Raw genomic sequence first — 46,815 nt, forward strand, 5'->3', positions numbered from 1 at the left:
CATGCCCGATCAGACAGGGCGACAGCTTCGCGAAGAAGGGCAGTACCTGCCGGCGGCGCAGCGGCTTGCGGACGACAACATCGCCCACCGCATCAATACAGTGAACCTGAAAAACGCTTTTGGCCAAATCCAGGCCGATCGTGATAATATCCATGACGGGTGGCTCCCTTGGCTCGTGGTCGCTTTGACAGCATCCACACTTTGGCACTCAGATGCCGGGAGCGGGAGCCATCCACATCATCTGCTTTGGAGACACCGAAATGCGGTGGGAATGACCAGATCGGGTCAGCTCACGACATCGGACCTTGGAGGTGCAACGTCCGCCATCGCTCTTCCCCACACAACAAATGGACGGCGCACTGCGGTCATCTGACAACTAGAGGCGGATGGCCGCTTCTGTTTGCCCGTTCTGGCAGATGAGCCGAATGGCAGCTTTCCACCTATTTCGCGCACGTCCTTTCAGTGCCGCCTTCTGTCGAGGGTAAGCTTACCAAGCTGAATATCTGCAGCGGGCTTTTTAGGAATAACAGCGCAGTACTGACAGGCGCAGTGACACGGCACTATCGATCTCAGGAAAAATTTCATATAAATATCAAATAGTTAATGGAGCGGGTAGCGGGAATCGAACCCGCATATTCAGCTTGGAAGGCTGCTGCTCTACCACTGAGCTATACCCGCGCCTTGCACTGAAGTACCGGATTCCCCCGAAAAGCGCCATGCACTTTTCGGTCCGATGCTTTCGCGTTTCAGGGCTTCCGGGCCGGCAGTGGTGGAGAGGGTTGGATTCGAACCAACGTAGGCTAAGCCAACGGATTTACAGTCCGTCCCCTTTAACCACTCGGGCACCTCTCCAGTTCTGCCGCCGGAGCCATGCAACGAGGCATTCACGCCAATCCGGACCCGAGTTAGTCTTCTCCGAAACCAGCGCAGCGCCTTATGGCGGCAAGGCCATTGGGTGTCAACCGCGCAACCGGCGTTTTTCGATGTTGTTCGCCGGCTGCGGCGACGAGCCATATCCTTGGCCTGAGGAGACGGCTATAGAAGCCGGCCATGAGCGACAAAACCAACACCCCGAAAGACACCCACTACGCCAAGTTGCGGCGGGCCTATCGCGACGAGAAAAGCGGCGGCGCGCCGGCGTTCAGGCCCCGGCAGCCGGTTCCGCCAGGCGAACATGCCGCGGACGGACTGGTGCGGCTCTATGGCCTGCACACGGTGCGAGCGGCGCTCGACAATCCGCGCCGCAGGATCAGAAGGATGCTGGTCACGCGCAATGCGGCCGAACGCCTGGAAATCGCCGATATCGCCGCCCTGCCCTTCAAGGCGGAACTGGTCGAACCCAGGGACATCGACAAGATCACCGGCTCGGACGCCGTGCATCAGGGCGTGCTGATCGAGGCCGAACCGCTGAAGCCGAAGCGGCTTGATGCACTTGGCGATGCCAGGCTGGTGCTGGTGCTCGACCAGGTCACAGATCCGCACAATGTCGGTGCCATCCTGCGCTCGGCGGTCGCCTTCGGCGCCGGCGCGCTCATCACCACTGCGCGCCACAGCCCCCAGGAATCGGGCGTACTGGCGAAATCGGCCTCCGGCGCGCTGGAGCACATCGACCAGATCGAGGTGAAGAACCTGGCCGACGCGCTCGGCCAGTTGCACGAGGCCGGGTTCCAGACGATCGGTCTCGATTCGGACGGGCCGGCGGAACTCGAAACGAGTTTTGCCGGTGTCAGAATAGCGCTGGTGCTCGGCGCCGAGGGCAAGGGCCTGCGCCAGAAGACGCGCGAGACCGTGACGACGCTGGCGCGGCTCGACATGCCCGGCGCCATTCGTTCGCTCAATGTGTCGAACGCCGCGGCGATCAGCCTCTACGCGGCGCGGGCATTCTTGAAGCGCGGCTGAGCCTCACGCCAAACATCTCGAAATGCGAAACGGGCTCCGGCGACAGACGCAGGAGCCCGCTCTTCGACAGGCACGAGTTGGCGGCTTGGGAACGTTGCGCCGCCCTCTCCTGACCTATGCTGCTTTGCCTTGGACGTCGGCTGCGTTGCCGCCAACCTCGAAATTGGCCATCCGCTCCAGCGCCCTGACCAGCGCCGAGTGATCCTCCTTGGCGCCGCCATTGGCGGCGCAGGAATTGAACAGCTGCTGCGTGGTCGAGGTGTTGGGCAGCGAAACGCCGAGTGCTTTTGCCCCTTCCAGCGCCAGGTTGAGGTCCTTCTGGTGCAGCTCGATGCGAAAGCCCGGCGCGAAGGTGCGCTTGACCATGCGCTCGCCATGCACTTCGAGAATGCGCGAGGCCGCCAGCCCGCCCATCAGCGCTTGCCTGACCTTGGCTGGGTCGGCACCGGCTTTCGATGCAAAAACAAGGGCTTCGGCGACCGCTTCAATGGTCAGCGCGACAACGATCTGGTTGGCCACCTTGGTGGTCTGGCCGACGCCGTTCGGCCCGACCAGGGTGATGTTCTTGCCCATCTTCTCGAACACCGGCCTGGCGCGCTCGAACGCCTTGTCCTCGCCGCCGACCATGATGGTCAGCGATGCCGCCTTGGCGCCGACTTCGCCGCCCGAAACCGGCGCGTCGAGATAGTCGCAGCCCAGTTCATTGATCTTTTTCGCAAACACCTTGGTCTCGATCGGCGAGATCGAGCTCATGTCAATCACCAGCTTGCCCTTGGTCAGGCCGGATGCGACGCCGTTGAAGCCGAACAGCACATCGGCAACCTGTGGTGTATCGGGCACCATCAGGATGATGATATCGACCGCCTTGGCCACCGCGGCATGGCCGGAGACTGACTTCAGTCCCTTGGCGACGAGGTCAGCCGGCGGCTTCGAGCGATGATCGCTGGCGATGACCGTATAGCCAGCATCCAGCAGATGCCCTGCCATCGGCGCGCCCATGATGCCGAGGCCGATGAAACCGATGGTTTCCATTGTTTTTCTCCGTAGTATATCTTTGTCGAGGCTGCGTTCCCTCGCGCCCCCCTTTGGCCTGCCGGCCATCTCCCCCACGGGTGGGGAGATTGGCAGCTTCAGCGTCGGCAGCTAAGCCGCCGCGCTTCCCTGCCCGGCCAGTTCCCTGAACCAATCCAGCCCGGCCTCTGTGCCGGCCTTCGGCTTGTATTCCGCGCCGACCCAGCCGGAATAGCCGATGCGGTCGATATGCTCGTAGAGGAAGGGATAGTTGATCTCGCCCGTCCCCGGCTCGTGACGGCCGGGATTGTCCGCAAGCTGGATATGCGCGATGCGGCCGAGGTTTGCCTCGATGGCACGGGCGAGATCCCCCTCCATGATCTGCATGTGATAGATGTCATATTGCAGGAACAGGTTCTTCGAACCGATACGGTCGATCAGCGCCAGCGCCTGGTCGGAGTAGTTGAGGAAGAAGCCGGGAATATCGCGGGTGTTGATCGGCTCGATCAGCAGCCGGATGCCGGCCTGCTCCAGCTTTTCCGCCGCAAAGGCGAGGTTTTCGGCAAAGACGTCCTCCAGCACCTTGCGGTCGGCGCCCGCGGGCGCGATGCCGGCAAGGCAATTGACCTGCTGGCAGCCGAGCGCCTGCGCGTAGGTGATCGCCTTGGCGATGCCCTGGCGGAATTCAGGCACGCGATCCGGCAGCACGGCGATGCCACGCTCGCCTTTGCCCCAGTCGCCCAGCGGCAGATTGAACAGCACCTGCGTCAGGCCGTTCTTCTTCAGCCGGGCGGCGACCACCTCGGGCGCGTGATCGTAGGGGCCGATATATTCAACGCCCTTGAAGCCCGCGCGGGCAGCCGCGTCAAAACGGTCGAGGAACTCATGCTCGCCAAAGAGCATCGAAAGATTGGCTGAGAAACGCGGCATTTCTTTTTCTCCTTTTCCGCTGATCTAATCCAGCATCACGATCGCTGTCGGGGCGTCCTCCTGATGTTCGGCAAGGTCCTCGAATTCGGTGATCTTGTCGATCTCGGTGCCCATGGAGATGTTGGTGACACGCTCGAGGATGAATTCGAGCACGACCGGAACCTGGTGTTCCTTCATCAGCCGCTGCGCTTCCTTGAAAGCGGCGGCGAATTCCTCGGGCTTGCGCACCCTGACCGCCTTGCAGCCCATCGCCTCGGCAACGGCAACATGGTCGACGCCATAGCCGGCCTCGGGATCGCCTGAGCGGTTGATGTTCTCGAACGCGAGATTGACCTCGAAATCCATCGAAAAGCCGCGCTGCGCTTGGCGGATCAGCCCGAGATAGGCGTTGTTCACCACGACATGGAGATAGGGCAGCTTGTGCTGCGCACCGACCGCCAGTTCCTCGATCATGAACTGGAAATCATAGTCGCCCGACAGCGCCACGATGGTGCGGTCGGGATCGGCGGCGCGGACGCCAAGGGCTGCCGGCAAGGTCCAGCCGAGCGGGCCGGCCTGGCCGCAATTGATCCAGTTGCGCGGCTTGTAGACATGCAGGAACTGCGCGCCGGCGATCTGCGACAGGCCGATCGTGGTGACATAGGTGACATCGCGGCCGAACGCCTTGTTCATCTCCTCGTAGACACGCTGCGGCTTGAGCGGCACCTGGTCGAAATGCGTCTTGCGCTTCATCGTCTTCTTGCGGCCCTGGCACTCCTTCGCCCAGCCCGACCAATCGCGCAGCTTGCCCGCCGTCTTCCACTCCGTGGCGACGTCGAGCAGCACCTTCAGCGCGGCGCCCGCATCCGAGACGACGCCGAGATCCGGCGCGAAAACACGGCCGATCTGAGTGGGTTCGATGTCGACATGGATGAATTTCTTGCCCTTGGTGTAGACGTCGACCGAGCCGGTGTGGCGATTGGCCCAGCGGTTGCCGATGCCGAAGACGAAGTCTGCCTCCAGCATCGTCGCATTGCCGTAGCGGTGCGAGGTCTGCAGTCCGCACATGCCGGCCATCAGCCGGTGGTCGTCGGGGATGGCGCCCCAACCCATCAGGGTCGGGATGACCGGCACGCCCGAAATCTCGGCGAATTCGATGAGCAGATCCGATGCATCGGCGTTGATGATGCCGCCGCCGGCGACGATCAGCGGCTTTTCGGCCGCGTTGAGCATCGCCAGCGCCTTTTCAGCCTGCGCGCGCGTCATCGCCGGCTTGAACGGCGTCAACGGCTCATAGGCATCGATGTCGAACTCGATCTCGGCCAACTGCACGTCGACCGGCAGGTCGATCAGCACCGGCCCCGGCCGCGAGGAGCGCATCAGGTGGAACGCCTTCTGCAGCGTCATCGGCACCAGATAGGGCTCCATGACGGTGACCGCCCACTTGGCGACCGGTGCGGCGATGGCAGCGATATCGACCGCCTGGAAATCCTCCTTGTTCAGCCGCGCACGCGGCGCCTGGCCGGTGATGCACAGGATCGGGATGGAATCCGCCGCGGCCGAATAGAGCCCGGTGATCATATCGGTGCCGGCCGGACCCGATGTGCCGATACACAGCCCAATATTGCCAGCCTTGGCGCGGGTAAAACCTTCCGCCATATGCGAGGCGCCCTCGACGTGGCGGGCAAGGACATGGCGGATCGTTCCCCGCGCCTTCATGGCCGAGTAGAATGGGTTGATCGCCGCGCCCGGCACGCCGAAAGCGCAGGAAATACCTTCCTTCTCAAGAACGAGAACCGCAGCATCGACAGCGCGCATCCTGGCCATTTTCCAGCCCTCCACAGGGTTTGTCATTGTTGGATGGCTTAGAATGTCACCAAGCCGGCTATTTTTCAATTTTTTCAGAATATTTTTTCATTTCTAACAGACGGCGATTAGATGATGAATTTGAACGGTTTTTCGTTTTCCATCGATTTCACAACCTCGCACAATGAAAAACTTTTTCATTGCCTCTTGCGCCAAATTGCAGACAATGCGGCCATGGAAACCACCGAGAAACGCCAGCGCGGTCGGCCGCGCGCCTTCAACGGGCCATCCGAGCCGACTTCGGTGCAGTCGCTCGACCGCGCACTGCGCATCCTGGCCATTGTCGCCGAAGGCAGCGGCCTGTCCCTAAGCGAGATATCAGCGCAAAGCGGCCTTGCCGCCTCTACCGCCTACCGCATGCTGACGACGCTCGAAAACCACGGCATGGTCGAATTCGACACCAGCGATCAGCTCTGGTCGATCGGCGTCGAGACCTACCGCATGGGCGCGGCGTTCCTGCGCCGCCGCAAGCTGGTCGACCGCGCCCGTATCGTCATGCAGGAACTGATGGAAAGGACCGGCGAGACCGCCAATCTCGGCGTAGCCGAGGATGATTGCGTGGTCTTCGTCAGTCAGGTCGAGACGCACCAGGCGATCCGCGCCTTCTTCCGGCCGGGGACGCGCAGCCCGTTCCATGCGTCCGGCATCGGCAAGGCAGTGCTGGCGCATCTCGAGCCGGAGCGTGTCGGCACCATCCTGCGCAAGGCTGGACTGCAGCGCTTCACCGACAGGACGCTTTCCGACATTTCCGCCCTTGCCCATGACCTGGCAACGATCAAACGGCGTGGCTGGTCGGTGGACGACGAGGAGCGGCACCCCGGCATGCGTTGCGTGGCAGCCGCCATCTTCAATGAATTCGGCGAGCCGATCGGTGGTGTCTCGGTCTCGGGGCCGACAGTGCGGGTGACGCCGGAGCGGCTGGCCGAGATCGGCCCTTTGGTGCGCGATGCCGCGGCCGAGGTGACCAGGATGATCGGCGGCGCTCTCTCAGCCTGATGCGGCGCGGGAAGACTCAACTCCGCGAGTAGGCCAATCGGGCAAAGAACAGGCAAGCAAGCAGACAGCCGATGGCGAACATGCCCCACACCAGCCCGGCCTGTTCAAGAAAAACCTCGCCGCTTTCGGAATTGTAGCAGCGGCCAAGTTCGTTGAAGCAATCCCGCCACAACCAGTAGCGGTCATGCCACGCGAGCGCGAACAGCAACGCGCCGGCTCCCGTGGCGATCGCGAGAACGGCATAGATTGCTGTCTTCATCGGATCGTTGTCTCGCCGCAATGTCTCGAAATCAAGGCCTCGGTACCCGGCCGGGACCCGATCCCATCCCCCTCCCCCCGAACATCTTGCGAACAGCAAAGAGGGGCGGCGGGGGCGCCCCTCCTGCAGTTGATTGAGACGCCACCTCCTCTCAGAGCCGGCAGTAGTGACGGTAGCCGTCGTAGCCGACATAGGTGTCTGAGTCCGGATCGTAGCTTGCGTAGCGGTCGAAGCAGCGGCGGACGTGCCATGAGCCGCCGTCTTCGTCGACATAGACGGTGCGGGGCTGCTGGGCGAGCAGGGTGCCCAGGACAAAGCCGCCAACGCCGGCGGCGATGCCGATGCCGAGGTCGTGGTGATGATGCGAATGCGCGGCCGAGGGCTGGACGGTGCCGACCAGCATGGTGGCGGCGACGGTGGTGGCGATGAGGCCGGAAACGAGTGTGCGCGTGAACATGATGATCTCCTTGCTTCGTTGAACGAGGCGATCCATCCGCCTCTTGATCATCTGTCGTGACGGCGAGGAGAAAGGTTCGAAACTTTTTTCGATTCTCCTGGAACCGCAGAAATCAAACTGTGTGGAGGCCTGCCGGCGCGACGCCTGCGCGTATCGCGGAAGTCTGGACCTTGGTGTCGAGGCCGGGGCTCAGCGACCTGGCGCATAACGCAAAAAGGGCGGCCGAAGCCGCCCTTTGGGGAATTGGGTCCCTCCATCAAAGGAAAATGATCACCCGGCCATGGTGGTGATGGTGATGATGGTTGTGGTGCCACCACCAATGCTCGAAATGCCTGTAATAATGGTGATGACGATGATGATGATGCATGCCGTGGGCTGACGACGTGCCGACGGTGCCGGCGAGCGCGCCGGTGGCGACGAAAATGGCAACGAGGCCTGACGTAAGAGTGCGCTTGAACATGATGATCTCCTGGATCCTTGATCGAGGCGACCCATTCGCCTCTGACCATCAGTCGGCGCGGTGCGGCAAATGGTTCGAAAGGTTTCGGAGATTTTTCGGCGGCGCCGGAAGACGAGTGAATAGGGAATAGGGAATAGGGAATAGGGAATAGGGAATAGCGAGTAGCGAGTAGCGAAAGAGCCGCACTCGCCACCTGGACTATTCGCTATTCGCTATTCCCTACTCCCTACCGCTCACCCCATGCCGGTGACATGGCGAAGCCAGAAGGCGAGTGCGATGAAGCCGATGATGGTCGTGACGCCGGTCCAGTCGACATTGGCCTTCTTCACATCGCTGATGATTTTCACCAGCAGCATCCAGACTACCAAGATGATGGGGAGAATGATGACAAACCTGATCATGCGACACCCCTGCTCGAAGCGATTGCACCTGCCAGATATGTAGGAAGCGATTTGGCGGTTTTCAGGATGCCCCTCCCCGGCGGTCCACTCCATGCCGGGTAACCGAAAATGGAGTTTTGTCTTTACTGGCGCAACAAATATGCTAACCGGAGCGCCGTGCCCTTGTAGCTCAGCTGGTAGAGCAGCGGTTTTGTAAACCGAAGGTCGGCGGTTCGATTCCGTCCGGGGGCACCAGCAAAATCAAACACTTAGCGCCACTTTCCCCAGTATTTTGGTCAATACGGTTTTTGCAGCACGTTACAACGAAAACCGCGCATTTCCGGGCTTTGTCAGATATTCCCACGGAGTCCATGCAACATATCTGCAACACGGGGCAGCACAACAAAAACCCCGCCGAAGCGGGGTTCTGTCGTTGCTTTGCGGAACGGTCAGGCGACAATGAGCGACTCCGAATCTCTCCTCTTAGGAGCGTTGCCCAGCTGGATCCACGTCATCTCGCGAGAGAACGAACCGTCGGTCGTCTTAGTGCCCGCCGCGCGGACTACGACCGTTGCCGGCAGCTTGCCGTTGACCGCCCCAGCCAATGCTGCGCGAGCAATCAATCACGGCCGCCTTCAACGCTTCTATAGTGGCTTGCTTTGCATCGGCGCCGTTCTCAATGCGCGTTACCGTGTTTGCCGTGACGCCCGCGGCTGCAGCAAGATCTCGCACCGCTCGAAGCTGCAGGAGTGATTTTCCTCGCCGATAGTGAAACGGTCGACGGCGGCGCTGGGGTGAGGTTGCGCATTTTAGATATCCCTAATAGATAGGTATTTGTCAGCTAAGGGGGACCGACAAATGACCAACGAAACCGACAACCACGCCGCCGCACTGGCCGAGCTGACTGCGGAGGTTGTCTCTGCATACGTAAGCAATAACCCATTGCCGGCCGCTTCGCTGCCGGACCTTATCGCGTCGGTGCATACGTCTCTAACAGGCCTTATCAAGCCGGCGGCCCTGCCAGCCGAGCCTCTAGTGCCGGCGGTCAATCCTAAGAGGTCGGTATTTCCCGACTACATAGTCTGCCTGGATGACGGAAAGAAATTTAAGTCGCTGAAGCGTCACCTCAATACGGACTTCGGCCTCACTCCTGATCAATACCGTGCGAAATGGGGCTTGCCCCATGACTATCCAATGGTCGCACCGGAGTACTCCGACCGGAGGTCCGCGATGGCAAAGGCTACCGGTCTAGGCCGCAAGGCCGAGCCTGTTAAGAAGGCGCCAGCTAAGCGGAACGCGAAGGCTTAGTTCTCTCTTCGTACCCAGACATTGCCTGAAGGGCGCCGGCCAGGCGGAAAAACCTCCAGACGGGGCGGCTTGCGCGCAGCCCCTCAGACACAATCCAGAAACATACCAGAAAAACTCCAGAAAACGTTCAAGCGCATAATTGACCGGAGAGGGTCAGTTCATCGGCTGCAGTGGTGGCTGCAGCGCTTGCTCGGGTTTGCGACAAGAAGCGATGCGAAGGTTCTCGATCAGCTTGATGGGTGCGTTGCTCGGCATTTTGTCGCTCGTCACGGCCGCCGTTGGAGAAACTGACGCAAAGGTGGCGCTCACCCGGGCCGAGCGTTGCAGCAACCTTAGCCGCCAAGTTGACGAAGCCCTCGAAACTCATGCCGCGGCAACGCAGGTCACCACGGCGAAGGCACTTCAGAGAAAGGGAAACCGGCTCTGCGCCATCAAGAAACAGGCACAGGGAATCCGGATGCTGGCAAACGCTCTGAAGCTGCTTGGCGTGACACCGATCGACCCCGATGCAGTGACACCCAAAACCGGCCTGTATGACAAGGAAACCAAGCCATGAAGAAGTCCCTCCTCTCCGCTCTCGGCCTCTCCGTTGCTCTCGCCTTCTCGGTGCCGGTTATCGGCTACGCGGCTGCGACAACGACTGCTCCGACTGCTGCCACGACCGCTGTGCCGATGAAGGCCGCGCCGAAGAAGGCCGCTCCCAAGAAGCACGTCAAGACCTGCAAGCCGACCAAGACGCACAAGTGCCCGGTGAAGCACAAGAAGCACACCGCGAAGAAGGCCGCCCCAAAGAAGGCCTACTAAGCTCCGCTGTGTTATTAGAAGGCCGTCCCATCTGCATTCACCTGGGACGGCTTTTTTCTAATTGACCGCGAGTTCCACCTGCGAGCCTAGCACCTCACCCTCGGAGTGATCTCCTCGACACGAACCTTGTCGCCGATCTCCCTTGCCCAGGCCAGCGCCTTGCCCTTGTCCTTGGTGGTCAGCACGGTGCGCCAGAGCGGTTTCTCGAACACGCTCACAACGTAGGTTGTCACGGGCTTGTCGGCCATCTCTCCTCCCCTGAAGCCCGCGCCGCTTGCGGGCTAGCGCGGGCCGATCAGGTGTGGTGCATATCCCGATCTTCGACAGGGGATGGGGTGGCCATCGCCTGCCACAGGCGAGAATATTTAGAAGTAGCTAATGTTCCGTCAAGCCGGTTTAGGGATCTGACATCACTAAACCGCTACCGCACCATAATGACTCGCTAACCGACTGTCGGAAGCGTACAGTTCTTTTGTCGCTCGATCTAGCAAGGCAACGAGCGCTTGAAAGAGTCGATCACGCTTTCGCCCTGTAAGGGAGTTACGCGCGATGACCAATCGTGGCATGGCCGACGACGTACAGTTGGCGACACTTACCAGAATTCTAGATGAGTATTGCGAGCAAGCCGGAATTGAGGGCTCGCACCCGGCGCGGGAGCATTTGGCGCGTCGCCTTATCGCCCTTTTCAGCGGCGGCACCGACAGTCAAGACGAGATATGGATGGCTCTAGACGGCATCGCAAAGGATTATAAACCAGGCGCTACCCAGCCGTAGAGTAATGGCCGGTGCGGTTGGGCTCTTTGGGTGGCGGACCGCACCGGCCACTGCGGGTTTGGTTTGGACGTCCCCCGCGCTGCCAAAACTATGGGCATATTAGCAACTTCGCAATTAAGCCTATTGGCGGGACTAAGACTGAGTCCCCAAACACCTCGGCCCCGTGGCAAACTACCCTCCAGACATCGGCGCCGCGTGCGGTCGTTCGTAGTCCGCCGGCCGACCGTTCAGCAGGTTGAGCGCCCTACGCATATCGCGATGCAACTGGTCGATCGCATCCCAGTGCGGCTTGAATGGCTTCAGCGAAAGTTGGGCCGCCCGCAGCTCGATCTCAAGTCGGGAAGCTTGCCGCTCAATGAGATCGAGGTGATAGCCTGATACAGTTTCGAAGCGCGGCGGACCATTCCGATCTCCCTTGAGGGAGAGCATGATAGGAATTTATTCCTTACGCCGTCAAGGGCATTGACTCTGTTGTTCTCATTTTGTTCACTAACGGCAGAATGAGCGACGAACCCACCAGACTTGCCGAAGGCATGACAGCCGTGCCGCGCGATCGAGCGCGGATCGAAAACCACGTTTGCGAGTTTGCGGGATGCGGCATGCGGGCGCCGTTCGGCTTTGCCAAGCCACGGGGACCGTCCCATTGGTTTTGTTTCGGGCACCGAGAGCACGGCGACCAATATCTTTCAGGAGGAAGGCACCAATGACTCGCTCGACCTTCGCAGAAGAACTTCAGAACGCATCCGACCACATTGCGGACATTCCCCGCGCTGATCTTCAAATCATGCTGCGGCGGGCCGCGCTAATGATCAGAAACACCGACGGCATCGACCTTGGTCCCAAGGTGGAGGATTCGCTATTAGGCATTGCAGCCGAGATGAAAATTCCGAAGTCGGAACTTATTAAGACGATCATTGGCGATTGGTTGGTGGCCAACGCCTATTTGCCGGTGCCTTATGCGCTGGATGAGGATACCGGCGTGGATGGAACCGCATGATCAACGCACCAAAGCACGCACTGGACTACTCCGACCGCGAGATTGATTGCCAAGAGGCGATGGAGCCGGGCTTTCAGGCCATTGTCGATTGCATGCTAGAAGTCGGCTGGAACCGCGGCGAGACTTTGCGGGCGCTGAAGCGGCTTATTGCGGCCGACAACATGACCCAGAGAGAGAGAACGCCAGGACGGAAACGCAGCTTGTAATTGCGCGCGGTAAGCCGCTCTAGCGCTCGCTCACGCCGGCTTCGTCAATCTCCGCTTCCATCTGGTCGCCGACGCGCTTGGACTTATCCGCACCAGTGATGGGCTCCCCATCAAAGCCCTTCAGCCATGCGTCGGCATATTCGTCCCAGAACTGCGGCACGGTACGCTCCTTGCCGTCCTTGCTAGCTTGTGCGCCGTACATCCACGGTAGGTGATGCGCTCCTGGTCCTTCTTAGCCACGGCCATCGTCGTCGAACTCCCGGAAATCTTGTAGCGAAGCGTGCCGCAAATCCTCTTCGCCGCGCAAGTGTTTTACGCGGCCGATCAGCCCCGGTTTGACCCACTGTGTCGCCGGCCGCTTCATTCCCTTCGGAGCCGTGCCTGCGTGCTGCTGAACGCGCTCCCAAAGTCGCTCGCGCATCTCGCGGTTGAGCGTGATGAAAGCCGAGCCGACATACTTCCCAGTCGCCCGATCCGCCATCAGTGCGAACGCAGGCTTACCTGCCTCGCGCGCGACGCCAAGCAGTTCATATTCGTCGATCGTGTAGCATTTCGCCTTTAGCCAGTTGGTCGACGGACCGCTTCGATATTTGCTGTCCTTGCGCTTCGAAACCATGCCTTCAAGGCCGGCGTGATCGACCAACCGGAAAATGCTTGCGGCATCGCCCGGCAACGCCTGGCTGAATTGAATGCGACCGCCGGCAGGGATCATTGCTTGCAGGATCTCGCGTCGGTCCTCCAACGGCATGTCGCGAAGATCATGACCGTTGAGATGCAGCAGATCGAAGGCGACAAAATAGAGGGCCGACTGGTGATGGCCTTGCGCAAGGCCCTGAAGTCGGACAATCCGGCCTCATTGGTGACGATCACCTCGCCGTCGATGACGGCATCCCCGACATCGAGCTCGCCCGCGGCTTTGGCAAGGTCGCGATATTCGGATGTCCAGTCCAAGCCTCGGCGCGTGAAGATGCGCACGCCATCGCCATCCTTGATGATCTGCGACCGGTAGCCGTCGAACTTAACCTCATGAATCCATCCGTCGCCCTCCGGTGGCTTCTCGACCAAGGTGGTGCAACCGGTCTCCGCCGGCACGCTTACGCATCGAAAGCCCCACACAAAGTCGAATTTGATTCAATATCGTATGGTCGTTTCGGTTCCGTTAGCTGTTGCTAAAAGACCATCCCCCTAATGCATGTGTGGACTCAAAGCTTGAACGGCCGCATTCTTTCCTCGGGGAGAGAGGGGCGTGGGCAAAGGCCAGCTCAACATAGGCGCCGATCAGGCTGACCGATGGCGCAAACGTAAGCGCTCTGGACGGCGTCCAGAACGGCGCTCCAGTGCGCCGATGCGGATCGTTTTTGTAACCGTCGCCGCTGCCGCTGCCTTTGGCACCCAGTTTGTCATCAAGCACGGCTCAATGTTGCCGTCACCAATAGCAAACTGGTTGGAGCCGTTGCCCCCACCCATGGGCGGGCGCGCTTCGGTGATCGATGGCGACACTGTTGAGATCGCCGGCCAGCGCATCCGCTTCAACGGCATCGACGCACCTGAGTCTGCGCAGCAGTGCGACGACGCCAAGGGCTTTCGATATCAGTGCGGCGTCAAGTCGGCTTTCTCCAGCTGCCCTACCCGCAATTCACCCTCCAGAACGGCGATGTCGAGTGGGCAGAGGGGGTGATAACACGATGTCCTCCTGGAGCAGGCTCCTCTTTTCGGCCAGTCGCTTGCGCCTCTGTTCGCGGAAGGCTGTCATGCCATAGCGGGTGATGCCATAGAACAATAGGCCAAAAATCAGCCCGAGTGGCACCGCACCGCACAGCATGGGCTTTAAGACCGGTGCCCACAATTGCGAAATTGAAAGGGTCTGCAACATCTCACTCAGATGGGCTGGCCGTTCGTGACTTTGGCTGTGGCCGTGCAACATGATTTTGCCGGCCTCCCAAGTCGTTCCCACAACAAACGGGAGGGTCAGCGGATTGCCAAAGACAAATGTTCCTAGCCCTGCCGCCACCATGTTTCCTGAAATCAGCCAGCACACGATGGCGGCAATGGCGAAATGGGAACCTAGTGGAAAGAAAGACGCGAAAACCCCAGCCGCCACCCCCGCGGCGACGGCGTTTGGGGTGGCATTCAGACGTAGGATACGCTTTGAAACATACTGAAACGATCGCGAGAAGGAGCGGCGCGGCCACATATAAATGCGCAATCGCTCGAAGAGACCATCAGGATTTCGGCGTCTAAAGAGCACTCTCTTGCCCACTTCAAACGCGGTCGGTTGAAGTATGGACCTCGTCTCTGAAAAAACGCAGCCTTTGCAGCTTTGTTCCGAATTCGCTGAACAACCGGGTGTTCGAAGCCGCAAGTGGATAGTTGGGCAACAGTCGGAAAAATCCCTGCTGATAATGCGGCATCGTTTTGCACCGAGTTGAATGGCTAGAGCGTCTGGTTATCGGCATTCCGCCAATCCGCCCATACGTCGGACGCCCCGTTTTTCGGCTCCTGCGCAATGCGCCAAGGGCCGCCGGGCTTCTGAAGTGGCAGAGCTTTTCACTTCAGCAGCGCCCAGGACCAATACGAACCAATTACTGCGCAGCGAACGCAGTGAACCTGAGAATGACTCCGACCTGGGTCGTGGAGACGAGGTGAAGTATCGACTGAACTATCCGCGCGCCTCACTGATCTCCCAGTTAGGGACCACGCAACAAGGCTTTGTGAGGTGGCTATGTCCGTAGCTCTTTTGAAGGTTCGGAACCAATGCCGTACCTCGAGCCCTTACGCCAGATTTGGCTAGGTCACTTTTTATCCTCCGTGCGGCCCCGACTATTAGTTATGACGGATTGTTAACGTCCGTATCGGGAACGTTATCAGAGGCTGGCCGTTTGGGGGAATAACCTCCCGCGTGATTGGTACCCTGGCAGGCAGGGCGTCGTAGCGAAGACGTCTTTTCCTTAGCTCTTGGTGAAGAACCATGCGGCAAAAACGCGTGGTAACGTCATGTATAGGTTAATTCTTTCAGCCATAATATTGATCATAGGGGCTGCTCTGCTCGCCGGGGGAATCTGGCTCGCGTCGCTTGGCGGTTCATGGTTTTACATAGGCCTTGGAATTGCCCTTGTGATTTCGGCGGTGCTGATTTACCGCCGCAATCCCGTCGGCCTCGCACTCTATGGCGCAAGCCTGCTGATGACGCTTGGCTGGTCGCTGTGGGAAGTGGGTTTCGACTGGTGGGCGCTTTCGGCGCGCGGCAGCCTGCTCATCGTGATCGGCGCACTTTTGCTGCTGCCGCCGATGGTTCGCTCACTGCACAGGCATGGCACTGGTCGGGCGCGCTATGATGGCTACAGCGGAAGCCTCGCTGGCGCCCTCGTCATCACGGCGCTGGCCGGCATCTATGGGATGTTGCAGTCCCCCCATGATATCGGCGGCAGCTTCGCCGATAACCGAATGTCGGCCTCGCGAGCTGTAGAAACCGTCGTCCCTGACGGGGAATGGCAAGCCTATGGCCGAACGGCTGCCGGCGACCGTTACTCGCCCCTGACGCAGATCACCCCGCAGAACGTCAGCAATCTGAAAGTCGCCTGGACCTATCATACCGGGGACATCCGCGGCCCAAACGATCCCGGCGAAGCGACCTATGAGGTCACGCCGCTCATGATCGACAACACCGTGTATGTCTGTACACCGCACAATCTGGTGATTGCCCTCGATGCGGTTTCAGGCAAGGAGAAGTGGCGCTTCGATCCGCATCTTCAGCAGACGGTGAAGCAGACCACTCAGCACCTTACATGCCGGGGTGTTTCTTATTTCGATGGCTCGGCTTCGAGCCCGAGGCTCAGCAGCCCAACGCAGCCCGCTGCAGCAAACGCGATAAGCGGGTCGCCTCAGACGGCGTCGACGGAAGAACAGCGCCTCGCGGCGAGCGTGGCCGAAGTGACGACGCAAGCTGCAGGGGTGCCGCAAAATGTGGTGACCGGCCAGGCCAAACGGGGCGTACCCAATCCCGAAGTCGACCGCAAGGACCCAACGATCACCGGCTCGATCGATCCTTCCTGCGTGAAGCGGCTTCTCGCTCCGACATCGGATGGTAGGCTGATCTCGCTCAGTGCCCAGACCGGCAATATCTGCCCTGGCTTTGGGGGCGACGACGGCACCATCAATTTGTGGGCCAACATGCCGAACATAACCCCGGGCTCGGTCTATTCAACCTCGCCGCCCGTCGTGACCGACCATCTGGTCATCGTAGGCGGGGCGGTAAACGACAACGTCTCGACGACCTCGCCATCTGGCGTCATTCGCGCCTTCGACATCTACACTGGAGCGCTCGTCTGGAATTTTGACTCTAAGAAGCCCGATGCGACATCGCCGATCCCTAACGGCCAGACCTACTCGGAAAACGCGCCGAATTCCTGGAGTGTGTCCAGCTACGATGCGAAGCTCGGCTTGATCTATCTCCCGATGGGCAACCAGTCGCCCGACCAGTACGGCGTCAATCGCAGCGCAGAAGTCGAGAAATTCTCATCCTCGATCCTCGCGCTCGACGTGAACACTGGCAAGGTGGCCTGGGTTTTCCAGGGTGTGCACCACGATTTATGGGATATGGACGTGCCGGCACAGCCAAGCCTTGTCGATCTCACCATTGGCGGTAAGCAGGTGCCGGCGCTGGTGGCTCCTACCAAGCAAGGCGAGGTCTATGTGCTCAACCGGAAGACCGGCGTGCCGGTTCTGCCGGTTACCGAGGAGCCGGCACCGAGCGGTGCTGTCAAAGGCGATACCACTGCGGCAACCCAGCCCGTGTCGACCATTTCGTTCAAACCCGTGCCGCTCACGGAAAAGGATATGTGGGGGGCGACCCCACTCGACCAGCTTGCCTGCCGTATTGCCTTCCGCAGTCTCACCTACGATGGGCGCTACACGCCCCCCACGACAAAAGGCTCGATCATCTATCCCGGGAATTTCGGCACGTTCAACTGGGGCGGGGTGGCCGTAGATCCGGACCGTCAAGTGATGTTCGCCATGCCGGTCTATCTCGCCTTCACGTCCAAGCTCGTGCCACGTCCCGACGCCTATGCTCGGGTCATCAGCAAGGATGGACAGGACGTGTTCAACGAGAATTTTGGTGCGCCCTATGCAGCCAAGATGGGCGCCTTCCTGTCACCCCTAGGCCTGCCCTGCCAGTCGCCGCCATGGGGCTATGTCGCCGGCGTCGACTTGACCAACGGCCAGATTGTCTACAAGCACGTTAACGGCACGGTGCGTGACCTGTCGCCTGTTCCAGTGCCGTTCAAGATGGGAGTGCCGGGCATTGGCGGGCCGATCATCACCAAAGGGGGTGTTGCCTTTCTCAGCGGCACTCTCGACTACTACATCCGCGGCTATGATCTAAAGACCGGAGCCGAAATCTGGCGCGACCGGTTGCCGGCGGGAGGACAGGCGACGCCCTCCACCTACAAGGGCGCGGATGGCCGGCAGTACCTCGTAGTGGTTGCCGGCGGCCACGGATCGACGGGCACAGAGGCCGGCGATGCCATCATCGCTTACGCCCTCCCAAACGCGCTTTGACAACGAGGACCAGTCCGTTCGGACTGGCAACAAGGAGAGCGTCATGACGACACCTGGGGATAAGCCAACCGGGTGTCAGCTTGCCGCTGGGTTTTGAGATTTCGGGCTGTCTGCGTGCAAGATCGCGCCCAGGAAAGGGTACGTGTCCAAGCTACCCTTCTATCGACTAAAAAACTGCGTTGTGTTCCGCAGATAACTCTTTCCCGATCAGAGTAGCAAGAAATGAGCGCATCCGGTCCGCTCTTCCAGACCAGAGCCTCCTTGCTGCCTTTTCCGGCGCGACCGCTCTCAAACGCGCCGCTGCTATTCACGCAAGGGTGATGCCTGACTATGAAACTTCGCCTGGCGAGGCGCGTTGTGACAGTTCAGCCAGTTCGAGGCGGGCCGCCCCATGTATGATGCGTGGTTTTCCAAGCCAATATCGGTTGCCACCGGCATAAGCGGCGACATCCGAAACCTGACCAACGCTCGGCAAGCTTTTGACCTGCTTAACGACCATTGGCGTGACGGAGGTAGCGATAAGCACCGATCCGCGAAACGGGCATGCCAGCAGGCCTTGAACGGCAGTGTTTCGGCTGACGTCGCGAGAGACGCCTTCATCGACGCAGCTCGGGAAGCGCGCATATTGGTAGAGTGAGCTGCGCGCCGATTATGAGAGTGGCGAGGTGAATTACTTTCTCGCCCACCAGCGAGGTCGGCATGAACGCAACAACCCGATTGCATGAACTCGGCCAGAGCCTCTGGTTGGACAACATCACCCGCGATCTGCTGAGCAGCGGCGCCCTTAAACGCTATTGCACCGACTTTTCGGTGACAGGATTGACGTCGAACCCTACGATTTTCGATGAGGCGATTAAGAACAGCACTGCTTACGACGAAGCCCTTCATCGAAAAGACAAGGAAGGACAAAACGGTGAGCAGGTGTTCTTCGAATTGGCACTCGAAGACCTGACACAGGCCGCAGCGCTGTTCAGGCCAGTCCATGAAGCGACGGGCGGCATTGATGGCTCGGTTTCCCTGGAAGTGTCGCCTTTGCTGGCTAACGATGCCGGCGCCACTGTGGAGGCTGCCAAGCGATTGCACGCGCAGGCGCAGTGTTCCAACCTGTTCATCAAGATTCCTGGTACGTCCGCGGGCGTTGAGGCGATCGAAGAATCGATCTTCGCCGGCGTGCCGGTGAATGTCACCCTGTTGTTTTCGTGCGAGCAGTACATAGCGGCGGCCGACGCGTATTGCCGAGGCATTCAGCGCCGGATCGATGCCGGGCTCGACCCGAAGATCGCCTCTGTCGCCTCGATCTTCGTCAGCCGCTGGGACAAGGCGGTCATGGATAAGGTTAGCCCTACGCTGCGGAACCGTCTCGGCATCGCCATATCCGGGCAAGTCTATAAAGCCTACCGGGAGCCCGGATGGCGGAAGCTCGCCGATGCCGGCGCACTTTCCCAGCGTCTGCTATGGGCGAGCACCGGCACCAAGGATCCGCAGCTTCCGCAATCCTATTACATCGAAGCGCTCGCCGCGCCGGACACCATCAACACCATTCCGGAGAAAACGCTCCTTGCATATTCGAAAGATGGGGCGGTGAACGGCGTCATGCGGGAGGACGGTGGCAACAGCGAAACCATGCTTGCCGACTTCGCAAAAGCCGGCGTCGACATTCAGGCGCTTGCCGCACAGCTCCAATTGGAAGGCGCCCAATCCTTCACCAAATCATGGGCCGATCTGATGGCGGTGATTGCGTCGAAGAGCGAGCAGTTACATAGCCCCGTCTCGGTCGGCGGATGATGAGCGCGCTGCTTACGACCAGGACATTGCCGCTCTCGGAACTTCCAGCATGGCAGGCGTTGCTGACACATTGTCAGGAAGTGCGTCGTTTTCATCTGAGGCAGCTCTTCGCCGACGATCCCCACCGTGGCAAGCGTTTCGCCATCGATGCCTGCGGAATTTATCTCGACTATTCGAAAAACCGCATCACGGCCGAGACGGTCCAGCTTCTCGTTCAACTTGCCGAGGCCTGCGGGTTGCGTGAGCGCCTCGAAGCGATGTTCAGCGGTCTGAAGATTAATGTGACGGAGCGGCGCGCGGTGCTTCATACGGCCCTGCGCGCGCCTATTGGCGAGCGAATTTTAGTCGACGGTATCGACGTTGTGCCGGAAGTTCACAAGGTGCTCGGCAAGATGGCCGACTTCACGGACAAGATTCACAGAGGCGCCTGGCGCGGCCATTCAGGCCGGCCGATACGCAACATCATCAATATCGGCATCGGCGGCTCGGACCTCGGGCCGGTCATGGCCTATGAAGCGCTGCGCCACTACAGCCAGCGCGACATGATTTTCCGCTTCATCTCGAACGTCGACGGTACCGACTTCGTTGAGGCGACGCGGGATTTGAATCCTGAAGAAACGCTGTTCATCATCTGCTCGAAGACGTTCAGGACGTTGGAAACGCTGACCAACGCCCACACCGCACGGGAATGGGTCCTGCGAAAGTTGGGCGACGAGCAGGCGGTGGCCCGGCATTTCGTCGCCGTCTCGACCAATACCAAAGGGGTCGCTGAATTCGGCATCGACACCAATGAGATGTTTGGAATGTGGGATTGGGACGGCGGCCGCTATTCGATGGATTCAGCAGTCGGCCTGTCCACCATGCTCGCCATCGGCGCGGAGAATTTCCACGCGATGCTGTCGGGTTTCCACGACATGGACCAGCACGTCCGCACCGCGCCGTTCGATCAGAACCTGCCGGTCCTGATGGGCCTGCTCGCAGTTTGGTACACCAATTTCTTCGAAGCGCAGACGGTCGCGGTGCTGCCCTACGAGCAATATCTGAAGCGTTTTCCCGCCTACCTCCAGCAGCTGACGATGGAAAGCAATGGCAAGCACGTCACGCTTGACGGCACGAAAGTCGATTACCAGACAGGGCCGATCTATTGGGGCGAACCTGGCACCAACGGGCAGCATTCCTTCTACCAACTCATTCACCAGGGCACCAAACTGGTTCCATGCGACTTCATTGGGTTTTGTCGGGCATTGAACCCGCTTGGGCGGCACCACGATCTCCTGATGGCAAATCTGTTCGCGCAGACCGAGGCTCTGGCCTTCGGCAAGACGGAAGAGGAGGTCAGGGCCGAAGGGACCCCGGACTGGCTGGTTCCGCACCGCACCTGTGAAGGCAACCGCCCCACCAATACCTTGCTTGCCGAGCGCCTGACCCCAAGGACCCTGGGCAGCCTGGTCGCGCTCTACGAGCACAGCGTCTTCACGCAAGGCGTCATCTGGAACATCGACTCTTTTGACCAATGGGGCGTTGAGCTGGGCAAGGCCCTGGCCGAGAAAACAACCCCTGAACTGGAAACCTCCCAAGCCCCAAATCTCCAACATGACAGCTCGACCAACGCCTTGATCGAGCGCTATCGCCTGTTCCGAAAATGAAAGAGGTAAAGGGCGCTAAGCCCGGCCGCGCCTCCGGCCCCGACCAACATACTGCGGCGCAACCCAGCCAGCACTTGGACGATCGGGTTGCCTACATCCGATCAAAGGATCCCCATGAAACAGGTGCCACTCGACCAGCTCAGCATCAACACGCTGCGAATGCTTTCAATCGATGCGGTCCAGAAAGCAAAATCCGGTCATCCCGGAACGCCGCTGGATGCCGCGCCGATGGCCTATTGCCTGTGGCAACGCTTCCTTCGCTACGACCCTGCCGACCCCGATTGGCCGAACCGCGACCGCTTCGTGCTGTCGGCCGGCCATGCCTGCGCCCTGCTCTACAGCCTGCTTCACCTGTGCGGCGTCAAGGCAAAGGGCGCGAGCTATCCATCGGGCGACCGGCTTGCCGTGACGCTGGACGATCTCAAGAGTTTTCGCCAGGCAGGCAGCCATTGCACGGGGCATCCAGAATATGGCTGGACGTCGGGCGTGGAAACCACCACGGGGCCACTCGGACAAGGTGCGGCAACAAGCGTCGGAATGGCAATTGCGGAACGGTGGCTGGCGGCCACTTACAATCGACCCGACTATGATCTGTTCTCGCACAACGTCTATGCGCTGTGCAGTGACGGCGACATGATGGAAGGGCTCAGCAACGAGGCGGCATCGCTGGCCGGACACCTCAGATTGTCGAACCTCTGCTGGATTTATGACGACAACCACATCACCATCGAGGGGCCGACTGGCCTTACATTCACCGAAGACGTGGCAACCCGCTTCCTCGCGTACGGATGGCATGTCGAGCGGGTAAGCGATGCAAACGATCTGATGTTGCTGGACAAGGCTTATCAGACGTTCATCGATAGGCATGACCGCCCCACGCTGATCATCGTTCAAAGCCATATCGGTTATGGCGCGCCGCACAAGCATGACACAAACAAAGCCCACGGCGAGCCACTGGGCGCCGAAGAAGTTCGGCTGACCAAGGAATTCTACGGCTGGGATCCGGACGCCGATTTCAAGGTTCCGGAAGGGGTCGTGGCGCATTTCCGCACACATATGGGCAAGCGTGGGGACGCCGCTCATGCCGCCTGGCGGAAATTGTTTTCCGCTTACCGGATGCAATATCCCGACCTGGCCAAACAGATCGACCAGATGCAGCGACGTGAAGTTCCCTCCGGCTGGGACGCCGCGTTGCCCGCCTTCTCAGCCGATGCGAAAGGCCTCGCAACGCGCGACTCGTCCGGCCAGGTGTTGAACGCCATTGGGGAACATTTGCCATGGCTGCTGGGTGGCGCGGCGGACTTGTCGCCGTCAACCAAGACAAACCTCGATTTTGACTTTGCCGGCGACTTTCAGACCCCCGAGCGTGAACAGGCGGTCAGCTACCGCGGGCGGAATTTCCACTTTGGCCTGCGCGAACATGCCATGTGTGCCATCGGCAACGGCATGAGCCTGTCGAAGCTGCGGCCGTTCGTCTCCAGCTTCCTGATCTTCACCGACTATGCCGCGCGGCGCTGAGGCTGAGTTCGATGATGGAACTCCCGCTCATCTCCATCTGGACCCATGATTCCATCAGCCTCGGCGAGGACGGGCCAACGCACCAGCCCATCGAGCAACTTGCCTCGTTCCGCGCCATGCCCGGCATGGTCGTGCTACGGCCGGCAGATGCGAATGAGGTCATGGAGGCATGGAAGGTCATCATTCATCTCAAGGACAGGCCTGTCTGCCTCGTGCTGACGCGACAGGCGGTGCCGACGCTCGATCGCTCGACCTACGCAAGCGCAAGCGGCGTGGCGCAGGGCGCCTATGTACTGGCCGACGCTCCCAACGGCAGACCCGACGTCCTGCTGCTGGCGACCGGCAGTGAGGTCGCGCTGTGCGTGACCGCCTATGAACAGCTAAAAGTGGAAGGCATCAAGGCACGCGTCGTCAGCATGCCGTCATGGGAATTGTTCGAAAGCCAACCAAAGGAGTATCGCGACACCGTCCTGCCGCCAACGATAACCGCCCGCGTGGCAGTGGAGGAAGCGTCCGGTTTCGGATGGGAGCGTTATACGGGCTTCGACGGCACCATTCTCGCGTTGCATAGTTTCGGCCTGTCCGCTCCATCGAAGGTCGTCGCACAACACTTCGGATTCGAGCCGGCACACGTCGTTGCGGCTGCCAAGGCGCAAATTGCGGGCCGCCCGTCAACCAAACAGGTCGGGATTGCCCGAACCGAATGAGGCGACCAGTATGACCATGAAAATCAGTGCATTGGCCGGAAAGCCGGCCCCGGCAGACCTGCTCGTCAACGTCGCCAAGCTCGTCACCGCCTATTACAGCCAGGCACCCGACCCTGCCAACCCCTTGCAGCGGGTGGCGTTCGGGACATCCGGGCATCGCGGCACGGCGTTTGAGAACACGTTCAACGAAGCGCATGTGCTGGCAATCAGCCAGGCCATTTGCCTCTACCGCAAGCGACTGACAATCGACGGTCCCGTATTCGTCGGCATCGATACACATGCGCTGTCGGAGCCAGCCTTTGTAAGCGCACTTGAGGTGCTGGCCGCGAACGGAGCGGAGGTGATGATGGCGACCGGTGGCGAGTATACGCCCACCCCGGCCATCTCCCACGCAATCCTCAACTACAACAACGGCCGCAAGACCGGGCTTGCCGATGGCATCGTCATCACGCCGTCGCACAATCCACCCCGCGACGGAGGCTTCAAGTACAACCCGCCCAATGGCGGGCCGGCGGACACCGATGTCACCGGCTGGATCGAAAAACAGGCCAATGATCTGCTTGGCAACGGCCTGAAAGGTGTGCGGCGGATGCCGTTCGAGAAGGTCCTCCACGCGCCTACAGTCCATTCCCACGACTTCTTGAACACTTACGTGAACGATCTCGGCGATGTCATCGACATGGATGCCATTCGCGGAGCGCATATCCGCATGGGCGTCGACCCGCTCGGCGGCGCGGGAGTCCACTACTGGCCCGCCATTGCCGACCGCTACAAGCTCGATTTGACCACCGTCAATCGGCAGGTCGATCCTACCTTTCGTTTCATGACGGTCGATTGGGATGGCCAGATTCGTATGGACCCGTCTTCATCCTACGCCATGCATGGCTTGATCAGCCTGAAAGACAAATTCGACATCGCCTTTGCATGCGACACCGATCACGACCGGCACGGCATCGTCACGCGCAGTGCCGGACTGCTGCCGCCCAATCATTACTTGTCGGTTGCGATAGACTACCTGTTCCAGCATCGCCCTGAATGGCGCAAGGACGCCGCAGTTGGAAAAACGGTGGTGAGCAGCCAGATGATCGATCGCGTCAGCGCGAGGTTGAAGCGCAGACTGTATGAAGTGCCGGTCGGTTTCAAATGGTTCGCCGAGGGCCTTCAGGACGGCTCCCTGGGGTTTTGCGGCGAGGAAAGTGCTGGAGCGACGTTCAAGCGCCGCAACGGCGCCGTCTGGACGACCGACAAGGACGGCATCGTTCCGGCGTTGCTGTCGGCCGAGATCACGGCAAGGATGGGTCGCGATCCCGGCGAGGTCTATCGCGACCTGACGGAGGAGTTGGGTGAACCCGTCGCCGACCGGCTCCAGGCAATCGCAACCCCAGCACAAAAAGAGAAACTGTCGAAGCTTTCACCGCATGAGATCACGTCTAAGACCTTGGCCGGGGAACCGATCCGGTCGGTGCTCAGCCGGGCACCGGGTAACAATGCCGAAATCGGCGGCGTCAAGGTGTCCACGGAAAACGGCTGGTTTGCCGCGCGTCCTTCGGGCACCGAGGATATCTACAAGATCTACGGGGAGAGTTTTCGCGGACAGGACCATCTGCGCGCCATCCTCTCCGAGGCACAGACGATCGTCGACCATGCGCTCGGGGCAACCAAGGGAAACTGAATCGGCTTATCGCTGGCGGTGATCGATACCTATTTCCCGAGGAGATGCTCCCCGGGATAAACAATCGTTCCATCATCGCGCACGACAGCACCTGGCGTCAGGCTGGCCTCCTCGACATGATCGGCCCCAAGGATATGCATGATGCGCTCGCCTTCTGCGAGCAGGTAATCGGCTATGATGCGGCGGTGGCAGCGCCACCAGACGGCTTCCGCGCACATGATTGCGCAGCGATGCCGGCTGCCGAGCTCTCGCAGTTGCGCCAAGCCTTTGGCGAACGGCTCGGTCAGCGCATAGTCTGCGTAGTTGCGAAAACCACGTACGCGCCAATAGCTATTGGGGGAAGGTTCCGCCCCACGCGCCCTGGCCCGCAAGCCGCCAAGCGCAGCGATATGCTCATAGCCGATCCGCCACGGCGCCAACGCTGCCGGAAGGCTTTCGCCGTTGAACTGCGGATTGGTGCGCGAACGCGGCATCGAGCGCACATCGACAACCAAATCGACACGAGACTCCGCAAGCAGTTCGCCGAACTCGACGATCGTGCGCGTGGAATGGCCTATGGTGAAGAAGGTATTCGTTTCGATTCCAATCTGGCGGCGCATGGCGACCGGCCACCTCGGTGCGGATCGTAGCCGGTTTATCCTCCAGATCGAAAAGGCCTCGATCGGGAAGCGATTCACCGGAACCGAATTCCAGCGCGACAGTTGAGTTATATATCCTGGCCGTGCAACCGCGCCATCCAGGTGCGAAACGGCGTCGAGGTTCCGCGAGAACCCACGTTACCCGGTCGGGCTTCATGGCGGATAGATTCAAAGTCGGCGATCACGCGAGCTGGAATTCGGAAGCCGGGCGCGTCAGCGGCACGATCGTCCGTGTCCACACACGCGACTTCGAGGTCCATGGCTACATGCACCATGCAAGTGCGGAAGCACCGCAATACGAAATCAAAAGCAGCAAGACCGAGCACATCGCCTTTCACAAGGAATCGGCGCTCACCAGACTTCGCGGCTGACGCTTCGTCAGACGCCGATCGATCGAAAGAAGGCAGTTGACTGATGCCCACCGACTCGCAGCCTCCTTCGTCTGAACCGCTCCGCGCCAAGCTCAGCGACGCCGACGATTGCATCCGTCTCAATCATTGGATGGCGCCGCAACAAGGGATTTTCCCACGCATCCGCATTGGGACTCACTGGATCAATACGCTGTGGGCGCTGCCGATCGGCACCGCCGCGCTGCTGTGCATGATTGCCGTGGCACAGAGCTTGCGCGAGCTTCCGGGCGTGACTGCCTTCATCCAGAACCATCCGGGCATCGCTCAATCGACCCCATTGGTGGATTCTGGTTTTCCCTGGTGGCTGCAAGTCCAACATTTCCTGAACATGTTCTTCATGCTCTTCATCATGCGGTCCGGCCTGCAGATCCTGGCCGATCATCCGCGACTGTATTGGGGGCGAGACTGCACGCCGGGAACCGATTGGTTTCGTTTCCAGGTGCCGGTGCCGAAGGACCGTATCTGGACCGCGAAGGATGATTCCGTCACGCTGCCGACATGGCTTGGGATTCCGGGGCTCCGGCACACGCTCGGCCTCTCGCGCTGGTGGCATTTCTCGGTCAATCTCTTGTGGCTGATCAACGGGGTAGCCTTCTACATTCTCCTCTTTTCAACCGATCAGTGGCGCAGGCTGGTGCCCATGACTTGGGAAGTTTTCCCGGCCGCGCTCTCGACGGCGATCCAGTATGCCTCGCTGAACTTCCCGGTCGATGAGGGTTGGACCCGCTACAATGGCCTGCAGCAGCTCAGCTATTTCATCACGGTTTTCGTCGCCGCACCAGTTTCGATCTTCACCGGCCTCATGCAAAGCCCAGCGATCTCCAATGCATTGGGCTCATTCGGACGGTTGTTCAACAGGCAGGCGATGCGCTCGGTTCATTTCATCTCGTTCGCCTGGTTCGTTAGCTTCATCCTGGCACACGGGGCGATGGTCTTCGTCACCGGCATCCGGCAAAATACCAACCATATGTTCGCCGGCATCGACGACGCTTCATGGACGGGTTTCCCCCTGTTCCTCGTCGCGATGGCCATCCTCCTCGCAGCATGGCTAGTCGTCTCACCCTTCACCATCCGCCACGCCCGATTGGTGCAGCGCACCGGCGCGTTCATGATCGGCTGGCTGATGGGGCTGGCGGAAGGCTGGGATCCGCGCTCGCAACTGACGAAGAAGGATATCTCGCCCTATTTTTGGCCGAACGGCACCATGCCCCGCTCAAAGGAATTCGATGATCTGGTGACAGAGGGTTTCGCCAGCTACAGGCTTCCCGTCAGCGGTCTTGTCGAATCTCCGCAGGAATTTTCCCTATCCGATCTCAAGGCGATGGCGAAGCAGGAACAGATTACCACGCACTTTTGTATCCAGGGCTGGTCCGGCGTCGCCGAATGGGGCGGTGTTCCCATGCGAGATATACTGAATCTGGTGCGGCCGACGCCCGAAGTGCGCTATGCGGTGTTCTACTCATTGGCTGACGGTGCCGATGGCGGTCGCTACTACGATGTCCACAAGATCGAAAATATGCGGCACGACCTGACGATCCTTGCCTATGAGATGAATGGYGCGCCGCTCAGCGTTTTGCATGGCGCGCCTTTGCGGCTGCGCTGCGAAAACGAGCTTGGTTTCAAGATGGTCAAGTGGGTCGCAGCGATCGAGTTCGTGCGCGATTTCGCCGATCTTGGTGCGGGTCAGGGCGGTTACAATGAGGATCATGAGTTCTACGGCTATCGCATGCCGATCTGATCGAAATAGCCGCAAATTGCCGCCTGTTCCTTCGTTCTCTTCTGTTTTCAGAAGCCGCGCGACGCGAACCGAGTGTAGCGATAATTCTTCCTCGGGCAACAATGGGCTCTCAACGGCACCAACATGATGCTGCATCGAACTGCAGGCTTGCCGTCCAATATCTGCGTTGAGGTGTGGGCCCGGCAGCCTGGACGGCCGAATTGAGGCGCATTGCGGTTCGGCAGCCTTGGGTCGAAAGCGGTCTGATGTTTCTGGCCTTCGAGGACGGTTGCGGGCGCTTTCATTCAGTAGCCGAGCTTCCTGAGTAACTAGACCGAATACCTTGCCGTTTATCCCGGCGTATGAGCCGCCGGTATGTCACGGCTCAAATTACATAGCCAGCGACCCACAATGTGATAGGGTGGGTCATGTTTTTCGACCGGGCATGAATTCCGGTCGGCGTTCCTGCCGAGTGATGGCTCGCTTCGCGAGCTTTCGGCCCTTGAGGGCCAATTTTCATGGCATCCGTTTCATCATCCCATCTGGAAGCCGCGAGCACGCTCGCAGTGGTCGTTTCATCGAACGAGCCGCTTCTGTTCCTGACCGATGATCTCAGGGTCATTGTGGTCAGTGCCTCGTTTTGCCGGACTTTTCAGATCGATCCAGCAACGGTTTCAGGCAAATTGCTCTCGGAAATCGGCGCAGGCGAATGGGACATGCCGAAGCTGAACTCATTGCTCCAGGCAACCGCCGCAGGCAGCGCCCAGATCGAGGCCTACGAGATCGACCTGAAGCGGGCGGGCCAGAAGATCCGTCAGTTGGTCGTGAATGCGCGCGTGCTCGAAGACGGCGATCCAGACCGAACTCGCCTCCTGGTGGCTGTAGCCGACGTCACCGATGCTCGCGCGGATGCCCGTCAAAAGGACGATCTCATTCGCGACAAGGCAATCCTAATGCAGGAAGTGCAGCACCGGGTCGCCAACAGCTTGCAGATCATCGCCAGCGTGCTGATGCAGAGCGCGCGCAGGGTCCAGTCCGAAGAGGCTCGCGGCCATCTGCATGACGCCCACAACAGGGTCATGTCGATCGCGGCTGTGCAGCGGCACCTTGCGCAGTCTGGCATGGAGAACGTTTCGCTGCGGACCTATTTTACGCAGTTAAGCGAAAGCCTTGGCGCGTCGATGATCTCCGACAAGGATCGGCTTTCAATCGTCGTTTCCGTCGATGACAGCGTCGTTAAGTCGGACATTTCGATAAGCTTAGGCCTGATCGTAACCGAACTGGTAATCAACGCATTGAAGCATGCGTTTCCGCAGGAGCGGTCCGGCAGGATTTCAGTCGACTACCGTTCGGACGGGCAAGACTGGACCCTTTCGGTTCGCGATGACGGGATGGGCATGGGCGACGACGGTGTGGCAAAGGCCGGGCTTGGCACCGGTATCATCGAGGCGCTTGCCAGAAATCTGCAAAGTGACATCAGCGTAACCGACGGAAAGCCTGGAACCGTCGTATCGGTCGCTCACATTGCTGCTGTCAGCGATAACGTGCCGGCGGCAGCATAGCCGGATGACCAGCCCAAAATCCGCCGACGCGGGGCAACCGTTGCCCGATGCGAACCTTGGTCCCGCGCAGGCCGCAGAAATCACGACAACCCGGAAGGCCGTCATTCTGATCGTCGAAGACAACGCCATCATCATGATGGGAGCGGTCGACCTCGTCGTCCATGCCGGCTACGAGGCGCTGGAGGCCACCAATGCCGAGGAGGCAATTCGGCTTTTGGAGGCGCGAACGGACATCGTTCTTGTCTTCACTGACGTAGGCATGCCCGGCACGATGGACGGCATCAAATTGGCCCATCACATCCGAAACCGATGGCCTCCGGTCAAGCTGATCGTCGCTTCCGGCAGATCGATCATCGAACAGAGCCGGCTTCCCGAAGGAAGTCACTTTTTTCCCAAGCCCTATAGCGACGGAACGATCGTCGAACAGATGCGCCGGATGCTGGCACCGATCGAGACGCGTCAAGAATCCTAGCGCGGACCGTCTGTCGCGTTCTTCAAGGCACAAGTCCCCTCACATCCAGTTGAACCAATTAGATGGAACTAAATCGGGGTCGAAACCTTTGCGGGGACTGCCGAGGGGAGCATCCAGATGAGCAACGGCGCGGTTCTGGTGGTCGAGGATGAGCATCCTCGTCCTGCTGACGTCGAGTCGGCCCTGGAAGAATCGTTCAACGGCAAGGTTTGCCACTGCATTGAAGTGGTCGAAGCCTACGGATAATGGTTTGTCCAAGTGGTCGAAGGCGACCAGGAACTAACCCGATCATTCGAGCTGGAATCTTTCGCTTTCGCCTATGCGGAGAGCCAGCGGATACGTCTGCCGAGTTCAAACGGACCTAGGCAGAAGGATTCGAGATCGCAATGCGGTATCGCGATGTAGTCTTTGAAAGCAGGCCTTTGTGGACTAGCAAATTGTTGATCGCCGCGACCGCCATCATCAGACCTTCAAGCTAAAGATTGTCGACGTTCATGGCCTGGGAACTCTTTACGTGGTCGGATGGGTTCTGCCCGTCTGACTGGTGTGTATTGTCGTCCACCTCATTGACGGGGCGCGTCAGTCCAGCGCCATTCTTGGGCTTCTTGTTTCCGGCCGCGTCCTGAGAGAAAGCATCCGAAGGGTCGGCGCCGGTCTTTGCCGGATATTTTGTTGCCCCGGTTTCGCGACGGTTTTCGTTGTCAGACATGTCTTTGTGCTCCGTGTGATCAACGATAACCGCCCCCGGCAGAGCTAGTTCCGCTCCAGATGGAACATTCCCCACGGAGGGTCGTTGGCCAGCTATTGTCAGGGAGCCGGAGAGAGCCGGCTCCAAGATAGAACGTAAAGGCCTGAACGGCAGCGGCGAGGATCAATCGCTACCCAACCCTAAGACGGCAGGTGCGTCTCCTAAAAACAAAATCCCTCTGGCAGAACCCTTCCCTGCCAGACAAAGCCATGCGCGGCCGGTGGCACACCTCATCCGACCGACAGACCGGGAGAATAACCATGCGGCCCAAGCCAGAGCCAAATGAAGAACCGCCGATGGATGCCCCACCTGGACGCCAGACGCGCGAGAGCCTGATCCGGATCTTCTGCCGGACGAACTTCCTGTCCCTAACCCTGACGAGAACCGTGATCCACCAACGCGAGCATTGCGATGAGCGGTGATCAGGTGCGCAGCGGCGGTTGCCACCGATGGCGAATGCCTCATGTTTACAATATCTGGGCGAACGTACACTGTTCCGGAGCCTTGTCAGGGCGCCACCGCATGAACTTGGTACCGTGCCGGAAGCGATCGCCGGTGACGTGATCGAACCGGACTTCCACTACCAGTTGGGGCTTCAATGGCTCCCAATCTCCGCTCCTCTCGGTGCTCCAACGGCTCGGTCCGCCCGGCGCTTTGCCGCTAAAGCCCGGAGGCGAACGCAAGGCTTCGAGTTGTTGGGTCAGCTCTGATCGATCCTCCTGCGCGATGGTCGACGTAAATCCCACATGGTCGAGCTTGCCCTGGTCGTTGTAGAGCCCAAGCAACAACGAACCGACCTCGCGCGCGTTCGCCAGATAGCGGAAGCCACCGACCACGCAATCAGCTGTGCGCAGCCGTTTGACCTTGACCATGGCGCGCTCGCCGGGCCGATATTCGTCGTCGAGAAGCTTGGCGACAACGCCGTCCGTTGACCCCTGGCCCGAGTCGCCGAGCCACTTCGTTGCAGTCGCCAAATCCTGGGTACTGCTCGACAACTCAAGGCCGGTACTTTCAACCGACTTTACGAACGCCTCCAGCGCTATGCGCCGTGCCGACAAAGGCTGATGTATCAAGCTGGTACCGGAATTAGCCAGGATATCAAACAAGATCAGTCTGGCCGGGGTTTCCATCGACAGTTTTCGAATCCTGGTTTCTGCCGGATGCAGCCGCATCTGGAGCGCGTCAAAAGAAAGCGAGCCATCGACTTCGATAACGATCTCGCCATCGACGACGAATTCGCTGGCTTTCAGCTCACGCAACATCGAGACGACTTCTGGAAAATATCTGCCGAGCGGCTTGCCTGATTTTGCTCGCAAGTCCACCTCATCGCCAGCTTTGAAGGCCAGACAGCGAAACCCATCCCATTTGGGTTCGTACTGCCATTGGCCGGTGTTAACAGGCAACGCGTCGGCAGCCTTTGCCTCCATCGGCGCAGCATCCAACGGAAGGGGAAAAAGCGGCTTCACATTTTTTGATGTCATGCGGCGAGCTTTGCTGAACCCATCCGTTTGATGGCACTGCTGATCGACCGTTCGCCGTCATCATAGTCCGCCCAGGCGACGGTCTTCTTCAGAAGGCCCGGCACGGTGCGGACGGTATATTTTTTCGGATTGAGATCCGCCCTCACCTGCCCCCATGTCAGCGGCATCGATACAGGCGCACCCTCTCTGGCACGGGGAGACAGCGGTGCAACGGCTGTCGCCATGCGATCATTTCGAAGGTAGTCGAGAAAGATCCGAGACGTCCGCAGCTTCTTGGCCATGTTGACGAGATAGAGGTCTGGACGGTCCGCCGCCATTTGCATGCACACCGCCTTCGCGAAGGCCTTGGCCTCTGGCCATGTCGTTTTGTTGCGCTGGGTGGCCAATGGGGTGACAACGTGCAGGCCCTTGCCGCCCGTCGTCTTGCAAAAACTCACCAAGCCCAGATCTTCAAGACGATCGCGCATTTCCTTCGCTGCGGCTACCACCTCGGCAAAGGTAACCTCCGGACCAGGGTCGAGGTCGAAGACAAGTCGCCCGGGAATTTCAGGATGATCGGGCTGGCAATTCCAGGGATGCAGCTCCAGGCCACCGATCTGGGCGATCGCCGCCAGGCCCTCAACGCGGTCAATCTGCAGATATGGCTTGTGGTCGCCGAAGACTGTCACCAACTCCAGCAGATTCGACGTGCCTGGCATTGCGTGGCGCTGGAAAAACTGCTCGCCGGCGTATCCATCAGGGGCTCGGACAAGCGAACAGGGGCGACCTTTGAGATGTTTGATCATCCAGGGGCCAATGGCCTCAAAGTACTCTGCAAGATCGAGCTTGGTGACCGGCTGGCCACCGTCGCCGGCATTCGGCCACAGCGGCTTGTCAGGCTTGGAGATGATGACGCCCAGGACGACCGGGCTTTTCCCACTCCGGGCAGTTGCCTTGGCGGGTTCGGCAATGTGCGTCTTTTGAGGATCGGCGGGTCGCTCGGCCTCAACCTCTCTCGCGGGCTTGTCTTCGCGCAAGCCTTTGAAGGCGGCCTGCCTGACATTGCCGCCGCCAGTCCACCCGGCGAATTCGATTTCCGCAACCAGTTCGGGCTTTGTCCAAAAGACGGTTGAATCCTTTTTTGGCGCGCCATCGCCAGTGAATGGCGACTTGACCGCCTGCATCTGCTTCAGCCTTGGCAGCAGTTGCTTGACCTTTGCCTCGCTGTATCCGGTTCCGACACGGCCGATGTAAGCGAAATGTTCGCCCCGATTGACGCCGACCAGCAACGATCGGAATTTGCCATTGGTGGTGGCCCAGCCGCCGATGACGACCTCATGCCCGGCGCGGCATTTCGATTTTGCCCAGGTGTCGGTCCTGCCCGAGACATAGGTTGCATGAGCCTTTTTGGAGACAATGCCTTCCAGCGACAGACGACAGGCGGAGCGCAGCACCGCATCGCCGCCATTGGTGAAATGCTCGACATAGCGGATAAGATTTTCTTCGCCGCGATCGACCTCACCGAGCATCGCGCTCAGCCGCTCCTTGCGTTCCAAGAGAGGCAGCTTTCGCAGATCAACGCCGTTGGCGAATAACAGATCAAAGGCAAAGAAGATGAGATCGTTTGTTCGGCGCTCGGACAATGCCGCTTGCATGGCGGCAAAATCGGGCGCGCCATTCTCGCCGAGCGCGACAATCTCGCCATCGATGATGCCATCGGGAAGGCTGGCCGCCTCCTTTGCGATGGCGCCAAACTTCTCCGTCCAATCCAGGCCTTTTCTGGTCTTCAACGTGGTGGCGTTATCCTCGACCCGCAGCTGGACGCGGTAGCCGTCGAACTTGATTTCATGGACCCAATTCGCTCCCGCTGGCGGCCGGGAAAGCGTCTGGCACAGCTGCGGTGCGATGAAGTCGGGCATTTTCGCCGCCGAAGCACGAGAAGTTCGTTCGGGGCGCGGAGATGGCTTTGACGGCTTGGCGGCGCGCTCGTCAGCAGCATGGCCGCGATTGCTGTTCCACACGGCATCCGCATCGGCCACCTCTGAGCCTTGCATCATGAATGGCTTCGGTCCGGCACCCTTCCCCGCGGCAATCTTATCCATGCTTCGTCCAGAGGCGACGGATCGGTCCTGCGCAAGCACCGCGTCGCCATTGCCATCGGTCGCGTATTTGTCGCGATGCTTGATCAGCAGCCAGTTGGTGCGTTTGCCTCCATTGCGATCATGCTTCATGCGCACAAGGACAAAACTTCCGTGCAGGCGCTTTCCGTCGAGCGTGAACTTAAGATCGCCTTTTTCCAAAGCCTGTTCAGCTGACATAGAGCCTTCCGGCTCCCAGTATCCCCGATCCCACAGCTGCACGGTGCCACCGCCATATTGGCCCTTGGGAATGGTGCCTTCGAAGTCGCCATAGTCTAGCGGGTGGTCCTCCACCTCGACTGCGAGACGTTTGTCGTGAGGATCCAGCGACGGTCCCTTGGTAACGGCCCACGACTTGAACACACCATCAAGCTCAAGGCGAAGATCGTAGTGCAGCCGCGTGGCCGCGTGTTTCTGAATGACAAATCGAAGCCGGTTAGATTTCGCGATCGAGCTTGCGCCGCTGGGTTCTTTCGTCTTTGTGAAATCCCGCTTGGCCCTGTAGGTGGAAAGCTCGCCCTTTGTCATGGAAATGCCCCGGCTGATGACGCAACGCGAGTTCAACGCGGCGGGCGAGATTTGGTTCGACCAACTCTGGAATCGGACAAGCAGTGGATCAAAACCTTTTACTGGGAAACTGCGACCACCGCATCCAAGCCGCCACTTCCGCGTAGATTGCAGCACTGTCGGAAGTAAGGAAGGGACAGGCCCAGTCGAGATCTCTTGCGTCAACCGGCGCGAGTTCTGGGTGAGGGCAATCCCCATCGGCCAGCGACCTGTATCGTGACCGACGATGTTTAGCTCTAGGGGATGGAACCAGATCTCCCGTGCAGCGTCATAGAAGCAGGTTCTCGTGCAGATCCAGGAGTGACATCGATGATCAGGCCCGTTCTTGTCGCAGCCGCTGTGCTCGCCCTCGCATGCGGCAGGACAGAAGCGGCGAAGCTGGACCGCGCCGCCGTCAACAATGCCCAATTCCACGACGGGGAAGCGAAGGGCGTCAATCCGATCATGCTGAAGGCGCAAATCCTTTTGGATCGCGCGCGGTTCTCGCCGGGCTTGATCGACGGCCGCGGAGCAGAGAACTTCGCCAAGGCGGTCCGGGCATTTCAGGCGGCGAACGGATTGCCCGCCGATGGCAAGCTCACACGTGAGACTTGGGACAAGCTAGTCGCAACATCCTCAAGCCCGGCCCTTGTGACCTACGAGCTGACGCGCAAGGATGTGCGTGGACCGTTTACCAAGCGAATTCCGGCTCGCATGGAAAGAATGGCTCGCCTGCCTCGGCTCGGCTATCACAATGCGGTGGAAAAGATGGCTGAACGCTTCCACACAAGCGAACAGCTGCTCGAAAGGCTTAATCCTGGCGTCGGCTTCAGGGTGGCCGGCGCAACGTTGCTGGTGCCAGCTATCGCCCGAGGCGATCCTCCCGCGGCTGTTGCCAGAGTTGAGGTCAACAAGAGCGCTCGCCAGGTTCGCGTGCTCGACGCTTTCGGCAGAGTGCTTGCAGTGTACCCCGCTTCGATCGGGAGCCAGGAGAAGCCGGCGCCGAGCGGCCAGGCAGAAGTCAAACGCGTGGTGCACAACCCGACCTATCATTACGATCCTGACTTCGCCTTCAAGGGGGTTAAGACCAACCGCCCATTCACTATAGCTGCCGGGCCAAATAATCCGGTCGGATCGGTATGGATTGATTTGTCCATCGAAAGCTACGGCATTCACGGTACGCCCGAACCGGGCAAGATTGGAAAGACCTTCTCACATGGTTGCATCCGGCTGACGAATTGGGATGCTGAAGACCTCGCTTCTGAGGTGCAAAAGGGCACAAAGGTTATCTTCAAAGACGAAACGGTGGAGTCGGTTGACGAGGGCCTCCAGTAGGCGCGTTGCTACGTGAACTTGGACAATTCTATGGCCTCTAAGAGGAAAAGACTGCTTCGTTGGTGTTTCGTCATGGTCGGCGCTGCCGCGACAAATCTTGGATTTACAACTGCGCTCCCGGCTGCACCGGTAGACGCGCAGGCGATTGCCGATCACTTCTCCTCGATAAAATCCATGTCTGGAGACTTCGTCCAGTCCGGCCCAAAGGCGGAACGGACCAGTGGCAGGTTTTTTCTCCAACGCCCGGGCAAGATCCGATTCAATTATGCCGGCCAATCGGGGATCAGCGTCATTGCCGATGGCAAATCGGTAGTCGTTTATAATAAGAGGCTTAAGACCTCGCGGCTTTATTCGCTCTCGAAGACGCCACTCAAGCTGCTACTCGACAATAAGGTCGACCTCTCTGGGAGCCGGCTCAAAAGCATCAGGGAGGAAGGCGATCTGATAATTATTAAACTATCTGACAAATCGTCATTCGGTAATTCCAATATCTCTATGATGTTTGACAGGAAAAATCTCGACTTGCGTAAGTGGAGCCTTATCGACGAGAAGGGACTGACCACGACGGTGACAATCTTCAACGTGAAGCAGGGCGTTCGCGTTGCCGAGGGAACCTTTACTATCGACTACGCGGCAAACCGGGAGAACAACACCTCAGCGAAGTCGCGTTGAAGTTGGTGGTTCGACACTTCTCTCCCGATACCCCGGGGGACGCAGCCAGGGTCGCTTTTGGTATCAGCATCGTCCTTCAGGCAAGCTTCGATCTGCCTGTAGAGCTCATTGAGCTTCGTATCGGATTTCTTGAACGCGGCATCGGCGCACTCGTCAGGGCGGCCTGACGTTTTCGAAGGCTGGTCGCATCGTCGCATCGACACCAGACTTTTACTTGGATCCGTCCCGTGATCGGCAGCGGTCCGCCCAGGGGCCACTTTAACAAGTTGAACGGAGCCATCCGGCCATGCCCCGCGTTAAGGCGGAAAGGGTAATTTCATGGGTTCGGAAGCCATCAAACGGAAAGCACTTGGACCCGATGAGCGCCGTGAGCGGCGTAGGCTGCGCAGAGAGAAGCAGCGAATTGAAAACGTTGGACGTGCCGACAAGATGCATACCGCCCGATTGGCCGGGGCAATAGCAGAGCGTGATACCGTCTCGGGTCTGCAGGCATCTGCCTATGTCGGGTGCTCGGGATGGTTTTACTGGAAATGGCGGGGACAGTTTTATCCGACGGATATGCCCACAAGCGAATGGTTCAACTACTACGCGAAACGATTCGATACTGTCGAAATCAACGCATCCTTTTATTCATGGCCAACCATCACAAACGTCACAAGCTGGCTTCGGCAACCCGGTAACAGCAGTTTCGTCTATACGGTAAAAGTCTGTGAGCTGATTACCCACATCAAGAGGTTCAAGGGGACCAAAACCCTCGTAAAGGATTTTGGAATGATCGCCGATGTCCTCGGTGAGAGAATGGGCTGCTTTCTATTCCAGCTCCCGCCCAGTTACCATTTCACCGAGGCACGACTGAACGGCATTCTCGGCCAACTCGACCCGGCCCGGCGCAATGTGGTGGAGTTTCGTCACGCCAGTTGGTGGAACGAGACCGTATACTCGGCCTTTCGGGAGACCAACACAATCTTTTGCTCATGCAGCGCCCCTCGTCTTCCGGATGTCCTCGTGCGTACAGCGGAGGATGTCTACTTGCGGCTCCACGGTCCAGAGCGCTGGTACCGGCATGATTACACCAGAGACGAGCTAAGCGGATGGTCTGACAAGATCCGCGCCAGTGGGGCAAGAAGAGCCTGGGTCTATTTCAACAACGACTATGAGGGCTTTGCGCCAAGGAACGCCCTGGCAATGCGGCGCTTGCTAGAGGAACAAACCCTCAGATGATCAACCGCCTAGGGGCGGCGAAGACCTAGCATAAGCGCGGTCATCGTTGCGCTCGCGCACGCCACCGCCAACAGCGCCACCACGCCAGCAGAGTTGGACGTTTTCGTTGCACGAAATGGGACGTCTCTTGCGGGCGAAGCACTGTGAACCAGCGCGTCCAGATCGGACCTGCTGCCGTGTCGAACGGAATAGGCGCGAGTGAATTCGGCGCCGAGAAGAAAGATCTCCGATGAGTAGTACACCCACAGGAGTATGACGAGCAGTCCACCGGCGGCCCCATACGAGGATGCGATCGCACTACTGCCGATATACCAGCCGATAAGTGATTTTCCGAGGGTGAACAGGGCAGCGGTCGCCACAGCACCAATCCCTACGTCGCGCCATTCGAGGGTTCGATCTGGCAAAACTTTGTAGATTGCCGCGAACATCAACGAGATCAGTACAAACGAGACGACCGCGTTGATCATGCCGAGGACGATTGTGCCAAACGGCAGGTGAGCGTTGATGATGTTTCCCAGTCCCGCGATCGCTGCGCTCGCAACGAGCGACACGAGCAACATGAAACCCAGCGCAGCGACCAAACCCAGACTTGCTGCACGGGCCCGGACTAGACGCGACAACGAACTCCCCTGAGGTTCGACCTTCCAAATCGAATTTAGCGATTGCTGCATTTCGCCAAAGACGCCCGATGCGGCCACCAACAACGTCACAATTCCGATCACCGCGGCCCAGGTTCCGGATAATCTGCTCGAGGCACTCTCCAGCGCGGTCTGAAGAAGATCTGCGCTTTCTGGCCCCATCAGCCCCGAGATTTGCGCGGACAAAGCCAATTGAGCCGCATCCTGACCGAAAACGAGGCCTGCAATAGCGACSACRATYAGCAAAATTGGRGCCAGGGAGGTGGCGGCGTAAAAAGCCATYGCCGCCCCATGGCTAAGCGCATTGTCGTTGACGAAGCCGACTACGCTTTCTCTCACCAAGGCCCATACGTTTGTGATCGAGGGTCGCATTTTGCGTCCGTAGGCATTTGCAATGGCGTCCAGTAGCAATGCGCCGGAACTTTCGATGTTCCGATTGGGCGCGCCCGTGGGTTCAGGGATTGGATCGGAACTCTTTGTGGACAACCTGCCGTGAGGCTGAGGTGAGAAGTGCTGCGCACTCCCTCGATCTCCCGATACTGACCAAATCCTGCTGAAGCGTGAGCGCTCAGGTGGGTGGATCGCCGCTGCCCTCAGAGCGCCCGAAATAATCGCTCACCGCCGCCATTATCGCCAGGAACGCGGCGGAATATCTTGCGAAACCGAAGGCTTGGGCCGCTACAAGCTTTGCGCCATGCAAATGCTGACTAACAAATTCGGAGGCTACTTCCTGGACTTCGCCCGACGTTTTCCCGAACAGCTCACGTTCTGTTGCGGTTGGATCAAACGACCGGCCAATCACGTGGCCAATCAACAGCCCTCCAACTGATCCGGCGAGCACCTTGGTCCGAGCTGCGTTGGTGACGGCCTGTCGCGAGGGTTGCACCCTTGGAGTGGTCGCATCGCCCAGGCCCTTCCGTCCCACGTGTGCTTCGCTCGCCCAAGGGAATCCACTGCGGTTCGTTGGCGGTGTGCGGCCGTCAGCACTTCTTCTGCCGGCATCAAATACCGCCACCGCGCCGAGTGCTACCGCAGCCGCTGTGCCGCCGTTTTCTTTGATGGCATTTGAGACGCCACCCACAACCCCGGCAACCTTGTCCTTGGCATACCGGGTAGTCACGTCGACCAAATGCCTGGGCTGCACGCGGCGGCTTATTTCACTGACAGGCCCGAACAGGGCCTGACGTTCGACCCGGCTCTGCGCCATAATCTCGCGGAGGTCATCGTTGCGTGGTGCCATAGCGGATCCCCTGCTTCAATGCAGCGAGATCGCTGCGCACCTGGTTTACGGTCTCAATGGGAGTGATAGTCCATCCGATAAGCGCCCGCTTCGCCAGGTAAAGGGAGAGCAAGCCTCCGCCAAACAAGACGACGCCAACAATCAGGCAGGCCAATATGGCGCTGATGCCAAGATAGATCATCGCCAGGATCAGGAATTGGACCATGGCGAACGATGCCAGAATAAACAGGGCAACGGCCGCCATCCCACATGCGCCGGACGAGACGATTGTCGAAGTCTTACTCTTCATTTCCGCCTTAAGCAGGCGCACATCCAGGCGCATCAACGAGGCGAATTTCTCGAGCGCCTCGATGACGATGCTGCTGAAGGGCCGGCGATCGATACCATCATCCATCTGCAAGCCTCTCTCAGGAACGATCCGAGCTGCGCATGATGCGGGTGAGCATCACACCGGCGAGGATCCCGACCCCAAAGAACGCCGCCGGTTGGCGCTGCGCGAATTTCGTAACGGAGTCGAGCAGTTCGCCGACGTTGCGATCTCTGACGTCGGTGGAGATTCGTTCCACACCCTCGGCCGCACTGCGCACCATGCTCGCGACCTGAGGCGATTGTTTTTCGATCCCGTCAGCGGCCTCCTTGACGGAGTGCGCGATGTTGGCAATCGCATCGGCGCCGGCGGTCTTGTTCGTCTCGACCGCTTCCTTGAACGCACCAGCGGCATCGGCAGCAACTGAGCCGGCATAATCCTTGGCGTCGGTCGACACCGAGGCCGCAGCGCTCTTGAGGTGGGTCGCGGTCTCGGCCGCGCTTGTCTTCAATTTGCCGAGCGCCTCCTTGCTTTTGCCGGCCCGGTTGGCATCACGTTGCCATTCATTCTCGTTGGTTGGCCCCGATGCGATGAAGTCGTTTGTGTCTGACGTGTTCACGATATTTCACTCCTGTTATTTGAAGTTGAACTTCGCCAATCACGTACGGTTCCTGCCTTCGCACAATATTTCCATCTGTGCCTAGCCGTTCGCGCATCGCCCGGTTCAAGGTGATGAAGGCGCTGCCGACATAGCGGCCGGTGCCGCGCTCCGCCATTAGCGCGAAGGCTGGCTTGCCGGGCTCGCGCTCAACCCCAAGCAATTCGTATTCATCGATCGAATAGGCCTTGGTCTTCAGCCATGCCGTCGATTTGCCACTGCGATATTTGCTGTCCTTGCGTTTCGAAACCATCCCTTCGAGCCCAGCCTGATCGATCAGTTGAAAGATCGACGCTGCATCGCCCGGCAACGCCTGGCTGAACTGGATGCGGAGGTCCGGCGGGATCATCTCGGCCAGGATCTCGCGCCGGTCCTCTAGAGGCATGTCGCGCAGATCGTGGCCGTTGAGGTGCAGGAGGTCGGAGGCAACGAAATACAAATCGTGCTGACGTCGCATGATGGCTTTGCGCAGTTCACCAAAGTCCGAGATATCGGCATCGTTGAGCACGATGATCTCGCCATCCATGATGAAGCTATCGACCCTGAGCAAGGCCGCGAGCGAGGCTAGGTCCCGGTACTTCGCAGTCCCGTCCAAGCCTCGGCGCGTGAAGATGCGCACGCCATCGCCATCCTTGATGATCTGCGGCCGGTAGCGGTCGAACTTGACCTCGTGAATCCAATCGTCGCCTTTGGGCGGCTTCTCCACCAGGGTCGGCATCAACGGCTCAATGAACGTCAAACGCATGAACTGACTCACGAAAACGCGATTCAATCAGCTTTAGCTAAAATGGTTCCAAAACCGGAAACCGGAGCTGCAACAAAGGGGCCGGCCGGGCGTTGGGCATCAACAAACGTCCAACTAGGAACCGATGACGATGGCGGAAACTTCAAATATCCTCCTCACCGCTCCCATCGAGCTTGCCGGCGACTGGGGCCGCATGCTGGAGGGCGCGGCAGATCAGGTCGTCGAGCGCATGCGGCATGCATGCCTTGACGGCGTCCGCCTGCTCTCCGACCGCCAACCGACGCGCCTGCGTGTCGACGAGCACACTTCCGGCACGCCGGCGGTCTGGCTGCATCCCGACGGCAGCAGCATGGCCTGGATCATTGTCGACATCGGGGAGCGCGATTGGTCGAAGCTAACCTACCAGTTCGGACATGAGCTCGGCCACGTGTTTGCTAACAGCTGGCAGCCGGATGCCAAGCCGGCAACGCCCTGCCAGTGGCTTGAGGAAGCCATGGTTGAAGCACTCTCGCTGCGCGGCCTCGGGCGTCTGGCGAAGGACTGGAAGGAGAACCCACCGTTCGCCGGCGACAACGCTTTCGGCGATGCCATTGTCGCGTACCGCGAGAATATCATCCGAGGCTATTCCGCGCTGGCTGGCAGCCAGGGGCTGACGCGCGACGCCGCGGCGTGGTTCGCCGACCATCGCGGCGAGATTGAGATGCCCGCCCTCAATCCGTTCGCCCGGGCGATGTCTGTGACCATCCTTGCCGCATACGACCGCGCGCCGCAGTGCGTCGAGGCGCTCGGCGCACTCAACCGCTGGCGCGGCCGCACGGGTGTGCCGATCGGTGAGTATCTCGGGCGATGGGAGGCGAGTTGCGCCGAATTGGGCGCTTCGCCCAGCTTGCCGATCCACCTGCGTGACCTGCTGCACGTTCCGCAATGGGCCAAGTAAAGAATTCCGGCGTTGACCGTGGATCTGAAGCGCCGACCGCTGCGGGATGGTCAGGCTCATCGAGAGATACCGGCCAAAGCAACGCAGGACAGTAAAATTTTGAGGTCATTTTCCACCGGCGGCTGTCCGTGACGCCCCGCCGGCATGGGAGTTAGAATCCGGCCATGGAAACGATCTTCGATGACCTTTCCCACGCCATCAGAGAGCCCTGTGGGACGTGTGGTGCCCTGTCGGCGCATCGCCCTCGATTTTTACCAGCAAGCTGCTCATTGGCCTCGCTATTGGCCTCGGCGTCGGCATTAGAATGGCTCTCGCTGTTAGCTGACCCGTGCATTGTACGATGCGTCCGGCGAATAGATTGGCCGAAAGGCTAACGCCGGAACGAGTAGGTGCTCGGCCGCGTTTCATCTTCACCCGGAGGAAGATCGAGATGACAACCCCAATCCATAAAGAAGATTACCGGACAAATAGAGCTGACTACCTCATCGCGAAAAGGCCGATTGTTGCCAAAGTGGAACCTACGACCAAGCAAAGATCTTCGAGGCTTCAGCGGTCATCGAAACTGCTTGAAAACCATTCGAAGCCGTCACCAATATCTAGGCCGCAACGATAGCCCCTAGGCCGAGATCCATGTGTGCGCCTACAGATGCGAGAGTGCGGTTGCCTGGGTGCCAACCCGGCGAGCGCTTGCTGCGAGATTCCTGCGGGATCAGCTTAGCAACCTTCCGCTTTCAGGGATCGCACCATCTGTACAACAACCGGGTCGTACGGGATTTTTTCCGACCTGCTGTAATTTATGGTGAAGAGCGCGGCTCGGTCGTTGCAGACCGCGATAGCGCGGACATATCGGATCTGGCCTTCCTTGACACCGGAGTAACTGGCCCACCTCGTGGTGACGCGCCGATAGGTCAGCTTCCAGCCAGTCTTTTCGTCCTCAATCATGCGATGCTCGATCTCGGCGCGAAAACTGGCGTTCCCAAGTCTGGCGCCCCACACTGCGAGGAGGGCATCGTTTTCGCCCTGAAAAGCCGCGCCTTGGTCGGACCGCTGCGTCAGCACAAAACCCGGGGGAACATCGAATGTGAAGCCAAGCTGCCTGACACCGAACGGCTGCCACGCTTGGGCCTGAAGCGTGCTGCAAAATAGGACCGGAACGAGGCTCGGCAGAAAGCGTATCATGGGATTGATTTAGCGTTGCGTCATATACCGTCCAGATCTGACAACGATGCAGACAGCGAAAAGTGCTCCTAGTTGGTTTAAACCCGCCCGTTGCCGTTCCAATAATTTAGGCAACGCGGGCCTGGACCCCTTCCCGCAAATGGCCGGTGTGGTCCCCCAATGCGAGCCCAACCGCACCGGCCATTTCCCTACGGATGGCTAGCGCCGAGCTTCCAGTCATTTGAGCAACGTCCAGAACCATTCTGATATCGTCTGGACTGTCGATGTCTATTCGCAGCCTTGCCGAGGAATTCGGCTTACAGTCCGTCGCCATTCCCTATAGGCGGCGGGCGTTTCCATTACCGAGTGCGCGCCGATGGTTCAGCAGCGCGCAGCTGTCTTTTCCATCTGGCCAGGGGCGGCGCCCTTCGCGTCCACTGTCGCCTGACTAGGCGCTGAGGGCTGCTGGCCCGTGGCACAATCCTTCGCCGCATTCGGTTTCGATGTGCCGCCCGTTATGGTGGGATCCAGCTTCATGCCGCCGGCCGCACCATAATTCGTTCTGATACCGTGTTTATGTTGAACGGGCGTGGCGGCTTGTGACAACGACAGGCCAGCCGACAAAGCGATTACAACTGAGGTGAACATAAGCCGTTGCATGAGATTTCTCCCGGTTAGAGCGCCGTGCGAATCGCGCGTCGTCAGCGGCTTGGGTCATTGCTCCGTCCGTCCTCCAACGATGTAAGAGACCCGCCGCTCCATTCACGGCAGCGGCGGGCCGCCCCTAGGGATCGCGGGGCTTGCGGAGGCGTTGGTGACCCCTGCCGTTAGGGTAACCATTAGAGAAGCCTAATGTTCCATTGCCTCGCGCCAGAAGCCGTTATCGCGCGCCTAATCAGCGCAGGCCACGTTGGGATCTACTGGCCAACAACGATCCGCTGCTTGTCGCGATCCTGCGCGTAGGTGCCCTTGTCATAGGCAGTCTGCGCCTCAAGCTGGGCCTTTGTGAAGTTTGTGTAGAGATATCGGTTGCCATCCTTGTCGGACAGGAACTTCAATTTCTCCAACCCAACAGCAACTGGCTTTTCGCCCATGCCGAGGAAGCCGCCGACGTCGACGACCACGGCATCCACCTTCTTGTCGCCGCCCAGGACGACGTCGCCGATCTCGCCGAGTTTTGCATCGTCCGCTCCATAGACTGAGGTGCCAATGAAATCCTTGGTGCTGATTTTGTCCACCGGCATCTCGGTCAGCGAAGACTTGTCGATTGCCGCGGTGGCGGTGTTGTCCGTCGTGGCTGGGGCCGCTTCATTGTTGGCAGTGGTAGCCGCGACATCATTTGTGTTCGAGGCCGCTGCCGTGTCGTAGACCTTCAGGTCAAAATCCTTTTGCGCTTGAAGGTCTTCCTTGGTGGTCTTAGCGACCAACCAGCGATCACCCTTCTTCTCGACCCACTCGGCCTTGCTGAAATCGTAGGCGACGTTCTTTTCCCCCAAACCCAGGAACCCGCCTACGCCGATGATGATGTACTTGGCTTTGCCGTCCTTGGAGAGGACGATGTCTTTGACATCACCGATCTTCTCGGCATTGTCTGCGGCGCTATCATAGACGTCGGCGCCTATGATCTTGGTGACCAGGCTGCCGTCTGCAACGGCCGCCGGCGCCGTCGCCGCAGTGGTCGTAGCGGTGGCAGGTTTGGTGGCATCTTCTGCGGCGGCCCCTGATACCCACAGGCCAGACGACAGCAGGGTTGCTATTGCGCTGGTAGCCAAAAGTTTGCTGATCATGGTATGTTTCCTTGTGCGTTAGAGTTGATGCACGCCGCGTTCGGCCGAACCATTGCAGGGAGGCTGGACGCGGCACAGTTTGCGACGTCACAACGGCCCGCAAGATGCGAAGTTCCCTTTGGAATTCGGAAGTCGCCTGAGATGGCTGGGGTGACTCGCGTTAACCGCAGCGGAGTTGTCGGCATATATCCAAAGCCGCCTGCTTGTCCTTGGTTGTGATGACGGTGCGCCAATGCGGCTTCTCGAACACGCTCACGACGTAGGTTGTGGCCGGCTTGTCGGTCATGGTCGGCCGCCTGGTGATGAAACACCACCATCGCGACGAATGGGCTGAGGAGGCTCCGGTTTTTCTTCTATGCCCTTCGTCGGGCGTAGATAGAAAAGGCCATATGCCAACAGCAGATATCCAACCTGCAATATGATCAAGGCGAGGAAGGTCCAGGCCAGCGCCCTCCAGAACGAACCCGTTGCCAGGTAAGTCCAGATCGCCACTACTGCCGACGTGGTGAACATCCCCACCAGGAACTGCGGAAAAAACACTGGCTTACCCCGCTGGCCGTTCCCCCAACGGCTCCCTCATGGAAATCTCATTATTTTAGCAAGTGCGCAAGTAAGGCCCGCCGCCTCATTTGCGAAGCGACGGGTACCCCAACCCCATGTCTGTCAATGCAATTGCGGTGCCAGACCTGTTGACCCGTTATGGGGCACCTTGCCGATATCCTTAGGCGCGGGAGGGTCTGATTCAGTGCTACAGAGCCCGCCAGCGCGCGTTTCTCGTCGCCCGCTCTTCCTACACCGCCGACGCGCCCCGCGCGTCCTGGCGCTTGCCTGTGGCTAAGCCATGCCCCGTTGTTGCAAGCGCGCCCTTGCGGGAGCGAAGCTTTGGCGTGATGCTGCGGACCATGATCGGGAGTTCCGTCATGTTGGCCACGAAAAGTCCGTCGATCGCCTTTCTTGCCGGGATAGCAGTTTGTTGTGCCACGAGCGTCGCCGAGGCTCGGCCCGACACGCGCACGATGAGCTGCGAGCAGCTTCAGCAGTTGATCCAGAGCCGGCACGCCGTGGTGCTGACCACCGGCCCCAACACATATGACCGCTATGTGCGCCAGTTCGGCAATGAGTGCGACTGGCCCGACGTGCCGATGTCCGCCGCCGTTCCAACCCGCGACGGCCAATGCCGCGTCTATCACTGTGAGGAACCGAGCTACAATCT

Annotated in this window: 48 protein-coding genes, 3 tRNA genes and 4 pseudogenes; 26 read left to right on the plus strand and 29 right to left on the minus strand. The window is 59.5% G+C overall.

The annotated features are described in order from the left end of the window. The 3 genes and pseudogenes from AC1D2G_RS32660 to AC1D2G_RS32670 all read right to left on the minus strand — a co-directional run. A pseudogene (locus AC1D2G_RS32660) lies at nucleotides 1-154 on the minus strand (IS110 family transposase); the annotation flags it as partial. A gap of 450 nt (nucleotides 155-604) precedes the next feature. Next, nucleotides 605-678: transfer RNA gene (locus tag AC1D2G_RS32665), tRNA-Gly, on the minus strand. An 89-nt stretch (nucleotides 679-767) separates the two neighbouring features. Next, nucleotides 768-852 (minus strand) — tRNA-Tyr (locus tag AC1D2G_RS32670). Nucleotides 853-1,050: 198 nt separating this feature from the next. Between AC1D2G_RS32670 and AC1D2G_RS32675 the strand changes: the two genes are divergently transcribed. After that, nucleotides 1,051-1,899, plus strand: coding sequence for a TrmH family RNA methyltransferase (locus AC1D2G_RS32675; protein WP_477419168.1), 849 nt, complete (start codon nucleotides 1,051-1,053; stop codon nucleotides 1,897-1,899). 114 nt (nucleotides 1,900-2,013) lie between these two features. On the opposite strand, the gene AC1D2G_RS32680 is transcribed toward AC1D2G_RS32675, so the two are convergent. The 3 genes from AC1D2G_RS32680 to gcl all read right to left on the minus strand — a co-directional run bounded on the left by AC1D2G_RS32680 (nucleotide 2,014) and on the right by gcl (nucleotide 5,646). Further along, nucleotides 2,014-2,931, minus strand: coding sequence for a 2-hydroxy-3-oxopropionate reductase (locus AC1D2G_RS32680; protein ID WP_477419170.1), 918 nt, complete (start codon nucleotides 2,929-2,931; stop codon nucleotides 2,014-2,016). A 111-nt stretch (nucleotides 2,932-3,042) separates the two neighbouring features. Then, nucleotides 3,043-3,840: a 2-oxo-tetronate isomerase gene (gene otnI / locus AC1D2G_RS32685; RefSeq protein WP_477419172.1), complete on the minus strand. Its 798-nt coding sequence runs from the start codon at nucleotides 3,838-3,840 to the stop codon at nucleotides 3,043-3,045. Nucleotides 3,841-3,864: 24 nt separating this feature from the next. Continuing rightward, nucleotides 3,865-5,646, minus strand: coding sequence for a glyoxylate carboligase (gcl, locus tag AC1D2G_RS32690; RefSeq protein WP_095091669.1), 1,782 nt, complete (start codon nucleotides 5,644-5,646; stop codon nucleotides 3,865-3,867). 213 nt (nucleotides 5,647-5,859) lie between these two features. Here gcl and bhcR point away from each other — a divergent pair, with 213 nt between their 5' ends. Further along, nucleotides 5,860-6,681, plus strand: coding sequence for an HTH-type transcriptional regulator BhcR (gene bhcR, locus AC1D2G_RS32695; protein WP_095091670.1), 822 nt, complete (start codon nucleotides 5,860-5,862; stop codon nucleotides 6,679-6,681). Between the two features lie 16 nt (nucleotides 6,682-6,697). On the opposite strand, the gene AC1D2G_RS32700 is transcribed toward bhcR, so the two are convergent. From AC1D2G_RS32700 to AC1D2G_RS32715, 4 genes are all read right to left on the minus strand, one after another. Next, entirely contained in the window at nucleotides 6,698-6,940 is a 243-nt protein-coding gene (locus AC1D2G_RS32700) for a hypothetical protein (protein ID WP_457152127.1), read from the minus strand. Nucleotides 6,941-7,091: 151 nt separating this feature from the next. Then, nucleotides 7,092-7,397: a BA14K family protein gene (locus AC1D2G_RS32705; RefSeq protein WP_477228473.1), complete on the minus strand. Its 306-nt coding sequence runs from the start codon at nucleotides 7,395-7,397 to the stop codon at nucleotides 7,092-7,094. Between the two features lie 256 nt (nucleotides 7,398-7,653). Further along, nucleotides 7,654-7,857, minus strand: a complete 204-nt coding sequence (locus AC1D2G_RS32710) for a hypothetical protein (RefSeq protein ID WP_477228474.1) — start codon at nucleotides 7,855-7,857, stop codon at nucleotides 7,654-7,656. Between the two features lie 233 nt (nucleotides 7,858-8,090). Beyond that, nucleotides 8,091-8,258 (minus strand): hypothetical protein, encoded by a 168-nt coding sequence (locus tag AC1D2G_RS32715; protein ID WP_095090676.1) that lies wholly within the window; start codon nucleotides 8,256-8,258, stop codon nucleotides 8,091-8,093. A gap of 158 nt (nucleotides 8,259-8,416) precedes the next feature. Here AC1D2G_RS32715 and AC1D2G_RS32720 point away from each other — a divergent pair. From AC1D2G_RS32720 to AC1D2G_RS32735, 4 genes are all read left to right on the plus strand, one after another. Further along, nucleotides 8,417-8,492: transfer RNA gene (locus AC1D2G_RS32720), tRNA-Thr, on the plus strand. A 603-nt stretch (nucleotides 8,493-9,095) separates the two neighbouring features. Continuing rightward, on the plus strand, nucleotides 9,096-9,545 hold the full coding sequence (locus AC1D2G_RS32725; RefSeq protein ID WP_477419174.1) for a Ros/MucR family transcriptional regulator: 450 nt from the start codon (nucleotides 9,096-9,098) through the stop codon (nucleotides 9,543-9,545). Nucleotides 9,546-9,756: 211 nt separating this feature from the next. Continuing rightward, the gene (locus tag AC1D2G_RS32730; RefSeq protein ID WP_477419176.1) at nucleotides 9,757-10,101 is read left to right on the plus strand and encodes a hypothetical protein; all 345 of its coding nucleotides are present in this window, start codon (nucleotides 9,757-9,759) and stop codon (nucleotides 10,099-10,101) included. Continuing rightward, nucleotides 10,098-10,349 (plus strand): hypothetical protein, encoded by a 252-nt coding sequence (locus AC1D2G_RS32735; protein WP_477419178.1) that lies wholly within the window; start codon nucleotides 10,098-10,100, stop codon nucleotides 10,347-10,349. Before AC1D2G_RS32730 ends, AC1D2G_RS32735 begins: the two co-directional genes overlap by 4 nt. 86 nt (nucleotides 10,350-10,435) lie before the next feature. Here the strand turns inward: AC1D2G_RS32735 and AC1D2G_RS32740 are convergent, their stop codons facing one another. Further along, on the minus strand, nucleotides 10,436-10,597 hold the full coding sequence (locus AC1D2G_RS32740; RefSeq protein ID WP_477419180.1) for a hypothetical protein: 162 nt from the start codon (nucleotides 10,595-10,597) through the stop codon (nucleotides 10,436-10,438). 301 nt (nucleotides 10,598-10,898) lie between these two features. Between AC1D2G_RS32740 and AC1D2G_RS32745 the strand changes: the two genes are divergently transcribed. Beyond that, nucleotides 10,899-11,123, plus strand: a complete 225-nt coding sequence (locus tag AC1D2G_RS32745) for a hypothetical protein (RefSeq protein WP_477419182.1) — start codon at nucleotides 10,899-10,901, stop codon at nucleotides 11,121-11,123. Between the two features lie 171 nt (nucleotides 11,124-11,294). Here the strand turns inward: AC1D2G_RS32745 and AC1D2G_RS32750 are convergent, their stop codons facing one another. Continuing rightward, nucleotides 11,295-11,552, minus strand: coding sequence for a hypothetical protein (locus AC1D2G_RS32750; protein WP_477419184.1), 258 nt, complete (start codon nucleotides 11,550-11,552; stop codon nucleotides 11,295-11,297). A 274-nt stretch (nucleotides 11,553-11,826) separates the two neighbouring features. Here AC1D2G_RS32750 and AC1D2G_RS32755 point away from each other — a divergent pair, with 274 nt between their 5' ends. Both AC1D2G_RS32755 and AC1D2G_RS32760 read left to right on the plus strand, forming a co-directional pair. Further along, nucleotides 11,827-12,120, plus strand: a complete 294-nt coding sequence (locus AC1D2G_RS32755; protein WP_477419185.1) for a hypothetical protein — start codon at nucleotides 11,827-11,829, stop codon at nucleotides 12,118-12,120. Next, a pseudogene (locus AC1D2G_RS32760) lies at nucleotides 12,117-12,349 on the plus strand (hypothetical protein). Before AC1D2G_RS32755 ends, AC1D2G_RS32760 begins: the two are co-directional and overlap by 4 nt. Here the strand turns inward: AC1D2G_RS32760 and AC1D2G_RS32765 are convergent. After that, nucleotides 12,346-12,486 (minus strand): hypothetical protein, encoded by a 141-nt coding sequence (locus AC1D2G_RS32765; RefSeq protein ID WP_477419187.1) that lies wholly within the window; start codon nucleotides 12,484-12,486, stop codon nucleotides 12,346-12,348. The pseudogene AC1D2G_RS32760 and the gene AC1D2G_RS32765 sit on opposite strands and share 4 nt — an antisense overlap. 72 nt (nucleotides 12,487-12,558) lie before the next feature. Then, nucleotides 12,559-13,418 (minus strand): annotated as a pseudogene (locus AC1D2G_RS32770) (ATP-dependent DNA ligase). 154 nt (nucleotides 13,419-13,572) lie between these two features. Here AC1D2G_RS32770 and AC1D2G_RS32775 point away from each other — a divergent pair. After that, nucleotides 13,573-14,004, plus strand: coding sequence for a thermonuclease family protein (locus AC1D2G_RS32775; protein ID WP_477419189.1), 432 nt, complete (start codon nucleotides 13,573-13,575; stop codon nucleotides 14,002-14,004). Here the strand turns inward: AC1D2G_RS32775 and AC1D2G_RS32780 are convergent. Further along, nucleotides 13,963-14,574, minus strand: coding sequence for a DUF2062 domain-containing protein (locus tag AC1D2G_RS32780; protein ID WP_477419191.1), 612 nt, complete (start codon nucleotides 14,572-14,574; stop codon nucleotides 13,963-13,965). The two genes, AC1D2G_RS32775 and AC1D2G_RS32780, sit on opposite strands and share 42 nt — an antisense overlap. Nucleotides 14,575-15,320: 746 nt before the next feature. Here AC1D2G_RS32780 and AC1D2G_RS32785 point away from each other — a divergent pair. The 6 genes and pseudogenes from AC1D2G_RS32785 (at nucleotide 15,321) to pgm (ending at nucleotide 25,213) form a co-directional block, all read left to right on the plus strand. Continuing rightward, nucleotides 15,321-17,885, plus strand: a complete 2,565-nt coding sequence (locus tag AC1D2G_RS32785; protein WP_477419193.1) for a glucose/quinate/shikimate family membrane-bound PQQ-dependent dehydrogenase — start codon at nucleotides 15,321-15,323, stop codon at nucleotides 17,883-17,885. A gap of 391 nt (nucleotides 17,886-18,276) precedes the next feature. Further along, the gene (locus AC1D2G_RS32790; protein WP_256753457.1) at nucleotides 18,277-18,522 is read left to right on the plus strand and encodes a DUF982 domain-containing protein; all 246 of its coding nucleotides are present in this window, start codon (nucleotides 18,277-18,279) and stop codon (nucleotides 18,520-18,522) included. 62 nt (nucleotides 18,523-18,584) lie between these two features. Beyond that, nucleotides 18,585-19,670 carry a transaldolase gene (gene tal, locus AC1D2G_RS32795; RefSeq protein ID WP_477419195.1) on the plus strand — a complete coding sequence of 362 codons (1,086 nt, stop codon included), beginning with the start codon at nucleotides 18,585-18,587 and terminating at the stop codon, nucleotides 19,668-19,670. Beyond that, complete coding sequence (pgi, locus tag AC1D2G_RS32800; RefSeq protein ID WP_477419197.1) at nucleotides 19,670-21,316, plus strand: glucose-6-phosphate isomerase; 1,647 nt, start codon at nucleotides 19,670-19,672, stop codon at nucleotides 21,314-21,316. The genes tal and pgi overlap by 1 nt, the downstream gene beginning before the upstream one ends. Before the next feature lie 114 nt (nucleotides 21,317-21,430). Further along, nucleotides 21,431-23,541: pseudogene (tkt, locus tag AC1D2G_RS32805) on the plus strand (transketolase). A 10-nt stretch (nucleotides 23,542-23,551) separates the two neighbouring features. After that, nucleotides 23,552-25,213: a phosphoglucomutase (alpha-D-glucose-1,6-bisphosphate-dependent) gene (pgm, locus tag AC1D2G_RS32810; RefSeq protein ID WP_477419240.1), complete on the plus strand. Its 1,662-nt coding sequence runs from the start codon at nucleotides 23,552-23,554 to the stop codon at nucleotides 25,211-25,213. A gap of 29 nt (nucleotides 25,214-25,242) precedes the next feature. On the opposite strand, the gene AC1D2G_RS32815 is transcribed toward pgm, so the two are convergent. Continuing rightward, complete coding sequence (locus AC1D2G_RS32815) at nucleotides 25,243-25,812, minus strand: DUF488 domain-containing protein (RefSeq protein ID WP_477419199.1); 570 nt, start codon at nucleotides 25,810-25,812, stop codon at nucleotides 25,243-25,245. A 194-nt stretch (nucleotides 25,813-26,006) separates the two neighbouring features. Here AC1D2G_RS32815 and AC1D2G_RS32820 point away from each other — a divergent pair, with 194 nt between their 5' ends. The 5 genes from AC1D2G_RS32820 to AC1D2G_RS32840 all read left to right on the plus strand — a co-directional run bounded on the left by AC1D2G_RS32820 (nucleotide 26,007) and on the right by AC1D2G_RS32840 (nucleotide 30,258). Beyond that, nucleotides 26,007-26,222 carry a hypervirulence associated TUDOR domain-containing protein gene (locus tag AC1D2G_RS32820; protein ID WP_477419201.1) on the plus strand — a complete coding sequence of 72 codons (216 nt, stop codon included), beginning with the start codon at nucleotides 26,007-26,009 and terminating at the stop codon, nucleotides 26,220-26,222. Between the two features lie 43 nt (nucleotides 26,223-26,265). Then, nucleotides 26,266-27,999 carry a molybdopterin-dependent oxidoreductase gene (locus AC1D2G_RS32825; protein WP_477419203.1) on the plus strand — a complete coding sequence of 578 codons (1,734 nt, stop codon included), beginning with the start codon at nucleotides 26,266-26,268 and terminating at the stop codon, nucleotides 27,997-27,999. 497 nt (nucleotides 28,000-28,496) lie between these two features. Continuing rightward, nucleotides 28,497-29,540 carry a sensor histidine kinase gene (locus AC1D2G_RS32830; RefSeq protein ID WP_477419205.1) on the plus strand — a complete coding sequence of 348 codons (1,044 nt, stop codon included), beginning with the start codon at nucleotides 28,497-28,499 and terminating at the stop codon, nucleotides 29,538-29,540. 79 nt (nucleotides 29,541-29,619) lie between these two features. Further along, a complete protein-coding gene (locus AC1D2G_RS32835; protein ID WP_477419242.1) occupies nucleotides 29,620-30,012 on the plus strand; it encodes a response regulator in 393 nt (130 codons plus the stop codon). 117 nt (nucleotides 30,013-30,129) lie between these two features. Next, nucleotides 30,130-30,258, plus strand: a complete 129-nt coding sequence (locus AC1D2G_RS32840) for a hypothetical protein (RefSeq protein ID WP_477419207.1) — start codon at nucleotides 30,130-30,132, stop codon at nucleotides 30,256-30,258. A 229-nt stretch (nucleotides 30,259-30,487) separates the two neighbouring features. Here AC1D2G_RS32840 and AC1D2G_RS32845 read toward each other — a convergent pair whose 3' ends face one another. The 3 genes from AC1D2G_RS32845 to ligD form a co-directional block, all read right to left on the minus strand. Next, on the minus strand, nucleotides 30,488-30,721 hold the full coding sequence (locus AC1D2G_RS32845) for a hypothetical protein (protein WP_477419209.1): 234 nt from the start codon (nucleotides 30,719-30,721) through the stop codon (nucleotides 30,488-30,490). Between the two features lie 506 nt (nucleotides 30,722-31,227). Next, nucleotides 31,228-32,241, minus strand: a complete 1,014-nt coding sequence (locus AC1D2G_RS32850; RefSeq protein WP_477419211.1) for an ATP-dependent DNA ligase — start codon at nucleotides 32,239-32,241, stop codon at nucleotides 31,228-31,230. Further along, complete coding sequence (gene ligD / locus AC1D2G_RS32855) at nucleotides 32,238-34,886, minus strand: DNA ligase D (protein WP_477419244.1); 2,649 nt, start codon at nucleotides 34,884-34,886, stop codon at nucleotides 32,238-32,240. Before ligD ends, AC1D2G_RS32850 begins: the two co-directional genes overlap by 4 nt. A 348-nt stretch (nucleotides 34,887-35,234) precedes the next feature. Here ligD and AC1D2G_RS32860 point away from each other — a divergent pair, with 348 nt between their 5' ends. Next, a complete protein-coding gene (locus AC1D2G_RS32860) occupies nucleotides 35,235-36,239 on the plus strand; it encodes a L,D-transpeptidase family protein (protein ID WP_477419213.1) in 1,005 nt (334 codons plus the stop codon). A 72-nt stretch (nucleotides 36,240-36,311) separates the two neighbouring features. Continuing rightward, entirely contained in the window at nucleotides 36,312-36,911 is a 600-nt protein-coding gene (locus AC1D2G_RS32865) for an outer-membrane lipoprotein carrier protein LolA (protein WP_477419215.1), read from the plus strand. On the opposite strand, the gene AC1D2G_RS32870 is transcribed toward AC1D2G_RS32865, so the two are convergent. Continuing rightward, nucleotides 36,866-37,108, minus strand: a complete 243-nt coding sequence (locus AC1D2G_RS32870) for a lysozyme inhibitor LprI family protein (protein WP_477419246.1) — start codon at nucleotides 37,106-37,108, stop codon at nucleotides 36,866-36,868. The genes AC1D2G_RS32865 and AC1D2G_RS32870 overlap by 46 nt on opposite strands. A 121-nt stretch (nucleotides 37,109-37,229) precedes the next feature. On the opposite strand from AC1D2G_RS32870, the gene AC1D2G_RS32875 reads away from it, so the two are divergent. Then, entirely contained in the window at nucleotides 37,230-38,132 is a 903-nt protein-coding gene (locus tag AC1D2G_RS32875) for a DUF72 domain-containing protein (protein WP_477419217.1), read from the plus strand. An 8-nt stretch (nucleotides 38,133-38,140) separates the two neighbouring features. Here AC1D2G_RS32875 and AC1D2G_RS32880 read toward each other — a convergent pair whose 3' ends face one another. From AC1D2G_RS32880 to AC1D2G_RS32900, 5 genes are all read right to left on the minus strand, one after another. Continuing rightward, nucleotides 38,141-39,052, minus strand: coding sequence for a YihY/virulence factor BrkB family protein (locus tag AC1D2G_RS32880; protein ID WP_477419219.1), 912 nt, complete (start codon nucleotides 39,050-39,052; stop codon nucleotides 38,141-38,143). Between the two features lie 286 nt (nucleotides 39,053-39,338). Then, nucleotides 39,339-40,010, minus strand: a complete 672-nt coding sequence (locus AC1D2G_RS32885; protein WP_477419221.1) for a hypothetical protein — start codon at nucleotides 40,008-40,010, stop codon at nucleotides 39,339-39,341. After that, nucleotides 39,991-40,404 (minus strand): phage holin family protein, encoded by a 414-nt coding sequence (locus AC1D2G_RS32890; RefSeq protein ID WP_477419223.1) that lies wholly within the window; start codon nucleotides 40,402-40,404, stop codon nucleotides 39,991-39,993. The genes AC1D2G_RS32885 and AC1D2G_RS32890 overlap by 20 nt, the downstream gene beginning before the upstream one ends. A gap of 13 nt (nucleotides 40,405-40,417) precedes the next feature. Continuing rightward, a complete protein-coding gene (locus AC1D2G_RS32895) occupies nucleotides 40,418-40,936 on the minus strand; it encodes a hypothetical protein (protein WP_477419225.1) in 519 nt (172 codons plus the stop codon). Then, nucleotides 40,881-41,720, minus strand: a complete 840-nt coding sequence (locus tag AC1D2G_RS32900; protein WP_477419227.1) for an ATP-dependent DNA ligase — start codon at nucleotides 41,718-41,720, stop codon at nucleotides 40,881-40,883. The genes AC1D2G_RS32895 and AC1D2G_RS32900 overlap by 56 nt, the downstream gene beginning before the upstream one ends. A 124-nt stretch (nucleotides 41,721-41,844) precedes the next feature. Between AC1D2G_RS32900 and AC1D2G_RS32905 the strand changes: the two genes are divergently transcribed. Next, the gene (locus AC1D2G_RS32905; protein WP_477419229.1) at nucleotides 41,845-42,657 is read left to right on the plus strand and encodes a hypothetical protein; all 813 of its coding nucleotides are present in this window, start codon (nucleotides 41,845-41,847) and stop codon (nucleotides 42,655-42,657) included. Nucleotides 42,658-43,371: 714 nt separating this feature from the next. Here the strand turns inward: AC1D2G_RS32905 and AC1D2G_RS32910 are convergent. From AC1D2G_RS32910 to AC1D2G_RS32925, 4 genes are all read right to left on the minus strand, one after another. Further along, the gene (locus AC1D2G_RS32910) at nucleotides 43,372-43,836 is read right to left on the minus strand and encodes a hypothetical protein (RefSeq protein WP_477419231.1); all 465 of its coding nucleotides are present in this window, start codon (nucleotides 43,834-43,836) and stop codon (nucleotides 43,372-43,374) included. An 896-nt stretch (nucleotides 43,837-44,732) separates the two neighbouring features. Beyond that, complete coding sequence (locus AC1D2G_RS32915; RefSeq protein WP_477419233.1) at nucleotides 44,733-45,602, minus strand: PRC-barrel domain-containing protein; 870 nt, start codon at nucleotides 45,600-45,602, stop codon at nucleotides 44,733-44,735. Between the two features lie 160 nt (nucleotides 45,603-45,762). Then, entirely contained in the window at nucleotides 45,763-45,888 is a 126-nt protein-coding gene (locus AC1D2G_RS32920) for a hypothetical protein (RefSeq protein WP_477419234.1), read from the minus strand. Beyond that, the gene (locus AC1D2G_RS32925; RefSeq protein ID WP_477419236.1) at nucleotides 45,885-46,142 is read right to left on the minus strand and encodes a hypothetical protein; all 258 of its coding nucleotides are present in this window, start codon (nucleotides 46,140-46,142) and stop codon (nucleotides 45,885-45,887) included. The genes AC1D2G_RS32920 and AC1D2G_RS32925 overlap by 4 nt, the downstream gene beginning before the upstream one ends. Nucleotides 46,143-46,522: 380 nt before the next feature. On the opposite strand from AC1D2G_RS32925, the gene AC1D2G_RS32930 reads away from it, so the two are divergent. Beyond that, nucleotides 46,523-46,815: hypothetical protein (locus tag AC1D2G_RS32930; protein WP_477419238.1), on the plus strand; the 293-nt coding region annotated here is incomplete at its 3' end.

Source organism: Mesorhizobium sp. P2_C7 (assembly GCF_056404515.1).

What these genes read in the sequence shown, in the direction of transcription:
- AC1D2G_RS32790 (WP_256753457.1), top strand. Translation starts at nt 18,277, where the DNA reads ATGTATGATGCGTGGTTTTCCAAGCCAATATCGGTTGCCACCGGCATA.
- AC1D2G_RS32740 (WP_477419180.1), bottom strand. Translation starts at nt 10,597, where the DNA reads ATGGCCGACAAGCCCGTGACAACCTACGTTGTGAGCGTGTTCGAGAAA.
- AC1D2G_RS32815 (WP_477419199.1), bottom strand. Translation starts at nt 25,812, where the DNA reads ATGCGCCGCCAGATTGGAATCGAAACGAATACCTTCTTCACCATAGGC.
- pgi (WP_477419197.1), top strand. Translation starts at nt 19,670, where the DNA reads ATGAGCGCGCTGCTTACGACCAGGACATTGCCGCTCTCGGAACTTCCA.
- AC1D2G_RS32830 (WP_477419205.1), top strand. Translation starts at nt 28,497, where the DNA reads ATGGCATCCGTTTCATCATCCCATCTGGAAGCCGCGAGCACGCTCGCA.
- AC1D2G_RS32735 (WP_477419178.1), top strand. Translation starts at nt 10,098, where the DNA reads ATGAAGAAGTCCCTCCTCTCCGCTCTCGGCCTCTCCGTTGCTCTCGCC.
- AC1D2G_RS32710 (WP_477228474.1), bottom strand. Translation starts at nt 7,857, where the DNA reads ATGTTCAAGCGCACTCTTACGTCAGGCCTCGTTGCCATTTTCGTCGCC.
- AC1D2G_RS32705 (WP_477228473.1), bottom strand. Translation starts at nt 7,397, where the DNA reads ATGTTCACGCGCACACTCGTTTCCGGCCTCATCGCCACCACCGTCGCC.
- AC1D2G_RS32730 (WP_477419176.1), top strand. Translation starts at nt 9,757, where the DNA reads ATGCGAAGGTTCTCGATCAGCTTGATGGGTGCGTTGCTCGGCATTTTG.
- bhcR (WP_095091670.1), top strand. Translation starts at nt 5,860, where the DNA reads ATGGAAACCACCGAGAAACGCCAGCGCGGTCGGCCGCGCGCCTTCAAC.
- AC1D2G_RS32900 (WP_477419227.1), bottom strand. Translation starts at nt 41,720, where the DNA reads ATGCGTTTGACGTTCATTGAGCCGTTGATGCCGACCCTGGTGGAGAAG.
- AC1D2G_RS32715 (WP_095090676.1), bottom strand. Translation starts at nt 8,258, where the DNA reads ATGATCAGGTTTGTCATCATTCTCCCCATCATCTTGGTAGTCTGGATG.
- AC1D2G_RS32845 (WP_477419209.1), bottom strand. Translation starts at nt 30,721, where the DNA reads ATGTCTGACAACGAAAACCGTCGCGAAACCGGGGCAACAAAATATCCG.
- AC1D2G_RS32675 (WP_477419168.1), top strand. Translation starts at nt 1,051, where the DNA reads ATGAGCGACAAAACCAACACCCCGAAAGACACCCACTACGCCAAGTTG.
- gcl (WP_095091669.1), bottom strand. Translation starts at nt 5,646, where the DNA reads ATGGCCAGGATGCGCGCTGTCGATGCTGCGGTTCTCGTTCTTGAGAAG.
- AC1D2G_RS32755 (WP_477419185.1), top strand. Translation starts at nt 11,827, where the DNA reads ATGACTCGCTCGACCTTCGCAGAAGAACTTCAGAACGCATCCGACCAC.
- tal (WP_477419195.1), top strand. Translation starts at nt 18,585, where the DNA reads ATGAACGCAACAACCCGATTGCATGAACTCGGCCAGAGCCTCTGGTTG.
- pgm (WP_477419240.1), top strand. Translation starts at nt 23,552, where the DNA reads ATGACCATGAAAATCAGTGCATTGGCCGGAAAGCCGGCCCCGGCAGAC.
- AC1D2G_RS32820 (WP_477419201.1), top strand. Translation starts at nt 26,007, where the DNA reads ATGGCGGATAGATTCAAAGTCGGCGATCACGCGAGCTGGAATTCGGAA.
- AC1D2G_RS32885 (WP_477419221.1), bottom strand. Translation starts at nt 40,010, where the DNA reads ATGGCACCACGCAACGATGACCTCCGCGAGATTATGGCGCAGAGCCGG.
- AC1D2G_RS32905 (WP_477419229.1), top strand. Translation starts at nt 41,845, where the DNA reads ATGACGATGGCGGAAACTTCAAATATCCTCCTCACCGCTCCCATCGAG.
- AC1D2G_RS32920 (WP_477419234.1), bottom strand. Translation starts at nt 45,888, where the DNA reads ATGACCGACAAGCCGGCCACAACCTACGTCGTGAGCGTGTTCGAGAAG.
- AC1D2G_RS32910 (WP_477419231.1), bottom strand. Translation starts at nt 43,836, where the DNA reads ATGATACGCTTTCTGCCGAGCCTCGTTCCGGTCCTATTTTGCAGCACG.
- AC1D2G_RS32850 (WP_477419211.1), bottom strand. Translation starts at nt 32,241, where the DNA reads ATGACATCAAAAAATGTGAAGCCGCTTTTTCCCCTTCCGTTGGATGCT.
- otnI (WP_477419172.1), bottom strand. Translation starts at nt 3,840, where the DNA reads ATGCCGCGTTTCTCAGCCAATCTTTCGATGCTCTTTGGCGAGCATGAG.
- AC1D2G_RS32700 (WP_457152127.1), bottom strand. Translation starts at nt 6,940, where the DNA reads ATGAAGACAGCAATCTATGCCGTTCTCGCGATCGCCACGGGAGCCGGC.
- AC1D2G_RS32870 (WP_477419246.1), bottom strand. Translation starts at nt 37,108, where the DNA reads ATGCGACGATGCGACCAGCCTTCGAAAACGTCAGGCCGCCCTGACGAG.
- AC1D2G_RS32840 (WP_477419207.1), top strand. Translation starts at nt 30,130, where the DNA reads ATGAGCAACGGCGCGGTTCTGGTGGTCGAGGATGAGCATCCTCGTCCT.
- AC1D2G_RS32785 (WP_477419193.1), top strand. Translation starts at nt 15,321, where the DNA reads ATGTATAGGTTAATTCTTTCAGCCATAATATTGATCATAGGGGCTGCT.
- AC1D2G_RS32725 (WP_477419174.1), top strand. Translation starts at nt 9,096, where the DNA reads ATGACCAACGAAACCGACAACCACGCCGCCGCACTGGCCGAGCTGACT.
- AC1D2G_RS32680 (WP_477419170.1), bottom strand. Translation starts at nt 2,931, where the DNA reads ATGGAAACCATCGGTTTCATCGGCCTCGGCATCATGGGCGCGCCGATG.
- AC1D2G_RS32865 (WP_477419215.1), top strand. Translation starts at nt 36,312, where the DNA reads ATGGTCGGCGCTGCCGCGACAAATCTTGGATTTACAACTGCGCTCCCG.
- ligD (WP_477419244.1), bottom strand. Translation starts at nt 34,886, where the DNA reads ATGACAAAGGGCGAGCTTTCCACCTACAGGGCCAAGCGGGATTTCACA.
- AC1D2G_RS32875 (WP_477419217.1), top strand. Translation starts at nt 37,230, where the DNA reads ATGGGTTCGGAAGCCATCAAACGGAAAGCACTTGGACCCGATGAGCGC.
- AC1D2G_RS32915 (WP_477419233.1), bottom strand. Translation starts at nt 45,602, where the DNA reads ATGATCAGCAAACTTTTGGCTACCAGCGCAATAGCAACCCTGCTGTCG.
- AC1D2G_RS32860 (WP_477419213.1), top strand. Translation starts at nt 35,235, where the DNA reads ATGATCAGGCCCGTTCTTGTCGCAGCCGCTGTGCTCGCCCTCGCATGC.
- AC1D2G_RS32890 (WP_477419223.1), bottom strand. Translation starts at nt 40,404, where the DNA reads ATGGATGATGGTATCGATCGCCGGCCCTTCAGCAGCATCGTCATCGAG.
- AC1D2G_RS32750 (WP_477419184.1), bottom strand. Translation starts at nt 11,552, where the DNA reads ATGCTCTCCCTCAAGGGAGATCGGAATGGTCCGCCGCGCTTCGAAACT.
- AC1D2G_RS32745 (WP_477419182.1), top strand. Translation starts at nt 10,899, where the DNA reads ATGACCAATCGTGGCATGGCCGACGACGTACAGTTGGCGACACTTACC.